The 56309-nt window shown below is 58.4% G+C and carries 54 protein-coding genes and 4 tRNA genes (2 of these 58 cut by a window edge); 37 read left to right on the top strand and 21 right to left on the bottom strand.

Features of this window, described 5'->3' with window-relative positions; all coding sequences use genetic code 11:
- The 5 genes from ASD46_RS01080 to ASD46_RS01060 all read left to right on the top strand — a co-directional run.
- Positions 1 to 1056, top strand: partial view of an ABC transporter substrate-binding protein gene (locus ASD46_RS01080; RefSeq protein WP_035198131.1) — the 3' portion only. Its footprint begins 39 nt before the window's first position; only the last 1056 of its 1095 coding nucleotides appear in the window; its start codon lies beyond the left edge, outside the window; its stop codon occupies positions 1054 to 1056.
- 120 nt (positions 1057 to 1176) lie between these two features.
- A complete protein-coding gene (locus ASD46_RS01075; RefSeq protein WP_025593225.1) occupies positions 1177 to 2229 on the top strand; it encodes a FecCD family ABC transporter permease in 1053 nt (350 codons plus the stop codon).
- Complete coding sequence (locus ASD46_RS01070; protein WP_025593227.1) at positions 2226 to 3047, top strand: ABC transporter ATP-binding protein; 822 nt, start codon at positions 2226 to 2228, stop codon at positions 3045 to 3047. Before ASD46_RS01075 ends, ASD46_RS01070 begins: the two co-directional genes overlap by 4 nt.
- A complete protein-coding gene (locus ASD46_RS01065) occupies positions 3044 to 3499 on the top strand; it encodes a pseudoazurin (protein WP_003512601.1) in 456 nt (151 codons plus the stop codon). The genes ASD46_RS01070 and ASD46_RS01065 overlap by 4 nt, the downstream gene beginning before the upstream one ends.
- A gap of 116 nt (positions 3500 to 3615) precedes the next feature.
- On the top strand, positions 3616 to 4113 hold the full coding sequence (locus ASD46_RS01060) for a ferritin (RefSeq protein WP_003512602.1): 498 nt from the start codon (positions 3616 to 3618) through the stop codon (positions 4111 to 4113).
- Between the two features lie 59 nt (positions 4114 to 4172).
- Here ASD46_RS01060 and ASD46_RS01055 read toward each other — a convergent pair whose 3' ends face one another.
- The 3 genes from ASD46_RS01055 to ASD46_RS01045 all read right to left on the bottom strand — a co-directional run bounded on the left by ASD46_RS01055 (position 4173) and on the right by ASD46_RS01045 (position 5022).
- Positions 4173 to 4376 carry a hypothetical protein gene (locus tag ASD46_RS01055; RefSeq protein ID WP_013635930.1) on the bottom strand — a complete coding sequence of 68 codons (204 nt, stop codon included), beginning with the start codon at positions 4374 to 4376 and terminating at the stop codon, positions 4173 to 4175.
- A gap of 170 nt (positions 4377 to 4546) precedes the next feature.
- A complete protein-coding gene (locus ASD46_RS01050) occupies positions 4547 to 4807 on the bottom strand; it encodes a hypothetical protein (RefSeq protein ID WP_003512603.1) in 261 nt (86 codons plus the stop codon).
- A 138-nt stretch (positions 4808 to 4945) separates the two neighbouring features.
- Positions 4946 to 5022 (bottom strand) — tRNA-Pro (locus ASD46_RS01045).
- A gap of 219 nt (positions 5023 to 5241) precedes the next feature.
- Between ASD46_RS01045 and ASD46_RS01040 the strand changes: the two genes are divergently transcribed.
- Entirely contained in the window at positions 5242 to 5778 is a 537-nt protein-coding gene (locus tag ASD46_RS01040) for a DUF1269 domain-containing protein (protein ID WP_003512604.1), read from the top strand.
- Between the two features lie 96 nt (positions 5779 to 5874).
- On the opposite strand, the gene ASD46_RS01035 is transcribed toward ASD46_RS01040, so the two are convergent.
- From ASD46_RS01035 to uppC, 6 genes are all read right to left on the bottom strand, one after another.
- Entirely contained in the window at positions 5875 to 6555 is a 681-nt protein-coding gene (locus ASD46_RS01035; protein ID WP_035198134.1) for a hypothetical protein, read from the bottom strand.
- A 230-nt stretch (positions 6556 to 6785) separates the two neighbouring features.
- The gene (locus ASD46_RS27395) at positions 6786 to 6935 is read right to left on the bottom strand and encodes a hypothetical protein (protein ID WP_003512607.1); all 150 of its coding nucleotides are present in this window, start codon (positions 6933 to 6935) and stop codon (positions 6786 to 6788) included.
- A gap of 78 nt (positions 6936 to 7013) precedes the next feature.
- A complete protein-coding gene (gene uppF, locus ASD46_RS01030) occupies positions 7014 to 8255 on the bottom strand; it encodes a polysaccharide biosynthesis O-antigen ligase family protein UppF (RefSeq protein WP_025593231.1) in 1242 nt (413 codons plus the stop codon).
- A complete protein-coding gene (gene uppE, locus ASD46_RS01025; RefSeq protein ID WP_003512611.1) occupies positions 8252 to 9805 on the bottom strand; it encodes a polysaccharide biosynthesis glycosyltransferase UppE in 1554 nt (517 codons plus the stop codon). The genes uppF and uppE overlap by 4 nt, the downstream gene beginning before the upstream one ends.
- 221 nt (positions 9806 to 10026) lie before the next feature.
- A complete protein-coding gene (uppD, locus tag ASD46_RS01020) occupies positions 10027 to 11169 on the bottom strand; it encodes a polysaccharide biosynthesis type 4 glycosyltransferase UppD (RefSeq protein WP_035198139.1) in 1143 nt (380 codons plus the stop codon).
- Between the two features lie 17 nt (positions 11170 to 11186).
- Positions 11187 to 11759: a polysaccharide export protein UppC gene (gene uppC / locus ASD46_RS01015; RefSeq protein ID WP_003512614.1), complete on the bottom strand. Its 573-nt coding sequence runs from the start codon at positions 11757 to 11759 to the stop codon at positions 11187 to 11189.
- Positions 11760 to 11968: 209 nt separating this feature from the next.
- Between uppC and uppB the strand changes: the two genes are divergently transcribed.
- Entirely contained in the window at positions 11969 to 14233 is a 2265-nt protein-coding gene (gene uppB, locus ASD46_RS01010; protein ID WP_025593234.1) for a polysaccharide biosynthesis protein UppB, read from the top strand.
- A gap of 21 nt (positions 14234 to 14254) precedes the next feature.
- Here uppB and uppA read toward each other — a convergent pair whose 3' ends face one another.
- A complete protein-coding gene (gene uppA / locus ASD46_RS01005) occupies positions 14255 to 15487 on the bottom strand; it encodes a polysaccharide biosynthesis GNAT family N-acetyltransferase UppA (protein ID WP_025593236.1) in 1233 nt (410 codons plus the stop codon).
- A gap of 98 nt (positions 15488 to 15585) precedes the next feature.
- Positions 15586 to 15798: a DUF2842 domain-containing protein gene (locus ASD46_RS01000; protein ID WP_003512618.1), complete on the bottom strand. Its 213-nt coding sequence runs from the start codon at positions 15796 to 15798 to the stop codon at positions 15586 to 15588.
- A 242-nt stretch (positions 15799 to 16040) separates the two neighbouring features.
- On the opposite strand from ASD46_RS01000, the gene ASD46_RS00995 reads away from it, so the two are divergent.
- On the top strand, positions 16041 to 17144 hold the full coding sequence (locus ASD46_RS00995; RefSeq protein WP_025593237.1) for a COX15/CtaA family protein: 1104 nt from the start codon (positions 16041 to 16043) through the stop codon (positions 17142 to 17144).
- Positions 17145 to 17150: 6 nt separating this feature from the next.
- Here the strand turns inward: ASD46_RS00995 and ASD46_RS00990 are convergent, their stop codons facing one another.
- From ASD46_RS00990 to ASD46_RS00965, 6 genes are all read right to left on the bottom strand, one after another.
- Entirely contained in the window at positions 17151 to 17996 is an 846-nt protein-coding gene (locus ASD46_RS00990; RefSeq protein ID WP_060641780.1) for an aminoglycoside phosphotransferase family protein, read from the bottom strand.
- Positions 17997 to 18006: 10 nt separating this feature from the next.
- Complete coding sequence (argC, locus tag ASD46_RS00985; protein ID WP_025593240.1) at positions 18007 to 18939, bottom strand: N-acetyl-gamma-glutamyl-phosphate reductase; 933 nt, start codon at positions 18937 to 18939, stop codon at positions 18007 to 18009.
- A 71-nt stretch (positions 18940 to 19010) separates the two neighbouring features.
- The gene (speB, locus tag ASD46_RS00980) at positions 19011 to 19964 is read right to left on the bottom strand and encodes an agmatinase (protein ID WP_003512629.1); all 954 of its coding nucleotides are present in this window, start codon (positions 19962 to 19964) and stop codon (positions 19011 to 19013) included.
- Between the two features lie 131 nt (positions 19965 to 20095).
- Entirely contained in the window at positions 20096 to 20563 is a 468-nt protein-coding gene (rpsI, locus tag ASD46_RS00975; protein ID WP_003512631.1) for a 30S ribosomal protein S9, read from the bottom strand.
- A 2-nt stretch (positions 20564 to 20565) separates the two neighbouring features.
- A complete protein-coding gene (gene rplM / locus ASD46_RS00970) occupies positions 20566 to 21030 on the bottom strand; it encodes a 50S ribosomal protein L13 (RefSeq protein ID WP_003512633.1) in 465 nt (154 codons plus the stop codon).
- A gap of 251 nt (positions 21031 to 21281) precedes the next feature.
- Positions 21282 to 22118, bottom strand: a complete 837-nt coding sequence (locus tag ASD46_RS00965; RefSeq protein WP_025593242.1) for an EamA family transporter — start codon at positions 22116 to 22118, stop codon at positions 21282 to 21284.
- A gap of 884 nt (positions 22119 to 23002) precedes the next feature.
- Between ASD46_RS00965 and ASD46_RS00955 the strand changes: the two genes are divergently transcribed.
- From ASD46_RS00955 to ASD46_RS00945, 3 genes are all read left to right on the top strand, one after another.
- Positions 23003 to 23437 carry a CoA-binding protein gene (locus ASD46_RS00955; protein ID WP_025593243.1) on the top strand — a complete coding sequence of 145 codons (435 nt, stop codon included), beginning with the start codon at positions 23003 to 23005 and terminating at the stop codon, positions 23435 to 23437.
- A 73-nt stretch (positions 23438 to 23510) separates the two neighbouring features.
- A complete protein-coding gene (locus tag ASD46_RS00950; protein ID WP_035198148.1) occupies positions 23511 to 24794 on the top strand; it encodes an O-acetylhomoserine aminocarboxypropyltransferase in 1284 nt (427 codons plus the stop codon).
- A gap of 15 nt (positions 24795 to 24809) precedes the next feature.
- On the top strand, positions 24810 to 25178 hold the full coding sequence (locus ASD46_RS00945) for a cupin domain-containing protein (protein WP_025593247.1): 369 nt from the start codon (positions 24810 to 24812) through the stop codon (positions 25176 to 25178).
- 58 nt (positions 25179 to 25236) lie between these two features.
- On the opposite strand, the gene ASD46_RS00940 is transcribed toward ASD46_RS00945, so the two are convergent.
- Together ASD46_RS00940 and ASD46_RS00935 are read right to left on the bottom strand one after the other, a co-directional pair.
- Complete coding sequence (locus ASD46_RS00940; RefSeq protein ID WP_025593249.1) at positions 25237 to 26490, bottom strand: cytochrome P450; 1254 nt, start codon at positions 26488 to 26490, stop codon at positions 25237 to 25239.
- 85 nt (positions 26491 to 26575) lie between these two features.
- Positions 26576 to 27823, bottom strand: a complete 1248-nt coding sequence (locus ASD46_RS00935) for a sensor domain-containing diguanylate cyclase (RefSeq protein WP_025593251.1) — start codon at positions 27821 to 27823, stop codon at positions 26576 to 26578.
- A 455-nt stretch (positions 27824 to 28278) separates the two neighbouring features.
- Between ASD46_RS00935 and clpP the strand changes: the two genes are divergently transcribed.
- The 5 genes from clpP (at position 28279) to ASD46_RS00910 (ending at position 36431) form a co-directional block, all read left to right on the top strand.
- Positions 28279 to 28911 carry an ATP-dependent Clp endopeptidase proteolytic subunit ClpP gene (gene clpP / locus ASD46_RS00930; RefSeq protein ID WP_003496491.1) on the top strand — a complete coding sequence of 211 codons (633 nt, stop codon included), beginning with the start codon at positions 28279 to 28281 and terminating at the stop codon, positions 28909 to 28911.
- A gap of 291 nt (positions 28912 to 29202) precedes the next feature.
- On the top strand, positions 29203 to 30480 hold the full coding sequence (clpX, locus tag ASD46_RS00925) for an ATP-dependent Clp protease ATP-binding subunit ClpX (RefSeq protein WP_003512644.1): 1278 nt from the start codon (positions 29203 to 29205) through the stop codon (positions 30478 to 30480).
- Between the two features lie 412 nt (positions 30481 to 30892).
- The gene (lon, locus tag ASD46_RS00920; RefSeq protein ID WP_003512645.1) at positions 30893 to 33310 is read left to right on the top strand and encodes an endopeptidase La; all 2418 of its coding nucleotides are present in this window, start codon (positions 30893 to 30895) and stop codon (positions 33308 to 33310) included.
- A 288-nt stretch (positions 33311 to 33598) separates the two neighbouring features.
- Positions 33599 to 33874 carry a DNA-binding protein HupB gene (gene hupB, locus ASD46_RS00915; RefSeq protein ID WP_003496481.1) on the top strand — a complete coding sequence of 92 codons (276 nt, stop codon included), beginning with the start codon at positions 33599 to 33601 and terminating at the stop codon, positions 33872 to 33874.
- 358 nt (positions 33875 to 34232) lie between these two features.
- Positions 34233 to 36431: an esterase-like activity of phytase family protein gene (locus tag ASD46_RS00910; RefSeq protein WP_060641778.1), complete on the top strand. Its 2199-nt coding sequence runs from the start codon at positions 34233 to 34235 to the stop codon at positions 36429 to 36431.
- Between the two features lie 208 nt (positions 36432 to 36639).
- Here ASD46_RS00910 and ASD46_RS26895 read toward each other — a convergent pair whose 3' ends face one another.
- Both ASD46_RS26895 and ASD46_RS00905 read right to left on the bottom strand, forming a co-directional pair.
- On the bottom strand, positions 36640 to 36780 hold the full coding sequence (locus ASD46_RS26895; protein ID WP_003512649.1) for a hypothetical protein: 141 nt from the start codon (positions 36778 to 36780) through the stop codon (positions 36640 to 36642).
- 311 nt (positions 36781 to 37091) lie between these two features.
- Positions 37092 to 37167: transfer RNA gene (locus ASD46_RS00905), tRNA-Val, on the bottom strand.
- 226 nt (positions 37168 to 37393) lie between these two features.
- Between ASD46_RS00905 and ASD46_RS27620 the strand changes: the two genes are divergently transcribed.
- From ASD46_RS27620 to ASD46_RS00805, 21 genes are all read left to right on the top strand, one after another.
- Entirely contained in the window at positions 37394 to 37525 is a 132-nt protein-coding gene (locus ASD46_RS27620) for a hypothetical protein (RefSeq protein WP_003512651.1), read from the top strand.
- 89 nt (positions 37526 to 37614) lie between these two features.
- Positions 37615 to 37691 (top strand) — tRNA-Asp (locus ASD46_RS00900).
- A 42-nt stretch (positions 37692 to 37733) separates the two neighbouring features.
- Positions 37734 to 37810 (top strand) — tRNA-Asp (locus ASD46_RS00895).
- Positions 37811 to 38245: 435 nt separating this feature from the next.
- Entirely contained in the window at positions 38246 to 38611 is a 366-nt protein-coding gene (locus tag ASD46_RS00890) for an NADH-quinone oxidoreductase subunit A (RefSeq protein ID WP_003512653.1), read from the top strand.
- Positions 38602 to 39186, top strand: a complete 585-nt coding sequence (locus tag ASD46_RS00885) for a NuoB/complex I 20 kDa subunit family protein (protein ID WP_003512655.1) — start codon at positions 38602 to 38604, stop codon at positions 39184 to 39186. The genes ASD46_RS00890 and ASD46_RS00885 overlap by 10 nt, the downstream gene beginning before the upstream one ends.
- A 21-nt stretch (positions 39187 to 39207) precedes the next feature.
- A complete protein-coding gene (locus tag ASD46_RS00880) occupies positions 39208 to 39810 on the top strand; it encodes an NADH-quinone oxidoreductase subunit C (protein ID WP_003512657.1) in 603 nt (200 codons plus the stop codon).
- A complete protein-coding gene (locus ASD46_RS00875) occupies positions 39807 to 40235 on the top strand; it encodes a GFA family protein (protein WP_003512658.1) in 429 nt (142 codons plus the stop codon). The genes ASD46_RS00880 and ASD46_RS00875 overlap by 4 nt, the downstream gene beginning before the upstream one ends.
- Position 40236: 1 nt before the next feature.
- Positions 40237 to 41427 (top strand): NADH-quinone oxidoreductase subunit D, encoded by a 1191-nt coding sequence (locus ASD46_RS00870; protein ID WP_003512668.1) that lies wholly within the window; start codon positions 40237 to 40239, stop codon positions 41425 to 41427.
- Positions 41427 to 41687, top strand: coding sequence for a hypothetical protein (locus tag ASD46_RS00865; protein WP_025593255.1), 261 nt, complete (start codon positions 41427 to 41429; stop codon positions 41685 to 41687). Before ASD46_RS00870 ends, ASD46_RS00865 begins: the two co-directional genes overlap by 1 nt.
- Positions 41688 to 41703: 16 nt before the next feature.
- The gene (locus tag ASD46_RS00860; protein ID WP_025593256.1) at positions 41704 to 42813 is read left to right on the top strand and encodes an NADH-quinone oxidoreductase subunit E; all 1110 of its coding nucleotides are present in this window, start codon (positions 41704 to 41706) and stop codon (positions 42811 to 42813) included.
- A gap of 10 nt (positions 42814 to 42823) precedes the next feature.
- Positions 42824 to 44128, top strand: a complete 1305-nt coding sequence (gene nuoF, locus ASD46_RS00855; protein ID WP_003512673.1) for an NADH-quinone oxidoreductase subunit NuoF — start codon at positions 42824 to 42826, stop codon at positions 44126 to 44128.
- 156 nt (positions 44129 to 44284) lie between these two features.
- Complete coding sequence (nuoG, locus tag ASD46_RS00850; RefSeq protein ID WP_019565476.1) at positions 44285 to 46366, top strand: NADH-quinone oxidoreductase subunit NuoG; 2082 nt, start codon at positions 44285 to 44287, stop codon at positions 46364 to 46366.
- 12 nt (positions 46367 to 46378) lie between these two features.
- A complete protein-coding gene (gene nuoH / locus ASD46_RS00845) occupies positions 46379 to 47425 on the top strand; it encodes an NADH-quinone oxidoreductase subunit NuoH (RefSeq protein ID WP_013635951.1) in 1047 nt (348 codons plus the stop codon).
- Between the two features lie 36 nt (positions 47426 to 47461).
- The gene (gene nuoI, locus ASD46_RS00840) at positions 47462 to 47953 is read left to right on the top strand and encodes an NADH-quinone oxidoreductase subunit NuoI (RefSeq protein ID WP_003512679.1); all 492 of its coding nucleotides are present in this window, start codon (positions 47462 to 47464) and stop codon (positions 47951 to 47953) included.
- 141 nt (positions 47954 to 48094) lie between these two features.
- On the top strand, positions 48095 to 48709 hold the full coding sequence (locus ASD46_RS00835; RefSeq protein ID WP_003512680.1) for an NADH-quinone oxidoreductase subunit J: 615 nt from the start codon (positions 48095 to 48097) through the stop codon (positions 48707 to 48709).
- Positions 48710 to 48738: 29 nt separating this feature from the next.
- Positions 48739 to 49047 carry an NADH-quinone oxidoreductase subunit NuoK gene (gene nuoK, locus ASD46_RS00830; protein WP_003496445.1) on the top strand — a complete coding sequence of 103 codons (309 nt, stop codon included), beginning with the start codon at positions 48739 to 48741 and terminating at the stop codon, positions 49045 to 49047.
- Between the two features lie 7 nt (positions 49048 to 49054).
- Positions 49055 to 51052 (top strand): NADH-quinone oxidoreductase subunit L, encoded by a 1998-nt coding sequence (gene nuoL / locus ASD46_RS00825; RefSeq protein WP_013635952.1) that lies wholly within the window; start codon positions 49055 to 49057, stop codon positions 51050 to 51052.
- Entirely contained in the window at positions 51052 to 52563 is a 1512-nt protein-coding gene (locus ASD46_RS00820) for an NADH-quinone oxidoreductase subunit M (RefSeq protein WP_013635953.1), read from the top strand. The genes nuoL and ASD46_RS00820 overlap by 1 nt, the downstream gene beginning before the upstream one ends.
- Positions 52564 to 52581: 18 nt before the next feature.
- Positions 52582 to 54024, top strand: a complete 1443-nt coding sequence (gene nuoN / locus ASD46_RS00815; protein ID WP_060641879.1) for an NADH-quinone oxidoreductase subunit NuoN — start codon at positions 52582 to 52584, stop codon at positions 54022 to 54024.
- A gap of 26 nt (positions 54025 to 54050) precedes the next feature.
- On the top strand, positions 54051 to 54791 hold the full coding sequence (locus ASD46_RS00810) for a biotin--[acetyl-CoA-carboxylase] ligase (protein ID WP_025593259.1): 741 nt from the start codon (positions 54051 to 54053) through the stop codon (positions 54789 to 54791).
- Positions 54792 to 55000: 209 nt separating this feature from the next.
- Positions 55001 to 56309 carry the 5' portion of a ribonuclease J gene (locus ASD46_RS00805; protein ID WP_003512693.1) on the top strand. The gene runs 359 nt beyond the window's last position, so only the first 1309 of its 1668 coding nucleotides appear in the window; it begins with the start codon at positions 55001 to 55003; its stop codon lies off the right edge, out of view.

The raw sequence follows: 56309 nt of genomic DNA, 5'->3' as shown, positions 1-56309 counted from the left end.
ACCGCCCCTTATGTAATGGCTGAACAAAAGACCATCACAGATGTCATCGGACGCGAAGTGAAGGTTGACCTTCCAGCAAAGCGCGTTGTTCTCGGTTTCTACTTCGAGGACTACATGGCGGTCGGCGGCGAGAAAGCCTATGATTCCGTCGTCGGCATTTCTCGCGAAGCCTGGGAAGGCTGGGTACCCGCCAACTGGAAGATGCACCTCGCGCATCGCGCCTCGCTTGCCGACATTGCCGATGTCGGTGAAGTGGAAGCGCAGACTTTCTCGGTCGAAAAAGTGTTGAGCCTCAATCCCGATCTGGTGATTCTGGCAGACTGGCAATACAAAGCGCTTGGTCTCGATGCCGATCGTCTGGAAGAAGAGGGCATTCCCGTCGTTGTCGTCGACTACAACGCCCAGACGGTCGAGCGACACGTCGCCTCGACCCGGCTTTTTGGCGACCTGACCGGCCAGGAGAAGCGTGGCAAGGAAATTGCCGACTTCTATGCCGGTTCGCTGAAAGAGGTCGCTGACCGGGTCGCCAAGTCCGGCAAGCCGAAGCCGAAAGTCTATGTCGAGTTCGGCAACAAGGGCCCGGCCGAATATTCTTTCACCTACGGCAAGAACATGTGGGGCGCCATGTCCACGGCGGCTGGCGGCGACAACATTGCCGCTCCCTTCGTCGAATGGTGGGGACCGATCAATCCAGAACAGGTTCTGGCGTCCAAGCCTGACGCCATCTTCATTTCCGGTCGCGAAAACAACAAGAACCCGGCAGCGCTGCCCATGGGACAGGCGGTGAAGGCGGCAGACGCAGGCGAGAAACTCAAGGCATTTGAGGCCCGTCAGGGCTGGAGCGAATTGCCCGCCATCAAGAACGGCCAGCTGTTCGGTGTTTACCAGGGTGCGTCGCGCACGCTCTCCGATTTCGCCATGGTTCAGTACATCGCAAAGCAGCTATATCCCGAGCAGTTCAAGGATGTCGATCCGATCGCCAACTATCTCGGCTATTACAAGAAGTACCTTCCGGTAACGCCTCAAGGCACTTTCGCCATCGCCGTCAAGGATTGATATCGCGCTTGCCTGTGGCGGCGCAGAAACGTGCTTTCTTCGCCGCCACAGTGGCGAAATCTCGCGCACGCCGCCGTTGCGGCGTCCGCTTTTCCAGACAGTCCTTTCAGGCAGGTTTTCATGACAATTGCTGCCCGCAACGCCGAGGCCATCGGTGCGCACCGGCTGCGCGAGCGCCGTCGCTGGCGTGTCCTCTCTATCTTCTTCGTATTGATGGCGGTGAGCCTCGTTCTCGATATCGCCACTGGTCCTTCGCTGCTGTCGCCCGCCGAAGTGGTAAAGTCGCTGACCGGCCTTGGCGAACGGGCCGCCATGACCGATTCCATCGTGCGCGGCCTTCGCCTGCCCATGGCGTTGATGGCGCTTGCCGTCGGTGCGGCACTCGGAGCAGGCGGCGCGCAAATGCAGACCCTGCTCAATAATCCCATGGCGAGCCCCTATACGCTCGGTATGGCCGCAGCGGCCGGTTTCGGTGCGGCGCTGGTACTGGCGCTTGGCGGTCTCGGGCTGGATGCCATGATTGCCGTTCCGCTGGGCGCGTTCGTCTTTTCCATGCTCGCAGCACTTTTTCTCTTCACGCTGGCCTCCATGCGGCGGATGACGACCGAAACCATCATTCTCGGTGGCATCGCGCTTCTTTTCCTGTTTCAGTCGCTGCTGTCGCTCATCCAGTTCCTTTCCTCACCGGAGCTGTCCCAGCAGATCCTTTTCTGGCTGTTCGGCAGCCTGACTAAGGCGACCTGGCCGACGCTTGGCCTGACCGCTGCCGTGACCGCCCTCTGCTGCGCCCTGCTGATGGCGGATTGCTGGAAGCTGACCGCGCTCAGAATGGGGGAGATGCGGGCGGCAAGCCTCGGCATCAATGTCCGCTGGCTGCGCATGAAGGTTCTCGTCATCGTCGCCATCATGACCGCGACGGCCACCAGCTTCGTCGGCGTCATCGGTTTTATCGGGCTGGTCGCGCCGCATATCGCCCGCATGACCGTGGGCGAGGATCAGCGCTTCTTCCTGCCCATGTCGGTGCTGAGCGGCGCGCTGATGCTGTCGGCTGCCTCGATCCTCTCCAAATCGATCGTTCCCGGTGCGCTGTTCCCGGTTGGCATCGTCACGGCCATTGTCGGCGTGCCGTTTCTGATGTGGCTGATTTTCGCTCCGAAGAGGCGCGGCCGATGATGGTTCTCGATTCGATTTCCGCCGAGCGCGGCGGACAGACTGTTGTGAAAGGGCTGTCGGCGCGTCTGGAGGCGGGGCATATTCATGCCGTCATCGGCCCAAACGGAACGGGCAAGACGACCCTTCTGAGAGCGATCTTCGGCGATCTGCCACTTGCTGCCGGTTCGATCAGCCTCGGCGACCGCCGCCTTCGGGCCGGGGAGAGGGCGGGGCGGTATATAAGGCAGTGGCGCGATGGCTTTGCCTACATGCCGCAGGACACCACGGCCGATATTGCGCTCAGCGTGCTGGAGGTGGTGGCACTCGGCCGTTTCGGGCGTCTGTCGCTGCATATTGATGACGAGACGCTCGACCTAGCCATGACACGCCTGCATCAGGCGGGAATAGCGCATCTGGCGGGCAGGGAGATCGCCTCCCTCAGCGGCGGGCAGCGGCAGATGGCGCTTTTCGCGCAGGTTCTGATGCGCGAGCCGCAGGCGATGCTGCTGGACGAGCCGGTCAGCGCGCTGGACCTCAAACATCAGGTGGCGCTTCTCGATCTGGTGCGGCAGGAAACCCGCGCCAATGGCTGGGTAACGCTGGTCGTGCTGCATGATCTCAACCTCGCCTGCCAATATGCCGACAACCTGCTGGTGATTTCCGATGGCGCATTGAAGGCGACCGGCGCGCCGGGAGATATCGTCACGCCGAAGCTCATTTCCGAGACCTACGGGGTGGCGGTGGAAGTTTTGCGGGACAGGCGCGGCAATCCCGTCATCCAGCCGGCTGGCGACCCGCTGCCCGAACATTTCAAAACCCTTGAAGGAATAATTGCATGAAACGATTTTTGATGACGTTTGCCGCGGCTTTGGCCGTAACCTTCTCTGTCGCGCCGTCCTTTGCTGCCGAACACAAGGTGCTGATGCTCAATTACGGCACGGACGGCAGCATGGTGTTTGAGCCTTCCTATGTAAAGGCAGAGCCCGGCGACACCATCACCTTCGTGCCGCAAAATTCCAGCCATTACGTGCAGTCCTATGCCGTTCCGGAAGGCGTAACGCCCTGGAAAGGCAAGCTCGATGAGGCCTTCACCGTTACCGTCGAGAAGGAAGGCGTCTATCTCTATTATTGCCCGCCGCATCTGATGATGGCGATGATCGGTGTGATCCAGGTCGGCAAGCCCGTCAATCTGGAATCGGTCAGGCAAAAGGCGGAGAAGCTGCGCCCCAAACTGGTCATGAAGGGCGAAAGGCTGGACGCGGCTCTGGCACAGCTAACGCCGACGCAATGACGCCATCTCCGTGCTGGACCGGATGGGACGCTCGATCCCTCTTATCTCGCTCGCCGGGTGTGTGAAGCAGCCCGCACGAAAAAATTGGCTGCAATCACCATAACAAGGATAAACCAATGGCAAATAAACTAGTCGAAACGACATTGAACGACCTGCTCAACGGCGAATTGCGCGCCCACCACGCCTATCTTCAGGCAGCCGCCTGGGCGGCTGAGCGCAATCTCGATGGTTGCTACAAGTTTCTGCTTGGCCATGCTGCCGAAGAGCTGGAGCATATGCACCGCATCTTCAGCTTTCTGAACGATCTCGGAGCTCCAGTTATTTTCACCGAGCTGCCTGCCCCACAGGTCACCGCAAACGATATCAAAGGGTTGTTTGCAATTGTCGCGCAACACGAATCGCGTGTCACCGCCGCCATCAACGCAGCGGTTGATCTCGCGCGGTCTGAAAAAGACCATGCGACCACATCCTTCCTGCAATGGTTCGTGAACGAACAGCATGAGGAGGACAGCCTGTGCCGCACGATAATGGGCAAGATCGAGCTGATCGGTGACGGTCCCAATGCGCTTTATCTGATTGACCGCGAAATCGGCGAACTGGCTGAAAAGGCCTGAAAGCTGCGCAGCATTCACCGATATTCCACAAGCTGCATTAAACGCAGCTTGTGGCTGGTTCAGTCACTTCCCAAATCCGGCGTCCATCCACGCGTATAGCCTTTTCCCATGATGGCAACCGCAAGGGAAAGCTGTTCCTGCAAATGTTCGATTTCGCCCAGCAGCGTTTCAACAGCCGCCTTCGCATCGCCATCATGACACTGGATGACATATCCAGCTATGTCGTCAGGCCGTACAGGGGTGATTTTTTCCGCATCGGGCATATCGGTTGACCTCTCGTTTGTTCACTAAATGTTCTAATTTTAGCAGAGAGTCAACAAGGCAAATGTGTGCCGTCTCTGGACGGTCACAGGCTTTGCAATAAGAGTATATTTCTGGAATTATCGTTGAATGCACTCGCGCCCGCCACTGCCTCGCACCGCAGTGTCAAGCGTCAATGAACGGATGGATCTTCGCCGTCCAGGAAGCTGCGAATTCCATCTTTCTCACAGGTGGCCAGGAATTCTTCCCAGGCGTCCTTGTCTGTCGTGAAAGGTTCTTCCCAGGTGGTGACATCATCATGCTCGCTGATAACCTCGAGCGTCCAATCCTGCTGGGTGCCAGCCGGCCGGTAGATATCAACCAGAACCGTGATACCGTCGTCTTCAAATTCGCCTGAGAATTCCGAGTGTTCAATTTTTGTTTTTTTGACCATCACAGCACACCTCGTTCTCAGGCTTGGATAAACGCACACCCAGACCGCATCTTGTCAATTCGCGCATGGCAACGGCGAGAATGTGGCTGAAAAAATTATAGCCAGCTCTGGGGGAACTGGCTATCTATCTGTTTTTAATGGTCGGAGCGGCGGGATTCGAACCCACGACCCCTTGACCCCCAGTCAAGTGCGCTACCGGGCTGCGCTACGCTCCGAACCTGAAAGCCGTTTATATATAAGCCTGTTAGGGCGCAAGCAGAAAATAGCCTTTTCTTGAAAAAAGGAACAAAGGCTGTGGACGGTGGGCAGGGGACTTTCTTCCCGAAGATGTTGCCCGTCAAACGCGTGACACATCATCCTTCCATCATGGCGGGAACCTGCCGTGTTCTTTGGCGTTCCAATCTAAGCGAAACTGAAATTCAGGGAGATGAAACATGTCCGAACTCGTCGTTGTCGGTTTTGACGGAACGGAAGAGGCCGACCGGGTCCTTCTGAAACTTGCTGGAATGAAAAAGGAATATCTGGTCGATCTGGAAGATGCCGTCGTCGTCGTTCGCGATGAAAACGGCAAGGTGCACCTGAAGCAGAGCGTCAATCTGACGGCGATCGGTGCAAGCTCCGGTTTTCTCTCCGGTGGTCTCTGGGGCGGCCTCGTTGGCCTGCTGTTCCTCAATCCGCTCGCGGGATTTGCGATCGGCGGCGCGATCGGTGCGGGAACGGGTGCGCTTGCGGGGTCGCTGACGGATTACGGCATCGACGACGATTTCATCAAATCTCTGGGTGAAACCATCCCGAATGGATCTTCGGCGTTGTTCGTGCTGATCCGCAAGGTGCAGCCGGAAAAGGTGATGGCGGAACTGGAGGGTCTTCGTGGGCGGGTCATCAAAACCTCGCTTTCGCCAGAGCAGGAAGCACAACTGCAAAAGGCGCTTTCCGGCGGAACGGAACAAGCCGCAGCACCTGCCGTCTGAACGAGGCAGGGAGAAGATGCTGCGGCATGATTCATGTCGCAGCAGATCTACAAAATTGCGTTGGCGCTCTTTGCGACCCTCGCCGGAAACTTTGGCTTAAACCGTCAGCGTTCCGGTTTTCGCCTGCGGCCAGGTCAGATAATAATACCGACTGCCGACATTGCCAAAAAATGCGTTGTCGCCGGAAATACTGTCGACATAGGCGCCACCGGTGGTCTTTGCATAAGCGGAACCGTCGCGCTTGAGGTGGTCCTTCAGAAAATCGCTCCAGCCGGTCGTGGTGATCTCGGTTGCCGGTTTTGAGGTGGTTGTCTTGTCGGCCTCCACGTCCCAGGCTTTTATCTTTGCGCCTTCGGTCGGATCGGAGACTGTCAGCGTTCCAGCGGCCAGCGCTTCCAGCATTGCCTTGGCTTGCGTAGCTTTGCTGGGGTCCTTGGAGAGTTCTTCCAGCGTCGCCTTCAGGCTTGTCATGAAACTGGCCTGTGTAACGTCGCCGGATGGCGCCTGTGTGCTGGTGTCGTCGGTCTCCGCGTCAGTGCCGGAGACTTGCGCATATTGCGCCAGAAGCTGTGTCAGCCGCGTATTGGTGGAGGAGGGCGAGGTGTCTATCCCGTAGGAGTCGAGGATCGCAGTTCGTGGCGAGGAGGTCGAAGCGGAACTGTCTTCCTGCTCCTTGATGGCCTTGAGTGCGAGTTTGGTGGAGTTGATGCGTGTGGACAGGTCGACGGAGGAGACCATTGCGCTCACTGTTTCCATGATCAGGCCGATACACGTCATGCATACCGAACCGGCTCGGCGAAGATTCTCGATCCCGCCTTTCGTCTCCTCTCATAAGAAGACCGGGTGTATCCCCAGCCGTCTCAAGCTTGGGATGCACCCGGTCTAATAGCCGAACTTTGCGCGACGCTTGCGGACATATAGTGCGTCTCTAATGAAACGAAGCGTTGGACGCACTCAATGCCTTGGTTTCAGTCATGAAACCGCTACGCATTTTTTACTGGAAGTGCTCAGTTTTCCTGCACGGAAACACCGTTCGGGCCGATATTCATCTCGATCCCCTTCGGTTTGCTTTCTTCGTGCCAGACATAGGCTCCAAGCCCGACAAGAACCACCAGAAGTGCGCCAATGATAAAATAGAGATTGTTCGTCTGCGTCATAGGATGTCTCCCCGTTTGACAATCATGATCGCGGGCTAAACGCATGAAATAATGTAAGGTTCCGTAAGGGTAAGGACTTTATGTGGCACTTCTGCTTTGGCGCAGGCTTTCGCGCTTTTCCAGAGCCATGCATCCCCACAATATGCCGAGCAGCAGGAAGAAATGCCGCCAGTGGTCGGTGTCAATGACGTTGCCGATCATCACATGCCCGACAAAGGTTACCCAGGAAATGATGAGAAACGGCTGCCAGGGCCGCTGGCGCAGCAGCAGTTTGAAGCAGGCGGCAATGGTCCAGCAGATCAGCGTGAGATAGATGACGAAGCCGAACCAGCCATGCGTGGTCAGGCTCTTCAGCCAGATATTATGTTCCGCGGCGGGAAAGATGTCGTCGAACACCATGGGGCCGATGCCGAGCGGATGTTCCATCGCCATCAGGAAACCGAGATAGTGGCGGGCAAAACGTCCGAGATGGCCGCCATCATAGGATTGCACCGCCGAGGCGCGGCTGGAGAACAGGTCTGCTACCTGCTTGAATTGCAGGGCGATGATGACGGCTGCCACCATCAATGCCACGGCGACGAGAAACAGAACGAGGATTTTCAGCCGGAATGCCGCCGTACGCTCTTTCAGCAGCATGACGAAAACCAGAAGCACTGTGGAAAACAGGAAAAGGCCCCATGCGGCGCGTGAAAACGACAGGAACACGGCAAGAGACAGAATGAGCAGGCCAAGGATCCGCCATGGCGCATGCATCGCCTTGCCGGAGAGCAGGCCGTAAATCAGATACAGCGACGGCGTCACCAGGAAGGGGCCGAAGACGTTCGGGTCCTGAAAGGCGCCCTTGGCGCGATCGTAAAGGGTAAAGACCTCGAAACCGGGAATGGCGTGAAAATATCCGATGATGCCGAGCAGGGAGGTAATCAACGCTGCGGCGAGCCAGGCCCGGAAAATCAGCAGCAGCCGCTGGTGCTTGTCCTCGATGATGGCAGCATAAAAAACCGAGGTCAGCGCCAGAAAGGTCGATACGGCGAGATAAAGCGGCCCCTCGTCGAGATTGGCCATGGTGGTGAGCGAAAGATAACCGCCGACATTGAAGGCAAGCAGCAGGCACAGAAGCAGGACGACGGTGCGCGAAAGGCGCAAGCCCAGTAGGAACCAGATGGCCACTTGCCCCACCATCATCAGCTCATAGGGCGCCGGTTCGGAAATCACGAAGCCGGAAAGAAAGACGCCGAAGGCAATGAAGAACGCGCCGACCAACCGCATGGCGGCAAGCGGTGCGTCAAAATCCGGTGCGTGCTGGTAACCGGTGTGGGTCAATAGGCATTTTCCGATTTGAGCAGCCGGATCGGTGTCAGGAACAGGATCTTGAGATCGAGAAGCAGCGACCAGTTCTCGATATAATAGAGATCGTATTCGGTGCGGAACTTGATCTTGTCGCCGTGGTCGATCTCACCACGCCAGCCATTGATCTGCGCCCAGCCGGTAACACCGGGCTTGACCTTGTGCCGGGCGAAATAATGCTCCACCACCTCGGTATATTTCAGGTCGCCCGTCTGGGCGTGCACGGCGTGCGGACGCGGCCCGACCAGTGAAAGATCGCCGTAAAGAACGTTGAAAAGCTGTGGCAGCTCGTCCATCGAGGATTTTCGCAGGAACCGCCCGACCGGCGTGACACGCGGATCGTTTTTCGTGACGGCCTTTTTCGCCGTGGGGTCGCTGAGTTCCGTATACATGGAACGGAACTTCCAGACATTGATCGTTTCATTGTTGAAGCCATGACGCTTCTGCTTGAAGAACACCGGGCCTTTGGATGTCGTTTTGACGGCAATAGCCGCGCCCAGCATCACCGGCCACAACAGAACGATGCCGATAATGCTGAAGACGATGTCGAACACCCTTTTCCCGACCGAATCCCAGTCGCGTATCGGCTTGTCGAACACGTCGAGCATCGGCACCGCGCCGACATGGGAATAGGCGCGGGGGCGGAAACGCAATTTGTTGGCATGGGCCGCGATACGGATATCGACGGGTAGCACCCACAGCTTGCGCAGGAGCTGGAGGATACGCGCCTCGGCACTGAGCGGCAGGGCGATGATCAGCATGTCGAGCTTCGTCAGGCGGGCGAATTCCACCAGTTCCGCGAAGGTACCGAGCTTGGGGTAGCCGGCAACCACATCGGGCGAACGCTCGCTTTTCCGGTCGTCGAAAATGCCGCAGATGCGGATATCATTGTCCGTTTGCTGTTCGAGCGAGCGGATGAGGTCCTTGGCGGCATCGCCGCCACCGACTATCACGGCGCGACGCTCCATCACGCCGTTGCGGCCCCAGTGGCGAATGGCGAAGCCGAGGATCAGCCGTCCGGTGAAAATGGCGATTGCGCCGGTGGCGTACCAGATGGCAAAAGTCTGCCAGGAATGCAGCGCTTCTGGCAAAAACAGGAGAAGGATGCCGGCGACGGTGACGAAGGACAGACAGACGGCGCCCTGAATGCGGGCAAACATTTTCAGCGGCGCGCGCAGCGTCGGCAACTGGTAACAGTCGCCGGCCTGCAAAAGAAACACGCAAACCGCCGCGCCCAGCACCCCAATGCCGAAAACCGCAAGAAAGGTTTCAAGCCCCTGCCGCGCAGCGATGCCGTTGACGATGGCCGCGATGATCGCCAGCATCGAAAATTCGAGAAGACGCAATTGGCCTATGACCATGTTTGGCGAATGGTTGCCGGCGCGAAGCTGGTTGGCGATCTGCCGTGCAAGCGGATTGAGAACAACGCTTTCCGATGCGGAAGGCTCACCCGCATCGCGCTCGGAGATTTGCTGGCGCAACGTCGCCAGATCGAATTCAAGTCTTCCCTTGTCAGCCTTGGTCATTGCTTTGGTCCGCACCCTCCAGCCCATCGGCCCGAAAACCGGAATCGATTTTCGAAGGGAACGATGCGCAACTTCAAAGTGGTAGAGCACAGTTTTCGCATCCGTGCGGATACGTGCGCTCTACGAGCAGGAAACTAGCCGAAACATGCTAAGAAACGTTTATGATGAGTTTCTACAGGACGACGGAATATACAATTAAAAATCGTGTTTTTGAAATGTTTCTAGAGGGAAAGCAGGTGACGATAGAGCTTCATCATGTCGTCGGCCATGACAGGCGTTGAAAATTTCGCCTTGAAGCTGTCGGGGCGGGGCATCACCCGTTTCCCCCAGTCCGGGCTCTCGGCATCCTTGACCATTATCTTTGCCAGCGCATCGGCGTCTCCAGCCGGAACGAGCGCCTCGCTGTCTTCTCCCAGAACCTCAGCTATGCCTCCAACATGCGAGGCGATGACGGTTTTCCCCGCAGCAAGCGCTTCCAGCACGATGTAAGGCATCGCCTCGGCGCGTGAGGGAACGACAACAGTCGTCGCCAGCGCAAATGCCTGTCTGGCGGGCATGGCGGCGTGCATGGAAATGCGCTGCGAAAGTCCGGCCCTGGCGATCATATCAGCATATTTGTCCCTGTCCGGCCCATCGCCGACAATGACGCCGGACATGGGCTGGCCGATGCTGCGTTCCATCTTGGCGAATGCCTTGATGAAGATGTCGGGCCCCTTCAGGTCACGCAACATGCCGATATAGAGAAAGCGCGCTGCCCCTTCGCGGGTGGGCACGGTTTCAAACTCGCTTTCCTGCACGCCGTTATAGATCATCGCCGTGCGGGTGCGTGGTTTGCCGACCTTGGTTTCGTAGGTTTCCTGTTCGAAATTGCAAACGAAACACAGGGCGTCGGTGAAATGCTCCTGAAACCGCTCGATGCGCAGGAACAGCTGCCCTTTAAGGCTTTTGCGATCGTAATGCAGGCTGCCGCCGTGCGGCGAATAGAGGCGGGCTACGCGATACTTGTTCACCCGCAACAATGAGCCGATCAGCCGGGCCAGAGCGCCACCCTTGGCGCTGTGCCCATGCAAAATATCCGGCCGCAAACTTTTGATATGGTTGTAGGACTTAAAGAGTGCCCAGAGGTCGCCGGGGCTTATCGACCGCTTGATCGGCAGGCGGGTCAACCCTAGCTCCAGCATCGGGGCGATCTGCGCGAAAAGCCGTTCCTCATGCGCGCCGCCGGTCGAACTATCACAGACGATGCCGACCTTGTGGCCCTGCTTGACGTGTTCTTCGATCAGGTCGCGGACATGGCGGAACACGCCACCGACGGGAGAGCGGAAACAGTGAATGATGCGCAGGGGAGGACCGTCATCCGCCATGTCAGCCGCTCCGTTTTTCAGAAGAAGCGTTCACGCACATAGACCGTATCGCCCGCAAGAATTGGTGCGGTGATCCCGATCCGGCCGGTCATCACCTCGGTATTGATCTTGCGGGTGATATCGACATCGGCCTGATTGGCGCGTGGCGTGAAGCCGCCGGCGATGGCGATGGCGTTCTGCGCCGTCATACCCGGCACGTAGGAATATTGGCCGGGACGGCCGACTTCGCCCATGATGAACACGGGGCGATAACGATCGATCTCGATCGTGACGTCGGGATCGCGCAGATAACCCTGGCGCAACTTGGCGGCAATGGCGGCTTCGAGCTGCGGTAGCGTCTTGCCTCGGGCGGGAACCTGACCGACAAGCGGGAAGGCGACATAACCAGCCTGATCGACCGTATAGGTATTTGTCAGCCCGGTCTGTTCGAATACGTTGATGCGCAGCCTGTCACCGCTATCGACATGATAGGGCTGCAGGGCGCCCTCGTGAAACGCCTTGGGCGCTGGTTGATATGCCGCGCAACCGGAAAGGGCCGTTAGAACGGCAAGCGTCAGTGCGGTGACATGTCGTGATCCGGCGAGCGGCATCTCATCTGGCTCCGAGTCGAACTATGAGCATTCTTATCGTTCTGTTAGGGTTAATGGGCGGTAAACAGCCAGTCACAAGGATGGTAATATCGGCTTTATTTCGTGGGCTTCGTCACAATTAACTGTTGTGTTACCGGAAAGACTTAAACTTCGCGAAAATTGGCCTCTATATTTGAGCGCCCGAGGTGTATCTCGGTTACGGAGCCCGTATGAACGGCGATCGCATTGATGACAGGGATGTGGATATCGATCTCGCGCGGCTCGTCGCTGCCATATGGCAGCGCAAGGGCAGGATAGCGGCGATCACGCTGCTTGCCGGGGGCGCCGCCTTCGTTGTCGCAAGCATGATGTCGCCCGCTTACAAGGGCGAGGCGCGCGTCCTCATCGAATCGCGCGCGGCCTCCTTCGGTGCGTCGCAGCAGTCGAATGCGCCCGCCGAACCCGTGCTCGATGAATTGACCATCTCCAGCCAGGTGCAGATCCTGCAATCTGTTGACCTCATCAAGCAGGTCGCGAAAGATATGAAGCTTTATGAGCGGCAGGAGCTTGACCCGGCGGCGCGTCCTTCTCTCGTCTCGAAGCTGCTGGTTGCTGTCGGCGTCAAGAAAGATCCGCAGCAGGTGCCGCCAGAGGAACGGATACTGAAAGCGTTCCAGGAGAGGTTGCAGGTCTACCAGGTCGAAAGCTCGCGCGTCATAACGGTCGAGTTCTCGTCCGAGGACCCCATGCTTGCGGCAGCAGTCCCCAACGCGATGATGAAGGCCTATATCGCGCTGCAGAGCGGCGCGAAACTGGACACAAGCACGGAGGCGGCACGCTGGCTGGAGCCGGAAATCGCCAGTCTGCGTGAGAAGGTTCGCGATGCGGACAGGAAGGTCGCGGATTACCGCGCCTCGTCCGATATTCTGTCGGCAGGGCAGGGCGAAACGCTCGCCACCCGGCAACTCAGTGATATCTCGACCGAACTTGGCCGTATCCGCGGCGAGCGGGCGAATGCGGAGGCGCGGGCAGAAGGCGTGCGCAACGCGCTTTCGAGCGGCCGCCCACTCGATACTTTCCCCGACGTCGTCGCCTCGCCGATGATCCAGAGACTGAAGGAAAGCGAGGCTGCCATGCGCAGCCAGATTTCCGATCTGTCTTCCTCGCTGCTGGAAGGCCATCCGCGTATCAAGGCGCTGCGCAGCCAAATTGACGGCATACAGCGGCAGATTCAGGAAGAGACCCGCAAGGTGCTCGCAAGTCTCGAAAACGAGGCCAATGTGTCCCGCCTGCGGGAGCGGCAACTGGTTCAGCAATTGAATGTGCTGAAAACGGAAAGCGTACGCGCCGGTGAGCAGCAGGTTGGCCTCAACGACCTGGAGCGCGAGGCTTCGGCCCAGCGCCAGCTTCTTGAAACCTATCTCGCCCGTTACCGCGAGGCGACGTCGCGCGCCGGTTCAGCCGAATCCACGCCCGCCGATGCCCGCGTGATTTCAACTGCAGTGGAGCCGCGCGAACCCTACTTCCCGAAGACCGGCGCCATCACCATCGTCGTCACGCTGGCGGCCTTCCTTCTCTCCTGCATCGTCGTCATGCTCGTGGAACTGTTCACCGGGCGGGCGTTGAAGCCGGTTGGCAAGACCCATGTCCCGCCGCTGTCCGATCCGCCACCGCCCGCCAAAGCGCGTGCTGACACGAATGAGACACCGGATACGCCGGAACAACCGCTCCCCGCACGTCAAGAGGATGCGACGCCTGCGGTTCGTTCCATGCCTGCCGCTGCCCGCCAGTCCATTGTCGAACAGGAAGCGCAGATACCGGTCGCAGCCGTTGCTGCCAAACCGGTCCTGCCGGCTGCAGACGCCATGGCTGTGAAAGCGGACGCTGCGGAAGAAGAGATCGACAACGCCGACAATTTCTCAATCGACGCCGTCGCGTCTTTCCTCGCCACCCGTCTTGCCAAAACCGTCGCAGCTGTCGTGTCTCCAGCTGGTGATAGTGGTTCGACCACAACCGTCATGCTGGCGCGCGCCCTGTCCGAAATGGGCCGTTCGGTCGTTCTCGTCGATATGACGGCATCGGCCTGTCCGACGCGCCTGATGGCGCCTGAGACCGGACTGCCGGGCGTCATGGACCTTTTGGCGGGTGCCGCCGCCTTTGGCGAAACCATTCACGGCGACCGGCTTTCCGATGCCCATATCGTGCCGCGCGGCAATGCGCAGCCGCGTGAGGCCATGCGCGCCATCGACCGGTTGACCATGATCCTCAGCGCGCTTTCCGACGCCTATGACACAGTTCTGGTGGAATGCGGCGCGGTGCAGATATCGAGCCTTGAGAAAATGCTGCGCAATCTGCCGGCGGAAATAGTCGTGTCCGTTCCCGGTAATGATAGCGAATTGCTGGCAAAGACCCTCGGAGAACTGGTTGCCCACGGCTACGAGCAGGCATTGCCGATGACCGGCATGCGCAAACCGGACCGTCTGAGCGCCGCCTGAGATGCCGCGGCCGATAACTGGTCAGTCGGCAGCGGGCGTCGCGTCCATGCTCGGCCGACCGGCGCGGAAACGCTGAATGAACGCATAGAGTGCCGGATTGGATTTGATCAGGCTCTTTGTCCGGGCAATGGCAACATAGGCAGAGGCTGCCGCGCGGCCCTTCAACGTCACCGGCAGGAAAATATCATGCTGCACGGTGAAAAGCGGACACCAGCTGCGCTTGTAGGGCTGGTCACCGACGCCGAAATCGAAGATCGCCGCATTTTCACTGCAAGCCCGTTCGATCATCAGCCAGAACAGCAGCTCACCGGGGCTGATTTCCGCGAAGGTCTCATCGATAGAACCGAACTGGCAGATGATGTGATCCTGCTTGCGCGAAAGGCCGGATATGGCAGCGATGAAACCTTCATTTTGACCATGCAGACGAATGGCGTGTAGTTCCAGAAGACTGTCTGTGCCGATCTCCGGAAAATTTGCGAGGTCATAGAAAAAGTCTTTTACCGATTGATCGCGAAAAACATCCGGAATGCCCTGCGATGCGAACCGGGCTGCCTTCTGCCGGAAAAACGTCTGCAATAATTCGCACTTTTCCCGTGGCGAACGGGCGATCACATGGCTGTAACCACCCATTTCCTCGGCTCTCCGGCTCTGGATGCGGAATTTCTTCCGGCGCCTCTTGGCGTTGATCTGCCGAAGCGTGCTCTCAAAATTTGCCAGTAAGGGAATCTGGAAGGCCGGGTTCTGGTTTTCGACTGATGCCAGATGTGAGAGCGGGTTGGTCCTGCCGCGCCAGATCAGCGGTATGTTCTGCAAGGCAAGAATATCCGCCTGGCCACGCAGCAGCTTTCGCGCTTCGCGGGCAATGGCTGCTGCCGTTTTGTGGCTGGCTGCTTCGGCGAAGGACCGGTCGAAAAGCCCGGTATTGATATTGTTGAAACGGCCGCCGGGAAAACGTGCCTTGCGGATGCCGCCTTCCAGAACGATTTCGAGCGGCAGCAGGAACACGGTCTTTCCGCTTTGCCTGCCGCGAATGATGAGGAGGGGTCTGTCCTGCGTTTGCGCCCAGATGGAGCACCAGCCATAACCCTGATGCAGCGAATTGAGCGGGTCGCTCTCCAGCTGTTCCCAGTCGGCGCGGATAGTGGAGGCATCGTCGACGAGATCTATAGCCAGGCGATCGGCGCCCCGCCGCTCGTTTTGCACGGCGGCTGGTCCTTCACCCTCGCTGACTATGACCGGCGCTTCAGCCGCCATCCACGCTCTCCGGTTGTTTCGGTGAGACTATATCGTTGAGCGGCAAACAAGAGGTTTATAAAATTGCGACCTCTGGATGTCCCGTAGAAGGCAGGTGCCTATTCCTGTTTTTTGGAGCCGGCCATCCATTTGATGACCAGCATGGCGGGCAGTATCCACAAAAGCCCACTCAGCACGAAGTAGGCAAGATGCACCCACCATGGAGATTGCGCCAGCGTCGCCGACGCGATGGCCGTCGCCGCTACGGCGTAGATGACGACGAGGCAGATGATGACGATGGTGCCGATGAGCGATCTGAGGCGAGGGTGCATGAAATCTTCCGTAACCGAGCATGTATCCCAAAAGTGTCATCGGTTTTGGGGAAAAGACATGCGTAAAACAAAAAATCTAGATCGTATTGGTGATTCGAAGCAGAGACAGCGCGATCTAGTGTCTGGCGCAACTATACCGCCGCGACCGGATGCCGCAAACCCTGAGGCCTTGTTTTGTGGTGCCGGTTGGGGCTAATCAACATGACTGTATGATGGAGACCTCAAAGATGCGTTCGAGCGGCATGACGATGGCAAATGGTTCTGCGGAAATGGTGGTGGAGGCTGCCCTGCAGAAACAGGAGAAGGATCGCCGCCTGCTGCGCATCTGGCTGCGCGTCGTTCTCTTCACGCTTTTCTGTCTCGTGCTTGTCGGGGGCGCCACGCGGCTGACCGAGTCTGGCCTGTCAATTACCGAATGGAAGCCCATCCACGGCGCCATCCCGCCGCTTTCCGTTGCCGAATGGGAAGAGGAATTCCAGCTCTACAAGCGTATTCCCCAATATCAGGAAATCAACCGGGGCATGTCGCTCGATGAGTTCAAGACGATCTTCTGGTGGGAGTGGGCGCATCGACTGCTTGCCCGCGCCATCGGTCTCATCTTCGCCCTGCCACTCGCCTTCTTCTGGCTGACCGGCCGCATCGAAAAGCGCTTGCGCCTGCCGCTCATCGGCCTTCTGGGACTTGGCGGCTTTCAGGGCTTCGTCGGCTGGTGGATGGTGTCTTCCGGCCTCGTCAACCGTACGGATGTCTCGCAATATCGCCTGGCAACGCATCTGACGATCGCGTGCCTCATCTTTGCGGGCTGCATGTGGATATTGCGCGGCCTGTCGCACCATTCGCCCGATGCTGCCAATGAAACGACCGGCCGCCGTTTTGCCGCGCTGCTGACCTTCCTCTGTCTGTTCCAGATTTATCTCGGCGCGCTGGTGGCGGGGTTGAATGCCGGCCTGTCCTACAACACGTGGCCGCTGATGGACGGCTCCCTGGTGCCCGGCGATCTTTTCCTGCAACAGCCCTGGTGGATCAACTTGTTCGAAAACCCGAAGACGGTGCAGTTCGTCCACCGCCTCGGCGCCTATACGCTGTTTGCCGCCACGCTGTGGCATATGGTGTCCTTGGCTCGCGCCTTGCCCGGCACGCCGCATGCCCGCCGCGCCGTGCTGTTCTTCGTGTTGATCTCCATTCAGGCGGCGCTCGGCATCACCACGCTTCTGATGCATGTGGACATTCATGTGGCGCTCGCCCATCAGGGCATGGCGCTGCTGGTACTTGGTTTTGCAGTCGCCCATTGGCGAGGCTTCCTCGGCGAATACCCGGCACCTGTCGCGGTTGAGATCAGGGACTGAAAACCCTTAAAATTGCTTCAGGACAGATTTGATGGTTGTCGCGACGGCCAGTTCGTCGTCGCGTTCGCGCGTGTTGCCATCTTCCTCGTGCCATGCTGCCGAAAGGCAGCCGTAGGCGAAGGCATATTGTAGAAGCACCCGTTCGTCCCGTTTGAGCGCTTTCGCAAAAATCGACGCCATGGAGGCGATGCGTGCCTCGCTGCGTGTCAGAACGAAGCGGTCGAGCGGATTGGAGAACATGTTGGCGACGTCGAGTGCTTCATCGCCGATCAGGCCTGCCGGGTCGATGATGATCCAGCCACGCGCACTGCGCATGATGTTTTCGTGATGCAGATCGCCGTGCAGCGGTCGAATATTGCTTTGGTGCCCGATAAGCTCCTCGGCAAGTGAAGCGGCTTCGATATAGGGGCTGTTCGTGCCTTCCCTGCGATCGTGCTCGGCTTTACGGAACAGACTTTCGAAATATTGCGGCAGCGTCAGCAGGCTTGCTGGTGGCGTCTGCGTTGAAGGCTGGTGATAGTGAAGGAGAACGTCAGCGGCGATTGCGGTCGTGGCATCATCGTCGCCGTCGCGGAAAAGCACGTCGCGCAATGTCTCATTGCCGGCATGTTCCATGAGCAATATGTCGTCGGAGCGATCGAGCAGCTTCACGCAGCCGACACCTGCCCGCCATTCGATGAAATCCGCCCCGCGAAGGCTGTCTTTCAGAACCTTGTGTTTAAGTACCTTGGCGATGGCAAGGGAACCATTGCCAAGTCTGACTTCGTAAACCACCCCGGCCGGCGTATCGGCAATCTGTTTTGCGGCCTCGATATTCCACGAGGCCGGAAAAAGGGGGATAGCTCGGCTCACGCAGAAAGCCTCATGCCGAGAGCATCAGCTCCATGTTCTGGACAGCCGCACCCGATGCGCCCTTGCCGAGATTGTCGAGCAGCGCGACGAGATTGATGTGTTCGCCGCCCGGCGTGCCGAAGACGAACAGCTTCATCGTGTCCTTGCCCGTCAGTTCCTCGGCATCGATGCGGGACAGCCCCTTGCTTTCGGCAAGCGGAACGACGCTGACGATGTCCTGTCCGGCATAATGGGCGGTTAGCGCGGCATGCACGGTCTCGATGGTCGCGCCGTCCTTGAGGTCGGCGGCAAACAGCGGAACCTGCACGATCATGCCCTGCGGGAAGCGCCCGACGGAGGGTGCAAACAGCGGGGCGCGGTCCAACTGGCCGTGAATGGTCATTTCCGGCACGTGCTTGTGTGCAAGCGTCAGGCCATAGAGGAAGTTGTTGGCACTGATCGCATCGTCCCTGCTCTGATCTTCCATCTGCGCGATCATCTGCTTGCCGCCGCCGGTATATCCGGACACGGCGTTGACGCTGACGGGATAACCATCGGGCAGAATGCCGGCGGCGCGCAGCGGACGCAGAAGGCCGATCGCACCGGTCGGGTAGCAGCCCGGATTGGCGACGAAGCGGGCGGAACGAACCTTTTCGCCCTGTTCCTTGTCCATTTCGGCAAAACCGTAAGCCCAGTCCTTATGGATACGATAGGCGGTCGAGGTGTCGATGATGCGGACATTGTTGTTGCCTGCCACCATGGTGACAGCTTCTCTGGAAGCATCATCCGGCAGGCAGAGAATCGAAATGTCGGCGTTGTTGAGCATGTCCTCGCGGATAGCGGCGTTGCGGCGCTCTGCTTCGGGAATGGACAGCAACTCGATATCGCGGCGACCAGCAAGGCGCGTGCGGATCTGCAGACCCGTTGTGCCGTGTTCGCCATCGATGAAGATCTTCGCTGTCATGTCCTTGTCCTGACTTTTCAGAGGGTTGCGAGTGTAATCGGATTCAGTTTGCTAAGCGCCCGGGCGTCGGTTCAGCCGGCCTTCGCCAGCCGTTCGGCGCGCAGGCCAAGCATATACATTGCAACGGTCGCTCCGGCAATGGCAGTGATATCAGCATGGTCGTAAGCGGGCGCGACCTCCACCACATCGGAGCCGCGAATATCGAGCTGGCCGAGTCCGCGAAGGACGGACAATATCTTGGCGCTTGTCGGCCCACCGGCCACAGGCGTACCGGTTCCGGGCGCAAAGGCTGGATCGAGGCAATCGATATCGAAGGTCAGATAGGTGGGCATCCCTGCCGTGTGCTTGATGATCAGCGAGGCGATGTCGCTCGCCCGCATCTCCTCCACCTCGTAACCGTGGAGAATGCGGATGCCGAAATCCTCAGGCGCATGGGTGCGAATGCCGATCTGGATGGAACGATCGGCATCGATCAGACCATCGCGCACGGCGCGTGCCACGAAGGAACCATGGTCAATGCGTTTGCCGTCGTCGAACCAGGTATCCTGATGCGCATCGAAATGCACCAGCGCCAGCGGGCCGTGCTTTGCCACATGCGCCTTCAGCAGCGGCCAGGTGATGAAATGGTCGCCGCCAAGCGTCAGCAGATAATCCGTCTTGGAGATGATCTTGCGCGCTTCCTTTTCGATTGTATCAGGCGTTTTCCAGTGATTGCCGTAGTCGAGCAGGCAGTCGCCATAATCGATGGTCGGCATATGGGCGAAAAGATCGCGGGCGAAGGGATATTGCGGGTCGTTGTCGAAAATCGCGGAGGCGCGGCGGATCGCCTGCGGCCCGAAGCGTGCACCCGGCCTGTTGGATGTCGCTGCATCGAAGGGGACACCCCATACGGCCGTCGATACGCCCTTGAGGATCTTGGTATATTTGCGCCGCATAAAGGAGAGGACGCCCGCATGGGTCGGGTCGGTCGCAGCCGATGTCAGCGTTGCTGCGGTGAAGGCATGGTCGATGGTTTTTGATGGCATTGATCACCCCATTGCGGTTTGCGCTGAGGGTGCTGTCTTCTCGCCGAAAAAACAAGAAGGATGGCAATGAAAAAAGGCGGAGCCGAAGCCCCGCCTTTTCGAAGTTTTGAACGAACGGTTCCGAGAAGCGATTAGCGCTTGGAGAACTGGAACGAACGGCGGGCCTTGGCCTTACCGTACTTCTTACGTTCGACAACGCGGCTGTCGCGGGTCAGGAAGCCACCCTTCTTCAGAACGGCGCGCAGGCCCGGTTCGAAGTAGGTGAGGGCCTTGGACAGACCGTGACGAACGGCACCGGCCTGACCGGACAGACCACCACCGGCAACGGTAGCGATGATGTCGAACTGGCCCGTGCGTGCAACGGCAACGATCGGCTGCTGAAGGATCATCTGCAGAACCGGACGTGCGAAATACGTGGTGAAATCGCGGCCGTTGATGATGATCTTGCCAGAACCCGGCTTTACCCATACGCGGGCAACGGCGTTCTTGCGCTTGCCGGTCGCGTAGGAGCGGCCGAGAGTGTCAACCTTGCGGACGTGCACGGGAGCAGAAGCTTCCGATGCAGGGGCGAGGTCTTTCAGAGAGGAAAGATCGGCCATTATCAGGCGCTCCTTACGTTCTTCTTGTTGAGCACGGCTACGTCGAGAACGACGGGCTGCTGTGCTTCGTGCGGGTGGTTCGAGCCGGCGTAAACGCGCAGGTTCTTCATCTGACGACGGCCGAGCGGGCCGCGCGGGATCATGCGCTCGACGGCCTTTTCAACGACGCGCTCCGGGAAGCGACCTTCGATGATCTGGCGAGCCGTACGCTCCTTGATGCCACCCGGGTGACCGGTGTGCCAGTAGTACTTCTTGTCGGCGTACTTGTTGCCGGTGAAGGCAATCTTTTCCGCGTTGATGACGATGACGTTGTCGCCATCATCGACGTGGGGGGTGTAGGTGGCCTTGTGCTTGCCGCGCAGGCGGGTTGCAATGATGGTGGCGAGGCGACCAACAACGAGGCCTTCGGCGTCGATGATGACCCACTTCTTCTCCACCTCAGCAGGCTTCTGAACGAAAGTAGACATGGATTTCACTTTCTAACGTGGACCCGTGATCCTCTTTTAAGGTAAGAGCATACGGGCGTTTCTTGTTGCTTGGTTTGGTCACCCGAAGGCGACCGCAAATGACCATATTCCCTTTGGAATCCGATCTGGCGCGCTTATACGGTGTGCTTGATGAAGCGTCAATATGACGGATTTTGCTGGCTGTAAAAATAAATCAATAAAAACAATGGTTTGTCTATGTGGTATTAATTTACCCCATAGATTTACCTGTTTCATCCCAGCCGCATGACCAGAACACCCGCTGCGATGATGCCGCCAGCGAGATAACGCCAGACGCTGGCGCGTTCTTTGAGGATGACGACGGAGATCACCAGCGCAAACAGAATTGAGGTTTCGCGCAGCGCCGCGACGACGGCGACGGGGGCCTTGGTCATGGCGTAGAGCGCCAGCCCGTAGGAGAGGATGGAGCCGCCGCCGCCGATCAGGCCGCGCCACCAGTTTCGCCGCACATGGTGCGTAACGGCGCTTACGCCGCGCTGGTAAAAGGCGAAACCGAAGAGGAGGACGGGCGGCAGAAGCGACATCCACAGCGTATAGGAAATCGCATTGCCGGAAAGCCTTGCGCCGACACCATCAACGAAGGTGTAGGAGGCAATCACGAAGGCGTTGATGAGCGCGACAATGATCGCCTTTCCGCCGCCGCGCCGCGCCTCGAAGGCAAGCGTCAGGATACCGCCGGAAATGATGGCAATCCCGGCAAGCGCAAGCGGGCTTAAAATCTCGCTGAGAAAAAGGCTGCTCGTCGCTGCGACGATCAGCGGCGCCACGCCACGCATGACGGGATAGACGAGGCCGATATCGCCGATCGTATAGGCGGCGGCGACTAGGCGGAAATAGGCAAATTGCAGAACGGCCGAGGCGATGAGAAAGGGAATGGCCACCGGCGCGGGAAACGGCAGGAAGGGCAGGAAGGGTAAAGAACAAGCTGCGGCGCCCGCCGCGATCAGCGAGGCGTCCAGCGACTTGTCGGATCCGGATTTTACCAGCGCATTCCATCCGGCATGCAATATCGCGCCCAGAAGCACCAGAATTAGAATGTCAAATGTCACGATAGAGACTCGATCATGGGCTATTCCAGGCAACCTACAGCATCGGCTTGAAAACCGGAATCCATTTTCCGTGGTGGCTGTGGGAGACGCAAATCCTCCTCTCGTAAGCGGTTGCTTCTTTGCGGATTATGACGCGTGTCAAGTTTCGGGTTTGTGCGTGTTGCGGGATGGAGTGGGTAACTGTGCGAGAGGCGATATGCGGCCGTGCTCACGATTTCATCAGCAGGACTTACGCGCCGATGCCGGATGCACAGCTTATGGTTTTGCTGTGGAACGTGTTTTTCGCAAAAATGCGACCGATTGCGGCGATTATTCCTGCTCAAAATTGCCCATATCCAGAAGATAAAACTGTATCAATCAAGCGAGCACATGCAGGCTCAAAATGAAAAGAAGTTTCAATTCATTACTGAATGGCTCGCTACAACGTTACAGTTTTACCTATAACTTGATTTACAGAATAACTTTCTGAAAATTAGATACGCCTAATTCATCGGTGAACGGAATGAAAACAAACAGGAGACGAAGGGCGCATAAGATGCACGCAAATGTTGTTTCAGCAAATATTCATCGAAATGTATGCTTTTGAAAAACTGGATAAAAATACTCAGCACAACGCCGCTTAAGGTGTTTTTGTGAAATCATTTTGCGCGAAACTAGGTGTACTTTCGTGACACCACGAGCCCGGCTTGTTCAATATTTTCATTCGGGCGGGGGTTCAAGAGAAGGAAGAGGGTTCCTAGATCTAGGAAAGGGGCCGCAAAAAAGCGGTGCGAAAAGCTCGTCCGCGGATTTATGCGGGAGAGGCAATTCTCGCTGGGCCATTGAGCGTCGACCCGGCGCATGAGGTCCTTGAACCGCGCGATATGGCAGAGGGAAAAGTTGACATGCAGCATGATACCTATGAACCGGATTACCTCAGAAAAATTCTGACGGATGTCAGGACCATCGCCCTGCTTGGCGCCTCTCCCAATCCGGATCGGCCGAGCCACGGCGTCATGCGCTTTCTGCTGTCCAAGGGTTACCGCGTGTTTCCGGTCAATCCCGGTCAGGCGGGCAAGGAGATATTGGGGCAGAAAGTGTATGCGCGGCTTGCCGACATTCCCGAACCCGTTGATATGGTCGATGTGTTCCGGGCGCCGGAATATTTGTCGGCAATTGTCGAAGAGGCGATATTGCTGCCGCAGCGGCCATCGGTGATCTGGGGCCAGCTGTCGGTCAGAGACGACAATGCGGCGGCCAAGGCCGAGGCCTACGGCATGAACGTGGTGATGGACCGTTGCCCCGCAATTGAGTATCCGCGTCTCAATATTGTGCGATAGTTGGTACGGATTGGACTTATCATTTGACGGCAAGGCATTATGATCCCTCCAAAATATCATTGGAGGAAACATCATGCCGAGCAGCAATCCCGGGTTCTCAACGTTGGCCGTGCACGCGGGCGCACAGCCCGATCCGACCACCGGTGCGCGCGCGACGCCGATCTACCAGACAACGGCCTATGCCTTCCGTGACGCCGATCACGCAGCCGCGCTGTTCGGATTAAAAGAGTTCGGCAATATCTACACGCGCATCATGAACCCAACCCAGGCGGTTCTGGAGGAGCGTGTCGCAGCGCTTGAAGGCGGCACGGCGGCACTTGCCGTTGCATCCGGTCACGCCGCGCAATTGCTGGTCTTCCACACATTGCTGCAACACGGCGACAATTTCGTCGCGGCACGCCAGCTTTATGGCGGCTCCATCAATCAGTTCGGCCACGCCTTCAAGGGTTTCGACTGGCAGGTGCGCTGGGCCGATGCGGCTGATCCGGCCAGTTTCGAACGGCAGATCGACGACCGCACACGCGCCATCTTCATCGAAAGCCTCGCCAACCCGGGCGGCACATTCGTGGATATCGCCGCGATTGCAGATGTCGCCCATCGTCACGGCCTGCCGCTCATCGTCGATAACACCATGGCAAGCCCCTATTTGTTGCGGCCGCTGGAACATGGCGCGGATATCGTATTGCATTCGTTGACGAAATTCCTCGGCGGCCATGGCAATTCCATGGGTGGCATCATCGTCGATGGCGGCACTTTCGACTGGTCGGCCACGGATAAATATCCGTCGCTGTCGCAGCCCCGCCCGGAATATTCCGGCGTCGTGCTGCACCAGACCTTCGGCAATTTCGCCTTCGCGATTGCCTGCCGCGTTCTTGGCTTACGCGATCTCGGCCCTGCGATCTCGCCCTTCAATGCCTTCCTCATCCTCACAGGCATAGAGACCCTGCCGCTGCGCGTTCAGCGCCACTCCGACAATGCCCTGGCCGTCGCCAAATGGCTGAAGGCGCACCCCAAGGTCGGCTGGGTGCATTATGCCGGGCTGGAGGACAGCGACAACTACGCAATCCAGCAGCATTATTCGCCAAAGGGCGCTGGTTCCGTCTTCACCTTCGGCATCAAGGGCGGTTATGCCGCCGGCAAGGCGCTGGTGGAAGGTCTGCAACTCTTCTCCCATCTCGCCAATATCGGCGATACACGCTCTCTCGTCATCCACCCGGCTTCCACGACACATGCGCAGCTGACACCGGAACAGCAGACGGCGGCGGGTGCCGGACCGGATGTGGTGCGCCTCTCGATCGGCATCGAGGATGTCAAGGACATCATCGCCGATCTCGAACAATCGCTTGCGAAGCTCTGAGAGACCGGGGTCGTCATGACGAATTTTCTCGCATTCGAAGATACACGAACCGCTACGGCCGGTGATGTCGAGGCGGACGTGGAGCACAGTGCACCCGCACCGGAAAGGCTGATTTCCGGCGACCCCAAATTCACCACGTGGAATCTGGAGGAAGCGCCCGGTGGCATCTATGCCGGCATCTGGCAGTCGACACCCGGCAAATGGCGGGTGGTCTATGACGAATGGGAATATTTCAACATCCTCGAGGGTCACTCGATCCTGACGGAGGATGGCGGATCCCCGCGCGATCTGAAACCGGGCGACAGGCTGGTCCTGCGGCCGGGCTTCAAGGGAACCTGGGAGGTCATCGAAACGACCCGCAAGGATTATGTCATCCGGTTGTAGGGGCCGGATGATTTCTATTGGTCCATCGCCGGGATAAAGGTTGTTCCCGGCGTGGCTGTCACCAGCTGAGATCGAGCCGTTCCAGACCATGGAAGTGATAGACGTCCTTGACCTTGGGTGGCTCGGCAATCTTCAGGCCCGGCAGTCGCTTGAAAAGCAGAGGCAAGGCTAGGTTCAGCTCCAGTCTTGCCAGCGGCGCGCCAATGCAGAAATGGATGCCGGCGCCGAAGGAGACGTTGGCGCCTTCGTTTCGGTCCGGCCTGAATGCCAGGGGATCGGAAAACTTGGCCGGATCGAGATTGGCGGCCGCCAGAATGAGGCTGACCTTGTCGCCGCGTTTGAATTCCACGCCATCGATCTCGACCGGCTCCAGAACCCAGCGCTGGAAAATATGGACGGGCGCGCAGATACGCAGCGTTTCTTCCACCGTGCGTTCCGTTGCCGTCTCGTCGTGGAAAAGTGTGTCAGGCGCAATGCCGCTTTCCAGAATGATGCGCACGGAATTGCCGATCTGGTGCACCGTCGCCTCGTGCCCGGCGTTCAACAGAACGATGGTGGTCGAGATCAGCTCGTCGTCGGTCAGATACTGGCCCTTGTGCTCCGTATGGATCATGTGGCTCAGCAGATCGTCTTTCGGCTCCGCCCGGCGCTCCGCGATCACACTGCGCACATAGTCTGAAAACTCATGTGCGGCCCTGTCGGCCAGAAGCTCGTCCTCAGGCGTGCGCTTGAACATGTACATGCCGACATAGGCATGTGACCATTTCAGAAGCTGCGGCCCCATTTCCTCGGGAATGCCGATCATGCGCGCGATCATCGTGACCGGGATGATATCGGCATAGGAAGAGAGCAGTTCCGTCTCGCCGTTTCGTTCGAAGGCGTCGATCAGCCGGTTGGCGAGTTCCTCTATTTCTGGCTTCATCTTGTCGACATGCCGCGAAACGAAAGCGCGGTTGATGAGGGTGCGCAGCCGTGTGTGTTCCGGCGGCTCCAGCTCCAGAAGCGAGTGCTGCTCTGCGGCGTCGAAATGCTTCACATGCTCGAGCGGCTCTGCCAGACCGATCTCCTCGCGGCTCGCAACATGCAGGATCTGCCGTCCGAACCGGCGGTCGCGCAGGAGGGCGCTGACATGGTCGTATTCGGTGAAAAACCACTGCCGCTGCTCTTCCCAATAGAAAGTGGGACATTGGGCATGCAGGGCAGCATAGACCGGGTTCGGATCGTTGTAGAAAGCCGGATTGCGGGCATCGAGTGAAACACGACGCGTGGCGGGATCGATTTTGAGAAAGGGAAATGTCGCTGTCATGTCCATGGTTTATTCCGCGCGCCGCACTTTGGGAAGGGCGTGAAAATGCCGTTCCGTGTGTTTATCCGCATGTCACTGCGTGGTTACTTTGTCACCGGTTGGCGATGGCCGCTATCCGGTTCAGCGCCGCAACCTGCCGGTTGGCATTGTTGTCCATCGGGTTTTCGTTCCGGTCCGGAGAGGGGACGACAACATTGGCTGAATTGACGTGGATCACGGTGCGGTTGCGGCCGGCCTTCTTGGCCGCGTAAAGCGCGCGGTCGGCCTCCGTCATCATTACGCTCAGATCCGCATCCTTGATCATGGCTTCGGATATGCCGACGCTGGTCGTGACCTCGATGTTTTCGCCGCGTGCGCTGATCTTTGAAAGGCGCAGGTTGCTGCGGATGGCTTCCGCAAGCGTCACGGTACTGGAGGGGCTTTCCACTTCGGCGACGAGCGCGAATTCTTCGCCGCCCATCCTGACGAACAGGCCGCGCTCACCGATGACCCGCTGCGCCATATTGCAAAAATGCACAAGCACCGCGTCTCCCGACTGATGGCCGTATTTGTCGTTGATCTTCTTGAAATGGTCGATGTCAAACAGCGCCAGCGCCACGTAACGGCTGGAGCCGGGCGACCTTTTTTTGATGTGTTCGAACTCTTCAAGCAGCCCTCGCCGGTTGAGGACGCCGGTCAGGTGGTCGGTCATGGCCAGCCGGTGCAGGCGGGTTTCCGTATCTTCCATGATGATCTTGGCGCTCATCATGACGATGATGGTAAAGCCGAGAATGCCTGAAAAGGCGAGCGCTGCCGTTAGCGGAATGGCGTTGGGGGCGGCGGCGTTGACGGGAATGACGATGGACGCCACGAGCGCCCCGCAAAATGCCTGCAGGATGAAGGTGGCCGCCAGCACCTTGCGGCTGAATGACGCGCGTGCCTTGTTGGCCAGAAGAATGCCGGCCAGCATGAAATAACCGGTGGCGGCACAGATGTGATAGAGCAGGATGCGCGGGACCATGTTTTCGCGTACGGGGCCGATCAGCATGCCCGCCACCCATAACAGCGGCGGAATGGCGATCCAGCCGGCGGTCTTGCGCTGTTCGAAGGACAGGAGACCGGCGAGCCAGAAACTGAAGGCCGAAAGGGCAAGCGTATTGCCGACTTCGATCGACAGGAAGTTGGGAATATCGCCGCGCAGCGCCACCATCACCGTGCCGGCGCTCGTTGCGGCAAAACCGGCGGCGAAATAGATATTGTGCCGGCGGGCAGGGCGGTGCAGCCACAGGGTTCCCAGCAGCAGGGCAAGGGTCAGCGTTTCCGACGCCCAAAGCAGCATGCCCGTCTTTGCATCCAGCATTGCAAAATCCTATCTGCGCTATCATGCCGTAAAAGCGGTTCGCGGCACGATGTGCGCAATGCCCGCCGAATTGGTGGAGATGCCATTTCGCCTCAAAAGAGGCTCCCGCCCCCTGACGGGAAACCGGAAATTCGCGGGCGTAGTATCAGCCGCAAATACCTAACGAGTTCTTGCCAGTGAGAAGTTATATCTGGGCAACACACCGGTTTTTGCGTTTGCGGTTTGCTCCTGTTAAAAAATAATGCGGGCGACAGAGAATGGTCCGGTTGGCATCGGCTTGTCCATAGCCGTTACCCCGCGGGTGGAAAACGCCCGTAAACGCTGTTGAGCCGTTAAGGATATGCGGCTTCGTGTCTTGAAGTACCGGGCAGGGACACTCTATGTAGGGAGAACGAAGGTTAGAAGTGATTCCGGAGCGGTTTTCCGCGAAGGGCAGAGTTTGACAAAGGACGGACATGAAAAATCCAGTTGATACCGCCATGGCTCTGGTGCCGATGGTCGTAGAGCAGACCAATCGCGGCGAACGCTCCTATGACATATTTTCCCGTCTTCTCAAGGAACGCATCATTTTCCTCACCGGACCGGTGGAAGACCAGATGGCCTCGCTCGTCTGCGCGCAGCTGCTTTTCCTCGAGGCTGAAAACCCGAAGAAGGAAATCGCGCTCTACATCAATTCGCCGGGTGGCGTCGTGACCGCCGGCATGGCGATCTACGATACGATGCAGTTTATCCGTCCTGCCGTTTCGACGCTTTGCGTCGGCCAGGCCGCATCCATGGGCTCGCTGCTTCTGGCCGCTGGCGAAAAGGGAATGCGTTTCGCAACTCCGAACGCCCGCATCATGGTGCATCAGCCCTCCGGCGGCTTCCAGGGGCAGGCTTCGGATATCGAGCGTCACGCCCGCGACATCATCAAAATGAAGCGTCGCCTTAATGAAGTCTACGTGAAGCACACCGGCCGTACGCTGGAAGAGGTTGAAAAAACCCTTGATCGCGACCACTTCATGGATGCCGACGAGGCCAAGGACTGGGGTGTGATCGACAAGATCCTCACCTCGCGCCAGGAAATGGAAGGCGCCGCCGCGAATTAAGGCGCGACGCTTTTTGACAGTTGTTTAACCCCGCAAAGTAATTTCGGGGCTTTCAACCGCAACAGAAAGCGATATTAGTATATATAAAGGCTGTGTTGAATTTTTATGACGTGGCCTTTGGTTTGATGGGGAATTCGTTGCAGCCGGTTGTCAGCTCATGTATCTGATACCGGTTAGTACCCCGGGAAACGAGGCGGATACGGCGATGCACCCAAGGGCGGCCGTATCGGCGGGCGGTAAGTTGACCGCGATCCGTTTGGCGGACCTGCGGCGTGCTGGAAGGAAAGTGATATGAGCAAAGTCAGCGGCAGCAACGGCGGCGACTCTAAGAATACACTCTATTGTTCATTCTGCGGCAAGAGCCAGCACGAAGTCCGGAAACTCATTGCCGGACCGACGGTATTCATCTGCGATGAATGCGTCGAATTGTGCATGGACATCATCCGCGAGGAGAACAAGACGTCGATGGTGAAGTCGCGCGAGGGTGTTCCCACCCCGCAGGACATCATCAAGATCCTCGACGAATACGTCATCGGCCAGAAGCAGGCGAAAAAGATCCTGTCGGTGGCCGTTCACAACCATTACAAGCGCCTCGCGCACGCCTCCAAGAATGGCGATGTCGAGCTTGCGAAGTCGAACATCATGCTCGTCGGTCCGACGGGTTGCGGCAAGACCTATCTTGCCCAGACGCTCGCCCGCATCATCGACGTTCCCTTCACAATGGCGGACGCAACGACGCTGACCGAAGCCGGTTATGTCGGCGAGGACGTGGAAAACATCATCCTGAAGCTGTTGCAGGCTGCGGATTACAATGTCGAGCGCGCCCAGCGCGGCATCGTCTATATCGACGAAGTCGACAAGATTTCCCGCAAGTCGGACAACCCGTCGATCACGCGTGACGTGTCGGGCGAGGGCGTTCAGCAGGCGCTTCTGAAGATCATGGAAGGCACGGTCGCTTCCGTTCCGCCGCAGGGCGGCCGCAAGCATCCGCAGCAGGAATTCCTGCAGGTGGATACGACCAACATCCTGTTCATCTGCGGCGGCGCGTTTGCTGGCCTGGACAAGATCATCTCGGCCAGGGGCGAAAAGACCTCGATTGGCTTCGGTGCGACCGTCAAGGCGGAAGACGATCGCCGCGTTGGCGAGGTGCTTCGCGAACTGGAGCCGGAAGATCTGGTGAAATTCGGTCTCATTCCGGAATTCATCGGCCGTCTGCCGGTTCTGGCTACGCTGGAGGACCTTGACGAGGATGCGCTGATCCAGATCCTGTCCGAGCCGAAGAACGCGCTGGTCAAGCAGTATCAGCGTCTTTTCGAGATGGAAGATGTGGAACTGACCTTCCACGAGGACGCGTTGCGCGAGATTGCCCGCCGGGCGATTACCCGCAAGACGGGTGCCCGCGGTCTGCGATCGATCATGGAAAAGATCCTTCTGGATACCATGTTCGAACTGCCGACGCTGGAAGGCGTGCGCGAAGTGGTGATCTCCAACGATGTCGTCAGCGGCATCGCTCGCCCGCTCTACATCTATGCGGATCGTCAGGAAGAAAAGGCCAATGTTTCGGCTTGATTGACCGATCCGACGCTTTGATGAATTCAAAAGGCCCGCACTCGTGCGGGCCTTTTCTGTTGTGGCAGGTGCGAAACTTGCCGCTAACTTGGAGTAACCCGATTTTGCGTTTGGAGCGGATTGCGCTTTGCTGATAAAGTCTTAAAACTGATTTGCAGCGCGATATGACGGAAATGTGAATTACCGTCGGCGACCCGGTTCCTGATCCTGTGGGATAACCGGAAATGTCGGGAGTAATAGCCGGCGCTGTATTTGTTTGAATTTTACGGCCGTGCCGTTGCGCGGGGTCGTCTCTTCCGGTGACTTGAAATCGGCGTTCCGAAACTCCACTTTCAGTCTCGAGAAATGAATATGCCGGACGCCCCAAGACGTCAGGCAAAGTGTCCTGAAAGGGACCATGAAAGGAAATGATATGACGAACATCACGTCTGCGGCATCCGGCGGTATCTATCCGGTACTTCCCCTGCGCGACATTGTCGTTTTCCCGCATATGATCGTTCCCCTGTTCGTCGGGCGGGAAAAATCCATTCGCGCTCTCGAAGAGGTCATGGGCTCGGACAAGCAGATCATGCTTGTTACCCAGATCAACGCCAGCGATGACGATCCGTCCCCGGAAGCCATCCACAAGGTCGGCACGGTCGCTAACGTTCTCCAGCTTCTGAAGCTGCCCGACGGCACCGTGAAGGTGCTTGTGGAAGGCAAGGGCCGCGCCCAGATCGAGGCCTATACCGACCGCGAGGATTTCTACGAAGCGTCTGCGACGCCGCTGCAGGAGCCTGCGGAAGACCCGGTTGAGATCGAGGCGCTGTCGCGTTCCGTCGTTTCGGAGTTCGAGAGCTATGTGAAGCTCAACAAGAAGATTTCGCCCGAGGTTGTCGGCGCTGCCGGCCAGATCGACGATTATTCGAAGCTGGCCGATACGGTTGCTTCGCACCTGTCGATCAAGATCACCGAAAAGCAGGAAATGCTGGAAACCGTCAGCGTGAAGCAGCGGCTTGAAAAAGCGCTCGGCTTCATGGAAGGCGAAATTTCCGTGCTTCAGGTTGAGAAGCGTATCCGCTCGCGCGTCAAGCGCCAGATGGAGAAGACGCAGCGCGAATATTATCTGAACGAACAGATGAAGGCGATCCAGAAGGAGCTCGGCGACGGCGAGGACGGCCGTGACGAGATGGCCGAACTGGAAGAGCGCATTGCCAAGACCAAGCTTTCCAAGGAGGCCAAGGATAAGGCCGAGGCGGAAATGAAGAAGCTTCGCCAGATGAGCCCGATGTCTGCGGAAGCGACTGTCGTGCGCAACTATCTGGACTGGCTGCTCAGCCTGCCCTGGGGCAAGAAGTCGAAGGTCAAGGTTGATCTCAACAGCGCCGAGGCGGTCCTCGATCAGGATCATTTCGGTCTGGACAAGGTCAAGGAACGCATCGTTGAATATCTGGCCGTGCAGGCTCGCGCTTCGAAGATCCGTGGCCCGATCCTGTGCCTCGTCGGTCCTCCCGGCGTCGGCAAGACTTCGCTCGCCAAGTCGATCGCCAAGGCGACCGGCCGCGAATATGTGCGTATGGCGCTGGGTGGTGTGCGTGACGAGGCGGAAATCCGCGGTCACCGCCGTACCTATATCGGCTCTATGCCGGGCAAGATCGTTCAGTCGATGAAGAAGGCCAAGAAGTCCAATCCGCTCTTCCTGCTCGACGAGATCGACAAGATGGGCATGGATTTCCGTGGCGATCCGTCTTCCGCACTGCTGGAGGTGCTCGATCCGGAACAGAACTCCACCTTCATGGACCACTATCTTGAAGTGGAATACGACCTGTCCGACGTGATGTTCGTGACCACGGCCAACACGCTGAACATTCCAGGTCCCCTGATGGACCGTATGGAAGTGATCCGCATCGCCGGTTACACGGAGGACGAAAAGCGCGAAATCGCCAAGCGTCACCTGCTGCCGAAGGCGATCAAGGAACATGCCCTGCGTCCGGAAGAGTTCTCGGTCAGCGATGACGCTCTGATGATCGTGATCCAGCAGTACACCCGCGAGGCGGGCGTGCGCAGCTTCGAGCGCGAGCTGATGAAGCTTGCACGAAAGGCCGTGACCGAGATCATCAAGGGCAAGGTCAAGTCCGTGGAAGTCACCGCAGCCAATGTCCCGGATTATCTGGGCGTTCCGCGGTTCCGCCACGGCGAGGCAGAGCGTGAGGATCAGGTTGGTGTCGTCACCGGTCTGGCATGGACGGAAGTTGGCGGTGAGTTGCTCACCATCGAAGGCGTGATGATGCCGGGCAAGGGCCGCATGACGGTCACCGGCAACCTCAAGGAAGTGATGAAGGAATCCATTTCGGCAGCGGCATCTTATGTCCGCTCGCGCGCCGTGGACTTCGGCATCGAACCGCCGCGTTTCGACAAGAGCGACATTCACGTTCACGTTCCGGAAGGGGCTACCCCGAAGGATGGACCGTCTGCCGGTGTTGCCATGGCAACCGCCATCGTCTCCATCATGACCGGTATCCCGGTCTCCAAGGATGTGGCGATGACGGGCGAGATCACGCTTCGTGGTCGCGTGCTGCCAATCGGCGGCCTGAAGGAAAAGCTGCTTGCGGCGCTTCGCGGCGGCATCAAGAAGGTGCTCATCCCGGAAGAAAACGCCAAGGACCTGGCGGATATTCCTGATAATGTGAAGAACGAGATGGAGATCATCCCGGTTTCTCGCATGGGTGAGGTCATCAAGCACGCGTTGCTTCGCATGCCCGAGCCAATCGAGTGGGACGGCAGCATCGAAACGCCTGTTATCGCAACTGTCGACGGTGTCGACGAGGGCGGACAGACGATCGCACATTGATTGCCACATCGTTGTGAAAGCCAGAATCGGTTTTCGCGACACCTGTGCATAGATTCAATGTGTTAGATGCCGAAAGGCGCGATGCTTCTTTGATGCTCGCAGAACTGGTGCGAAATTGGCACGTTTAAGGGAAAGGCCGGCAGAAATGTCGGCCTTTTTTGTGAAAAACCCCGCAGACCCCTTGTTTTTCAGGCGATTCCAGCGCTTTTGAGTTGCTGCGCGCGGATACAGACGTATTCTGCGCCGGCTTAATTTGAGTCGTTTCAAACCATTGAAAGGGGTGGAAACATGAACAAGAACGAGCTCGTCTCTGCTGTTGCCGAAAAGGCTGGTCTCACGAAGGCAGATGCTGCTTCCGCTGTTGATGCCGTATTCGAAACCGTACAGAACGAACTGAAGAGCGGTGGCGACATCCGTCTCGCTGGCTTCGGCAGCTTCTCCGTAAGCCGTCGTGAAGCCTCCAAGGGTCGTAACCCTTCCACGGGTGCTGAAGTCGATATCCCGGCTCGCAACGTACCGAAGTTTTCCGCAGGCAAGGGCCTGAAGGACGCCGTCAACTCGTAAGGTTTCCGAAAGGCCGTGACGTCCGGCGGCGGGCGGGCGGCTTTTCAGGTTCACGAGGAAACATGTTTTGACGCCCTGACGCCATCATGCCGGCACGTAAACCGGGCGGCTTTTCGAATTGCTTTTTCGGATAGCCCTTTTTTCGAACCGGCAAGATGTACTTGAAAGTAGGAGAGCGCGCCTGTGTAGCCTCCATCCGGTCACACGGCGCTCTGATACGCGGAATGTGCGCACGAACAGGAAAGCCCGGCCTTCATGGTCGGGCTTTTTGATTCCTCCGACAGGAAATGTCATGCCGCTGTCATGTCTCTGACGCAGAAGCCATAGGGTGTTTTTTTGGATCCAAGGGGGATTTATAATGGCGTTCCGACTTTCTCAGATGGCTTTGACTGCTGCTCTGCTCACGTCCGCGGCCTTTCCGGCTGCTGCCGAGCCGGTTTTCAACCGCATCGCATCTTTCCCGGTCGTAAAGAACCTGCCAGCGGACAAGGACGCGAAGGCCGTCACTTCAGCTGAAATCGTAACCGCCAGCGAAGATGGCAAGACACTGATCTATTCGGACAGCCCGCTTGGCGGCATTGGATTCGTTGACATCACCGACGCCAAGGCACCCAAGGCTGGCGGCGCGTTGCTGCTGGAAGGCGAACCGACCTCGGTTGCCGTTGCTGGCGCCAAGGTTCTGGCCGGTGTCAACACGTCCGAAAACCGCGCCAAGCCGTCCGGCAAGCTGGTGACGGTCGATATCGCCACCAAGAAGATTGAAGCGAGCTGCGATCTCGGCGGCCAGCCAGATTCTGTCGCAATTTCCCCGGACAAGACCTTCGCCGCTATCGCGATCGAAAACGAACGCGATGAAGAGGTGAACGAAGGCGCCCTGCCACAGATGCCGGCCGGTTATTTGGTGACGGTCGGTCTGAAAAACGGCGTTGCCGACTGCGCGACGCTGAAGAAGATCGACGTGACCGGCCTTGCCGAAATCTCCCCGGAAGATCCGGAGCCGGAATTCGTCTCGATCAATGCCAATGGCGAGATCGCGCTCACGCTGCAGGAAAACAACCACATCGTCATCATCGACGGCAAGACCGGTACGGTAAAGACGCATTTCTCCGCCGGCACGGTTGATCTGGAAGGCGTCGACACGAAGACGGACGGCCAGATCAAATTCACCGACAAGCAGGAAGGCCGCAAGCGTGAGCCAGATGCCGTGAAGTGGCTGGACAATGACCGAATCGTCATCGCCAATGAGGCTGACTGGCAGGGCGGCGCGCGCGGCTTCACCATTTTCGACAAGACCGGCAAGCTTCTTTATGAAGCCGGTGCCACCCTTGAGCACGCTGCCGCCAGCATCGGCCACTATCCGGAAAAGCGCTCCAAGGCCAAGGGCATCGAGCCGGAAGGTCTGGAGACGGCAACCTTCGATGGTCAGAAGTACTTCTTCGTTCTTGCCGAGCGCGCGTCTCTCGCTGCGGTCTACAAGGATACGGGCGGCACACCGGAACTGGTCCAGCTTCTGCCCTCGGGCATTTCGCCTGAAGGCGCCGTCGCCATTCCGTCGCGCAATCTTCTCGTCACTGCCAACGAAGCCGATCTCGTCGAAGATGGCGGCGCTCGCTCGCATGTCATGATCTATGAACGCGCAGAAGGCCAGATTGCCTACCCGCAGCTCGCTTCCGCCACCGTTGATGGCGCACCAATCGGCTGGGGCGCTCTCTCCGGTCTGGTGGGCGATGCTGAAAAGCCTGGCATCCTCTATGCCGTGTCCGACTCGGTCTATGGAAACCAGCCGTCGATCTACACCATCGACGCAACGAAGAAGCCCGCCACCATAACCAGCGTCCTGCGCATCAAGCGCGACGGTATCGCAGCCCAGAAACTCGACATCGAAGGCATTACGCTTGACGGTAAGGGCGGCTTCTGGCTGGCCTCGGAAGGTGACAGTGCCAAGCTAGTGCCCCACGCACTCTACAATGTCAGCGCCAAGGGCGAGATCAAGGCTGAGATCGCTCTGCCGAAGGAACTGCTGGCTGGCGAAACCCGCTTCGGTTTCGAAGGCGTGACCATGATCGGCAAGGGCGACGACGCGACGCTGTGGATGGCCGTACAGCGCGAATGGGGCACGGACGAGAAGGGTTTCGTCAAGCTCGTCTCCTACAATCCGAAGTCCAAGGAATGGGGCGCCGTGCGTTACCCGCTCGACAAGACCGAGGCAGGCTGGGTCGGCCTTTCTGAAATCACCGCACAGGGCGACTATGTCTATATCGTCGAGCGCGACAATCAGGTCGGTGACAAGGCAAAGATCAAGAAGCTTTACCGCGTCGCGATCGCTGACCTGAAGCCGGGCAAGATCGGTGGCGAACTGCCGCTGGTGGCCAAGCAGGAAGCACATGATTTCCTGCCGGACCTCAAGTCCCAGACGAATGGCTATACCGTTGACAAGCTGGAAGGCTTCACCTTCGACAAGGCAGGAACGGCCTATGTCGTCACTGACAATGACGGCGTCGACGGATCTTCCGGCGAAACGCTGTTCTTTACCGTCGATCTGAAGGCGATCAACTGATCGGTCCGAATAGAATCGCAAATGAGAAAAGCCGGGCATAGCCCGGCTTTTTTGTGCGGCGGAAGAAACCCCGATCTGGGGAATGCCGATTCCCCACGATGAGTCGCATACCAGCCGTTAAAACAGGCATGGTCGCGTCGCTATCGCATAATCGAGGGTGTTATCCGGAGGACTTCCATGAATGTGCAGTGGACCAGATCGCTAGAGATCACCGCCCCATGGAATTCTTGCTTTTGGGAGTGCTGTCTTTTTCCGAGTCCTGCTGGACCCAGCGGAAAAAAATATAAACAGGCAGCGCAATAAGCGCGAGTGTTACAAACGCGTCGACCGACATGGTTTCATCCATCATTTATACCGTTCATCATGAAACGGCTCGAAAACAATGCATGAAATCTCTTTAAAAAGTCTGAATCTGCTTATTTTTCGGGATGTTGCGGGGTGGCACACCTATTGGAGCCGGCCTGTATGAATGTGAAACAGGAGTGCCGATCTGGCATAGACTCACGCCGGAAAAGCCGCTTCACCAGCCCAAGGCCGCGGCCGTCTACAGAATCGGGGGCAGGGGCCGTGATTCCCGATGCAGGAAGTTGACGGTAAAACGCACCGACATCCGAAAGAGCTTCGGCTTGGTAATGCGCACAATTTGAAGAAGCTGGAAAATGGTGGGCGATGAGAGACTCGAACTCCCGACATCCTCGGTGTAAACGAGGCGCTCTACCAACTGAGCTAATCGCCCTTCGCGTCTTGCAGACCGTGTCTGCCGCGTCGGTGGCCGTGATGTATTCGGATCGGAAAAAAACCGCAAGGGCTTTTGTGAAGTTTTTTTGTTTTTTTTCCGGACAGCTTTGCCCATTGGCAGGGGTGATCGGCAAAAAGCCGGGAACTGCGGGCTTTTCTATAAAAACAAAGCCCGACCGTTACCTTTGGCGGTATGCTGAAATCGCGTTACGGACGCCCCGGCTGTGGACAAGTTTTTTGTTTTTGTTGGGAAAAGCCCGGAAAACAAGGCATTCGCTGCAATGCCGGTCAAAGGCCTTTCAGTTTTTTCCGATCAAAATGAAGAAGCTTATTCTTTTGTCGTGAAACCTGCTTGACACCCCCGCACGAACGCCGTAGTTAGCCGCTCAACGAACAGCCGAGGCTGGTTCGTACGGCGAGACTAAGGTCTTGTCGGTCAGGATAAGCGGGTGTAGCTCAGTTGGTTAGAGTGCCGGCCTGTCACGCCGGAGGTCGCGGGTTCGAGCCCCGTCACTCGCGCCATCCTGTTCCTCGGAAAAAAACGCAGACGAATGTCTGTGGAGCGCGGGTGTAGCTCAGTCGGTTAGAGTGCCGGCCTGTCACGCCGGAGGTCGCGGGTTCGAGCCCCGTCACTCGCGCCATTTCTTTCACCGAAATGACACTCCCAAACGAAGCAAGCAGGCATCGTCCTGCCATATCGGCAATGGCGATTTCAGCGCCTGTTTCCGACATTCGCGAGCGCGGTTTTTCCTGCTGTTTTTAGTCAAGTTTCGATATCGAGAGATCGTCACTTCGCTGCCATTTTGACGTAAAATTCGTGTGACTTTTTTGCGGTTGCGTCGTTCAATCGATTATTATTGTATTTGAGGGGCTTAGCCCGGAATTGTGGCCCAAATTTGCGTCAATTCCGGCAATATTGTTGCCAATCAATGCGGCAGGTGTCTTGAAATGGTGCCTAAACTCTTGCAGAGAGAGCGCGGCTGCGCTAACCACTTTGGCGTTGCAACATATTTGTGCGCCTTTAGACTTTCAGTCGCAAAGGCAGGTCCGGCACCCGGCCGGACAGGGAAGAGACCATGACTGAACTCCTCAGTTCCTATATTCCGATCGCAATCTTTATCGGTATCGCTCTTGTCATTGGCCTGGCGCTTCTCATCGCGCCTTTCGCTGTCGCTTATAAGGCGCCGGACCCGGAAAAGCTCTCCGCTTTCGAGTGCGGTTTCAATGCCTTCGACGACGCCCGCATGAAGTTCGATATCCGGTTTTATCTGGTGTCCATTCTCTTCATCATCTTCGACCTGGAAGTCGCCTTCCTGTTCCCCTGGGCTGTGTCCTTCGGTGATATGGGCTGGTTCGGTTTCTGGTCTATGATGGTGTTCCTCGCCGTTCTCACCATCGGCTTTATCTATGAGTGGAAGAAGGGAGCGCTGGAATGGGCATGAGCCAGAACAACAGCACGCTCGTTGCACCGCAGCCGAAGGGGATCATCGATCCCGCGACCGGCAAGCCTGTCGGCAGCAACGATGCCTACTTCACGGAAATCAACGACGAGCTGGCCGACAAGGGCTTTCTCGTCACCTCGACCGACGAGCTGATCACCTGGGCGCGTACCGGCTCCCTGATGTGGATGCAGTTCGGTCTTGCCTGCTGCGCCGTCGAGGGTCTCATGCAGGCTTCCGGCCCGCGTTACGACATGGAGCGCTTCGGTGTCGCCCCGCGCGCCTCGCCGCGCCAGTCGGACGTGATGATCGTCGCGGGAACGCTGACCAACAAGATGGCGCCGGCACTGCGCAAGGTCTATGACCAGATGCCTGAGCCACGTTACGTCATCTCCATGGGCTCCTGCGCCAATGGCGGCGGCTATTACCATTATTCCTACGCCGTCGTGCGCGGCTGCGACCGAGTCGTGCCGGTGGATATCTACGTTCCGGGCTGTCCCCCCACGGCGGAGGCGCTGCTTTACGGCGTGCTTCTGCTGCAGAAGAAGATCCGGCGTACCGGTACCATCGAGCGCTAAGGGCAAAGGACGGATTAAGGAATGAGCGAAGCTCTAAACGATCTTGCTGCTTACGTTAAGGAAGCGCGTGGTTCCCTCGTGGTTTCGGCCGATATCGCCTATGGCGAGCTGACGCTGAACACGACGACGGAAAGCGTTATCGCGCTTTTGACGTTCCTGCGTGACGATGTGCAGTGCGGTTTCGTCAACATCATCGATATTTGCGGCGTCGACTGGCCGCAGCGCGAGAAGCGTTTCGACGTCGTCTATCACCTCTTGTCGCCGCGCCAGAATCTGCGCGTGCGCATCAAGCTGCAGGTGGCGGAAGACGAGGGCGTTCCCTCGGCAACCTCCGTTTACATGGGTGCAGACTGGTTCGAGCGCGAAGCCTGGGATATGTACGGCATTCCTTTCGAAGGCCATGCGGATCTTCGCCGAATCCTCACCGATTACGGTTTCGAAGGTCATCCGCTGCGCAAGGATTTTCCGGTTACCGGCTTTGTGGAAGTACGCTACGATGACGTTCTGAAGCGGGTTCTCTATGAACCGGTCGAACTGAAGCAGGAATTCCGCAATTTCGATTTCCTCTCTCCCTGGGAGGGGACTGACTATGTTCTCCCGGGTGACGAAAAGGCCAAGCAATGAGCGAAGCCCCCGCGACAGAGCACGGACAATGTCTTTGCGGCGCCGTTGGCTTCAATGCCAGCATCGGCGCCCGCGAATTCGGCGTTTGCCATTGCTCGATGTGCCGCCGCTGGTCCGGCGGGACATTTCTGGCTGTCGAATGCGCTGACGTCGCCATCGAGAACGAGGAACATTTCGGTGTTTATACCTCGTCGGAATGGGGCGAGCGCTGCTTCTGCAGGAATTGCGGCAGCACGCTGATGTGGCGCTCCAAGGATGGCAAGCATTTTGCCGTCTCGTTGCAGGCTTTCGACAACCCTTCCAGTTTCCATTTTGCGTCGCAGATTTTCACGGATGAGAAGCCTTCGAGCTATTCTTTCGCGCAAACCACGCAGAACATGACCGGCCCCGAATTCATCGCCATGATCACCTCGGCGGAGCACTAGAATGACTGAGCATAACGTCCGCAATTTCACGATCAACTTCGGTCCGGAACACCCTTCCGCGCACGGCGTGCTGCGCCTGGTTCTGGAACTGGACGGCGAAATCGTCGAACGCGTCGATCCGCATATCGGTCTTCTGCATCGCGGCACCGAAAAGCTGATCGAGACCAAGACCTACCTTCAGGCGGTGCCTTATTTCGACCGTCTCGACTACGTCGCGCCGATGAACCAGGAACACGCTTTCGCGCTCGCCGTCGAAAAGCTTCTGGGTCTCGAAATCCCGATGCGCGGCCAGTTGATCCGCGTGCTTTATTCGGAAATCGGCCGCATCCTGTCGCACATCATGAACGTGACGACTCAGGCCATGGACGTCGGCGCAATGACGCCGCCTGTCTGGGGCTTCGAGGAACGTGAAAAGCTGATGGTGTTCTACGAGCGCGCCTGTGGCGCCCGCATGCACTCGGCCTATGTCCGTCCGGGCGGCGTACATCAGGATCTGCCGCCGGAACTGGTCGAAGATATCGGCAAATGGTGCGATCCCTTCATTACCGTTCTCGACAATATCGAAGGCCTGTTGACCGACAACCGCATCTACAAGCAGCGTAACGTCGATATCGGCGTCGTCTCGCTTGAAGATGCCTTTGCCTGGGGTTTCACGGGCGTCATGGTGCGCGGTTCGGGTGCTGCCTGGGATTTGCGTCGCGCGCAGCCTTACGAGTGCTATTCCGATCTGGAGTTCGATATCCCCGTCGGCAAGAACGGCGACTGCTATGACCGTTACCTGATCCGCATGCAGGAAATGCGCGAATCGGTGAAGATCATGAAGCAGTGCGTCGATCTTCTCTCCGGCAAGCACCGCATCGGCCCGGTCTCCTCGCTGGATGGCAAGGTGGTTCCGCCCAAGCGCGGCGAGATGAAGCGTTCGATGGAAGCTCTTATCCATCACTTCAAGCTCTATACCGAAGGCTATCACGTTCCCGCCGGCGAAGTTTACGCCGCCGTCGAAGCGCCGAAGGGCGAGTTCGGCGTCTACGTGGTCGCCGATGGTTCGAACAAGCCCTACCGCTGCAAGATCCGCGCGCCGGGTTATGCACATTTGCAGGCGATGGATTTCCTGTGCAAGGGCCATCAGCTTGCCGACGTTACAGCCGTGCTCGGCTCCCTCGACATCGTGTTCGGGGAGGTCGACCGCTGATGCGTCTGCCGCTGGCCATCTTGGCTTTTCTTGCTGCGATGTCGACCTCCGTTCTCGCCCAGACGGCGACGGACGAGGGGGGCGTATCGCTATCAAGCAGCGGTGGTTCCACCATCAAGCAGCTTCTGTCATCGGGATACGAGATCAAGGCCTCGGTTCCCAATGGCAGCAAGTTCATCGTGTTCATGCAGAAAGACAAGGCGGCTTATGCCTGCGAATTCGTCACGGTGGCGAGATCGCGTTGTGAGACGTTAAACTGAAAAGGCGTGAGGAAGTATGTCCGTTCGTCGACTAGCCGAAGATCAGTTCCAGCCCGTGGCATTTGCCTTTAACGCGGATAATACCGCATGGGCGGAAAAGACGATCCAGAAATATCCGGAGGGACGCCAGCAATCGGCGGTTATCCCGCTGCTTATGCGTGCGCAGGAGCAGGACGGCTGGGTTACCCGCGCCGCCATCGAAAAAATCGCCGACATGCTGGATATGGCCTATATCCGCGTCATGGAAGTAGCGACCTTCTACACCCAGTTCCAGCTGAAGCCGGTCGGCACACGCGCCCATGTTCAGGTTTGCGGCACAACGCCCTGCATGCTGCGCGGCTCCGAAGCGCTGATGGATGTCTGCCGCAAGAAGATCCACCATGATCCGCTGCACACCAACGAGAGCGGCACGCTGTCCTGGGAAGAAGTGGAATGTCAGGGCGCCTGCGTCAACGCGCCGATGGTCATCATCTTCAAGGATGCCTATGAGGATCTGACGCCCGAGCGCCTGGAAGAGATCATCGACACGTTCGAGGCAGGCAAGGGCGACACGGTCAAGACCGGCCCCCAGATCGACCGTCACCAGTCGGTGCCCGTTGGCGGCCTGACGACGCTGACGGAAGAGATCAAGCCAGATCGCTCCAATCTCGACAAGCCTGCGGAAGCTCCGGCGGAAGCAGCCCCCGTTCTTCCTTCGAATGCCGCCAAGCCGAAGACTGACGCACCGGAAACCGATCCGAAGCTGAAGACGCCTGCGAACGAGCCCAAGGCTTCTGCGGAAAACGCAAAGGCAGGGGAACAGCAATCGGCAGGCAAGGAAGCGACAGCATCCAGACCGTCGCTTGAGTCAGCCGACCGTCCGGCAGGCATTGAAAAGCCCGCTGCGCCCGATGACCTGAAACTCATTTCAGGCGTCGGCCCGAAGATCGAAGGCACGCTTAACGAGCTCGGTATCTTTACCTATGCGCAGATTGCCGGCTGGAAGAAGGCCGAGTGCGACTGGGTGGATGGTTATTTGAATTTCAAGGGCCGCATCGAACGCGATGAGTGGATCAAGCAGGCCGAGGCGCTCGCCAAGGGTGGCGAAGCCGAGTATATCAGGGTCTTCGGCAAGAAGCCGCGGTAAAGGGTGAAGCATGTTAAAAGATCAGGATCGCATCTTTACCAATCTCTACGGCCTCAAGGACAAGTCCCTGAAGGGTGTGAGGGCGCGCGGCCACTGGGATGGCACCAAGCAGATCATCGAAAAAGGTCGTGACTGGATCATCAATGAGATGAAGGCTTCCGGCCTTCGCGGTCGCGGCGGCGCAGGCTTCCCGACGGGTCTCAAGTGGTCCTTCATGCCTAAGGAAAGCGACGGCCGTCCGCATTATCTCGTGGTCAACGCCGACGAATCCGAGCCCGGCACCTGCAAGGACCGCGAAATCCTGCGCAACGATCCGCATACGCTGATCGAAGGCTGCGTTATCGCCGGTTTCGCCATGGGTGCACACACCGCCTATATCTACGTGCGCGGCGAATATATGCGCGAACGTGAGGCGCTTCAGGCCGCCATCGACGAATGTTACGATGCGGGCCTGCTCGGCAAGAACAACAAGAACGGCTGGGATTTCGACATCTACGTCCATCACGGCGCAGGTGCATATATCTGCGGCGAAGAGACGGCACTGCTCGAAAGCCTCGAGGGCAAGAAGGGCCAGCCGCGCCTGAAGCCGCCGTTCCCGGCCAATATGGGTCTTTACGGTTGCCCGACGACCGTCAACAACGTCGAATCCATCGCCGTTGCTCCGACCATTCTGCGCCGAGGTGCGGCATGGTTCTCGTCTATCGGCCGTCCGAACAATGTCGGCACCAAGCTGTTCATGGTCTCCGGCCATGTCGAGCGTCCATGCACCTTCGAAGATGCGCTGGGCCTGTCCTTCCGTGAACTGATCGAACACCATTGCGGTGGCATTCGCGGCGGCTGGGACAATCTGCTTGGCGTCATCCCCGGCGGCGCATCCTGCCCCATCGTGCGCGGTGAGGACATGAAGGACGCCATCATGGACTTCGACGGCATGCGCGAAGTGAAGTCGTCCTTCGGCACCGGCGGCATGATCGTCATGGACAAGTCCACCGACGTCATCAAGGCGATCGCCCGCATCGCGGCCTTCTTCAAGCATGAAAGCTGCGGCCAGTGCACGCCGTGCCGTGAAGGCACCGGCTGGATGTGGCGCGTGCTGGAACGCATGGTGAAGGGCAACGCGCAGAAGCGCGAAATCGACATGCTGTTCGAAGTGACGAAGCAGATTGAAGGCCACACCATCTGTGCTCTCGGCGACGCCGCCGCATGGCCGGTACAGGCGCTGATCCGCAATTTCCGTCCGGAGATCGAAAAGCGCATCGATCAATATACCTACAGGGCCATGGATGATGGCGCTGTTCTGGAAGCTGCCGAATAAGCTTTTCGCAGTTTGCATGCGGCGCGGGGATGATCCCGGCGCCGGAAAACCATGAAGCGCCTGACCGACGAGATGAAGTGTCGGGCGCGATTAAGGATTTGTTGCGGACCGTGTGAGAGACACGGGACGAACAGGCAACAGGACGTAAGTAGAACCATGGCAAAGCTCAAGGTTGACGGTAAAGAGATCGAGGTTCCGGATCATTTCACGCTGTTGCAGGCGTGCGAGGAGGCTGGTGCTGAAGTTCCGCGCTTTTGTTTTCATGAGCGCTTGTCGGTCGCGGGTAACTGCCGCATGTGTCTCATCGAGGTGAAGGGCGGACCGCCCAAGCCCGCCGCATCCTGCGCCATGGGCGTGCGCGACGTTCGCGGCGGCCCGAATGGCGAATTGCCTGAAGTTTTCACCAACACGCCGATGGTCAAGAAGGCCCGTGAAGGCGTGATGGAGTTCCTTCTCATCAACCACCCGCTCGATTGCCCGATCTGCGACCAGGGCGGCGAATGCGACCTGCAGGACCAGGCCATGGCCTTCGGTATTGCCGGTTCGCGTTACGCGGAAAACAAGCGTGCGGTTGAAGACAAATATATCGGCCCGCTCGTCAAGACGGTGATGAACCGCTGCATCCACTGCACGCGCTGCGTCCGTTTCACCACGGAAGTTGCCGGCATCGCCGAACTCGGCCTCATCGGCCGCGGCGAGGACGCTGAAATCACCACCTATCTCGAGCAGGCTATGACCTCCGAGCTTCAGGGCAACGTCGTCGATCTTTGCCCGGTCGGTGCGCTCACCTCCAAGCCTTTCGCTTTCACTGCCCGTCCGTGGGAACTGAACAAGACCGAAACCATCGACGTGATGGACGCTCTCGGTTCGGCAATCCGCGTCGATACCCGTGGCCGCGAAGTCATGCGCGTCATGCCGCGTGTCAACGAGGCAATCAACGAAGAGTGGATTTCCGACAAGAGCCGCTTCATCTGGGACGGCCTGAAGACGCAGCGTCTCGACCGCCCTTACGTCCGCAAGGATGGCCGCTTGCAGCCCGCAAGCTGGGGCGAAGCCTTCGGCGCTATCAAGCAGGCGGTTGCCGCAACCAGCGGCAGCAAGATCGGCGCGATTGCCGGTGACCTTGCTTCCGTCGAGGAAATGTTCGCGCTGAAGTCGCTTCTGGCGTCGCTCGGCTCGGCCAATGTCGATTGCCGTCAGGATGGCGCAGCGCTTGATCCGTCTTTGGGTCGCGCCAGCTACCTGTTCAATTCCACAATCGAAGGCATCGAGCACGCGGATGCGCTGCTGATCGTCGGCGCCAACCCGCGTTATGAAGCGGCCGTGCTCAATGCACGTATCCGCAAGCGCTGGCGTCGCGGTGGTTTCCCGATCGGCGTGATCGGCGAAGCCGGTGAGCTGCGCTACAACTACGAATATCTAGGCTCCGGCGCGGAAACGCTTTCCGATCTCGCCAATGGCTCTCACAGTTTCATTGAGAAGCTGAAGTCCGCCAAGAACCCGCTGATCATCATCGGCCAGGGCGCTCTGGCACGCGCCGATGGTGCAGCCGTTCTCGCGGCCGCTGCGAAGCTTGCCGTTTCGGTTGGCGCAATCAGCGAAGAGTGGAACGGCTTCTCGGTGCTTCACACTGCCGCTGCCCGCGTCGGTGGTCTCGACATCGGCTTCGTGCCGGGCGAGGGCGGTGTTGCTGCTGCCGAAATGGTAACGTCCATGGACGTTCTCTTCCTGCTCGGTGCCGATGAAATCGACCTGTCGAACAAGGGCGCCAAGTTCACCGTCTACATCGGTAGCCACGGCGACCATGGCGCGATGAACGCCGACGTCATCCTTCCGGGTGCAGCCTACACCGAAAAATCCGGTATCTGGGTCAACACCGAAGGCCGCGTTCAGGTGGGCAACCGCGCCGGTTTCGCACCGGGCGAGGCCCGTGAAGACTGGGCGATCCTGCGTGCGCTTTCCGACGTGCTCGGCAAGAAGCTGCCGTTCGATTCGCTGTCGGCGCTGCGCGGCCAGCTTTATGTCGCGCATCCGCATCTGGCGGAAACCGATGAGATCGTTGCCGGCAACGGCGCGGATGTCGAGGCACTTGCCGCTCGCGCGGGCAGCCTCAATAAGTCTGCGTTTGCCTCGCCGGTAAAAGACTTTTATTTGACGAACCCGATTGCGCGCGCATCCGCTGTCATGGCCGAGTGTTCCGCATTGGCCCGCAACAATTTCCAGGCTGCGGCAGAGTAAGGGTAGGGGATTATGGAATCGTTTTTCTGGAGCTACGTCTGGCCCGCGCTGATCATGGTCGGCCAGTCCCTGCTGCTTCTCGTTTGCCTTCTGGTGGCCATCGCCTTCCTTCTGCTTGCCGACCGTAAGGTCTGGGCAGCCGTGCAGTTGCGCCGTGGTCCCAACGTCGTCGGCCCCTTTGGTCTGTTCCAATCCTTCGCCGACCTTTTGAAATTCATCCTGAAGGAACCCGTCATTCCGGCGGGCGCCAACAAGGCGGTCTTCCTTCTGGCGCCGCTGGTTGCCGTAACGCTGGCGCTCGCCACCTACGCGGTCATCCCCTTTGCCGATGGCTGGGTCGTTGCCAATATCAATGTCGGCATTCTCTACATTTTCGCGATTTCCTCGCTTGAAGTGTACGGCATCATCATGGGCGGCTGGGCTTCGAACTCGAAGTACCCGTTCCTCGGCGCGCTTCGTTCGGCGGCGCAGATGGTGTCCTACGAAGTGTCGATCGGCCTCGTCATCGTCACCGTGCTTCTGTGCGTCGGCTCGCTCAACCTCACGGATATCGTTCTGGCGCAGCGTACCGGCCTCGGCACGATGATCGGTCTGCCGGCCTCGTTCCTCGACTGGCACTGGCTGTCGCTGTTCCCGATGTTCATCGTGTTCTTCATCTCGGGTCTTGCCGAAACCAACCGTCCGCCCTTCGACCTTCCGGAAGCGGAATCGGAACTGGTGGCCGGTCACATGGTCGAATATGGCTCGACGCCTTACATGATGTTCATGCTCGGCGAATATGCTGCGATCGTCCTGATCTGCTGCCTGACGACGATCCTGTTCCTTGGCGGCTGGCTGCCGATCGTGGATGTGTGGTTCCTGAACTGGATTCCGGGCATTGTCTGGTTCGCGCTCAAGGGCTGCATGGTTTTCTTCATGATCGCTCTGGTGAAGGCCTTCGTTCCGCGTTACCGCTATGACCAGCTCATGCGCCTTGGCTGGAAGGTGTTCCTGCCGCTGTCGCTCGCCATGGTCGTTATTGTTGCATTCGTATTGAAGCTGACGGGGTGGGCCGGTTGATGTCCGTACGCCTCGCTCAGAAATCTGGAGTTTGAGATGGCCAGCCTTTCCCAAGCCGTCAATTCACTGTTCCTCAAGGAGTTCGTCGGTGCGATCTTCCTGACGATGCGCCACTTCTTCAAGCAGAAGGCCACGGTGAATTATCCTTTCGAAAAGGGCCCGGTGTCTCCGCGCTTCCGCGGCGAGCATGCGCTGCGCCGTTATCCGAACGGTGAAGAGCGCTGCATCGCCTGCAAGCTGTGTGAAGCGATCTGTCCCGCTCAGGCGATTACCATCGAAGCCGGTCCGCGCCGCAATGACGGCACCCGCCGCACGGTGCGTTACGACATCGACATGGTGAAGTGCATCTATTGCGGTTTCTGCCAGGAAGCCTGCCCGGTGGATGCCATCGTCGAAGGCCCGAACTTCGAATTCGCGACGGAAACCCGCGAGGAGCTCTATTTCGACAAGCAAAGGCTTCTCGACAATGGCGACCGTTGGGAGCGTGAAATTGCGCGCAACCTCGCACTGGATGCGCCTTACCGTTAAGGCGCAACCGTCTTTCCGGGGGAGACCCCGGAAAGCGAAGAAAGAGTAAAAGAGCCTGCACGGTTATCGCCGGCGGGGACGAAACGGGTAGAGCGCGCGATTGCGCGGTCTTTGCCCGGATGAGGACAAGAAGGCACCAACATGGGTCTGCACGCTGTATTCTTTTATATATTCGCTTTCGTCGCCGTGGCGTCTGCGTTCATGGTCATCGCATCGAAGAACCCTGTTCATTCGGTGCTGTTTCTGATTTTGACCTTCTTCAACGCAGCCGCGCTGTTCCTGCTGACGGGGGCCGAATTCCTCGCCATGATCCTGCTCGTCGTTTATGTCGGTGCGGTGGCGGTGCTCTTCCTCTTCGTCGTCATGATGCTGGATGTGGATTTTGCGGAGCTGCGCTCCGGCGTGCTGCAATATGCGCCGATCGGTGCGCTGATCGGTATCATCCTCGCGGCTGAGCTGATCGTCGTGGTCGGTGGCAGCGTGCTCAACCCGCAGGCCGCCAAATCGATTACCATGCCGATCCCGTCACCGGCCGTGCGCACCAATACGGCCGCGCTGGGCGACGTGCTCTATACCAATTACGTCTACTTCTTCCAGCTTGCCGGTCTCGTGCTGCTGGTGGCCATGATCGGCGCCATCGTGCTGACGCTGCGTCACCGCACCGACATCAAGCGGCAGAACATATCCACGCAGGTCGGCCGTGACCCGAAGACCGCCGTCACCACGGTCAAGGTCAAGCCGGGCCAGGGCATCTGAAGGCGCGAACGGATCCAAGGAAACAGAATATGGAAATCGGTCTTTCCCACTACCTGACGGTCAGCGCGATCCTCTTCACGATCGGCATCTTCGGTATCTTCCTCAACCGGAAGAACGTCATCGTCATCCTCATGTCGATCGAGCTCATCCTGTTGGCGGTCAACATCAACATGGTGGCGTTCTCGGCTTTCCTGAACGACATCGTCGGCCAGGTCTTCGCACTGTTCATTCTGACCGTCGCAGCCGCCGAAGCGGCCATCGGTCTTGCAATACTCGTTGTCTTCTACCGCAACCGCGGATCGATCGCTGTCGAAGACGTCAATATGATGAAGGGCTGATAAGGCTATGATCTACAAGGCTATCGTCTTTCTTCCCCTGATCGGCTTCCTGATTGCCGGCCTGTTTGGCCGGTCGATCGGCGCCAAGGCTTCGGAATATGTCACCACCGGTCTGATGATCGTGGTCGCCGTCCTGTCGTGGATCGTTTTCTTCTCCGTCGCGCTTGCCCATGGCGAGCCGGGCGAGGTGATCAAGGTCACCGTGCTGCGCTGGATCCAGTCCGGCGGCATCGACGTCGAATGGGCGTTCCGCATCGATACCCTGACGGCCGTCATGTTCGTCGTCGTCAACACCGTCTCGACGCTGGTGCACCTCTATTCGATCGGATACATGCACCACGATCCGCATCGTCCGCGCTTCTTTGCCTATCTTTCGCTGTTCACCTTCGCCATGCTGATGCTGGTGACCTCCGACAACCTGCTGCAGATGTTCTTCGGCTGGGAAGGCGTTGGTCTGGCGTCGTACCTGCTGATCGGTTTCTGGTTCAAGAAGCCTTCGGCGTCTGCTGCTGCCATGAAGGCGTTCATCGTCAACCGCGTTGGCGACTTCGGCTTCATTCTCGGCATATCAGGCGTCTTCGTGCTGTTCGGTTCGATCAATTTCGAAACCATCTTCGCTGCCGCCAGCACCTATCTGCCGGCTGAAGGTGCAGCTTCGACGGAAACCGTCATCAACCTGTTCGGCATGCAGCTGGACAAGGCCAATGCGATGACGGGCGTCTGCCTGCTGCTCTTCATGGGCGCCATGGGTAAGTCGGCGCAGTTCCTGCTGCACACCTGGCTGCCGGACGCGATGGAAGGCCCGACCCCTGTGTCCGCCCTCATTCACGCCGCAACCATGGTGACCGCCGGTGTCTTCCTGGTTGCCCGCATGTCGCCGCTGTTCGAATTGTCGCATGATGCGCTCACCGTCGTGACGCTGGTCGGCGCCATCACCGCCTTCTTCGCAGCGACCGTCGGTCTCGTGCAGAACGATATCAAGCGCGTGATTGCCTATTCGACCTGCTCGCAGCTCGGTTACATGTTCGTGGCACTTGGCGTCGGTGCTTATGGCGCGGCCGTGTTCCACCTCTTCACGCATGCCTTCTTCAAGGCACTGCTGTTCTTGTGCGCCGGTTCCGTCATCCATGCCGTCGATGGCGAGCAGGACATGCGTTACATGGGCGGCCTGCGCAAGCATATCCCCATCACCTTCTGGACGATGACCGTCGGCACGCTTGCGCTGACAGGTGTGGGCATTCCGGGCACGATGATCGGCTTTGCCGGCTTCTTCTCGAAGGACGTGATCATCGAATCCGCTTATGCGTCCCATTCGGTGCTGTCAGGTTTCGCCTTCACGCTGCTGGTCATCGCCGCGCTGTTCACCAGCTTCTATTCCTGGCGTCTGGCGTTCATGACTTTCTTCGGAAAGCCGCGCGCTTCGGCTGACGTGATGCACCATGTGCATGAATCGCCGATGGTCATGCTGATCCCGCTCTTCATCCTCACCGTCGGCGCGATCTTCGCCGGTGTTGTCTTCGAAGGTTATTTCTTCGGCCATGAATATGCCGAGTTCTGGAAGGGTGCTCTCTTCACGCTTCCGGAAAATGAAATCCTTGACGAGTTCCACCATGTTCCGCTGTGGGTCAAGTGGAGCCCGTTCTTCGCCATGGCGCTTGGTTTTGTCACCGCATGGTACATGTATATCAAGTCGCCGGAGACGCCGAAGCGTCTGGCAGCGACCCATCGCGGCCTCTATCAGTTCCTCTTGAACAAGTGGTATTTCGACGAGCTTTACGACTTCCTCTTCGTGCGTTCCGCAAAGGCGCTTGGCCGCTTCCTGTGGAAGAAGGGCGACGTGGCCGTCATCGACCACTATGGACCGAACGGCATTGCAGCGCGTGTGGTTGACGTGACCAACCGCATGGTCCGCCTGCAATCCGGTTACCTTTATCACTATGCCTTTGCGATGCTGATCGGCATCGCGGCGCTTGTCACCTGGATGATGCTCGGGAGTGCGTTTTGATGACCGATTGGCCAATTCTTTCAACGGTCACCTTTCTGCCGCTCGTCGGCGTGGTGCTCTTGCTGCTGACCAATGAGAACGGCCCTTACGGTCGCCGCAACATTCTCAACGTCTCGCTGCTGACGACCGTTTTCACCTTCCTGGTGTCGCTGTTCGTCTGGATCGGCTTCGATAATTCGAACCCCGGTTTCCAGATGGTGGAAAAACACGCATGGTTCGGCAACATCGCCGCCTATCATCTGGGCGTCGACGGCATCTCCATGCTGTTCGTCATCCTCACCACCTTCCTCATGCCTTTCTGCGTGCTGGCAAGCTGGCAGTCGGTTGAAAAGCGCATCAAGGAATACATGATCGCCTTCCTGCTTCTGGAAGTCGTCATGATCGGCGTCTTCGTGGCGCTGGATACCGTTCTTTTCTACGTCTTCTTCGAAGCAACGCTGATCCCGATGTTCATCATCATAGGTGTCTGGGGCGGCAAGGATCGCGTCTACGCGTCCTACAAGTTCTTCCTCTACACGCTGCTTGGCTCGGTTCTGACCATGCTCGCCATCATGGCGATGTACTGGCAGTCCGGCACAACAGACATGACCGAACTTCTGAAATACGGCTTCCCGGCCGGCATGCAGACCTGGCTATGGCTTGCCTGTTTCGCGGCCTTCTCGGTCAAGATGCCGATGTGGCCGGTTCACACCTGGCTGCCGGATGCGCACGTGCAGGCGCCGACCGCAGGTTCCGTCATTCTGGCAGGCGTCATGCTGAAGCTTGGCGGTTACGGTTTCATCCGTTTCTCGCTGTCGATGTTCCCCTTGGCCTCGGACTATTTTGCACCCTTCGTCTTCACGCTGTCGGTTCTCGCCATCATCTACACCTCGCTGGTGGCGATGATGCAGGACGACATCAAGAAGCTGATCGCCTATTCCTCCGTCGCCCACATGGGTTACGTGACCATGGGCATCTTCGCGGCCAATGTGCAGGGCGTGCAGGGCGCAATCTTCCAGATGCTGTCGCACGGCATCGTGTCGGGCGCGCTCTTCCTCTGCGTCGGCGTCGTTTACGATCGGCTGCATACCCGTGAGATCTCGGCCTATGGCGGTCTCGTGAACAACATGCCGAAATATGCCGTCGCCTTCATGATCTTCACCATGGCTAATGTCGGTCTGCCCGGCACCTCCGGCTTCGTTGGTGAATTCCTGACGCTGATCGGCGTATTCCGCGCCAACACGCTGGTCGCGCTGTTTGCAGCAACTGGCGTCATCCTCTCGGCCGCTTACGCGCTGTGGCTCTACCGCCGCGTGATTTTCGGTGCGCTTGAGAAGGAAAGCCTGAAATCGATGCTCGATCTGTCGACCCGCGAAAAGGTCATCCTTTATCCGCTGGTTGCGCTGACGATCTTCTTCGGCGTCTATCCGGCTCCGGTTTTCGATGCGACAGCCGCTTCGGTCGATCTTCTGGTAAACAACTATACGGCTGCATTGCAGGCGGCGCAAAATGTTGCGCTTTCTATGAATTGACGACAGGACCCGTTGGACATGACCGCTGAAATTCTTTTTGCCAGTCTGCACATCGCGACGCCCGAGCTGATCCTTGCGGTCGGCGCGCTGGCGCTGCTCATGATTGGCGTCTTCTCGGGCGACAAGTCGACAACGACGGTCACGGGCCTCTCCGTGGCCTTGCTGCTCGTCGTCGGTCTCTTGATCGTCTTTGCGCCCGCTTCGGGTGTGGCTTTCGGCGGCGTTTACGTCGCCGATGCCTTCGGCAACTTCATGAAGGTGCTGGCGCTGATCGGGTCGATCACCGCCATGATCCTTTCTGTCGGCCAGAGCCGTTTTGAGCCGGTCGGCCGGTTCGAGTATCCGGTGCTTCTGGTTCTGGCGACTCTCGGCATCCTGCTGATGATTTCGGCCAACAACCTGATCTCGCTCTATATGGCGCTGGAGCTGCAGTCGCTTGCGCTCTACGTCGTCTGCGCCATCAACCGGGAAAGCCTGCGCTCCACCGAAGCGGGCCTGAAATATTTTGTTCTCGGTGCGCTCTCCTCGGGCATGCTGCTTTACGGCATGTCGCTGGTTTACGGCTTTACCGGCAATACCGGCTTTACCGAAATCGCCCAGGTTCTGACGGCAGAGACCCGTTCGCTCGGCCTCGTCTTCGGTCTGGTTTTTGTTCTTGCCGGTCTGGCATTCAAGATTTCCGCCGTGCCGTTCCACATGTGGACGCCTGATGTTTATGAAGGCGCGCCGACACCGGTCACGGCCTTCCTGTCTGCCGCTCCCAAGATCGGCGCCATGGCGATCTTCGTTCGCATCGTTGTTGACGCTTTCCAGCCGGTCTTTGCCGACTGGCAGCAGATCGTCGTCTTCATCTCCATCGCTTCCATGCTGCTCGGCTCGTTCGCGGCAATCGGTCAGAAGAATATCAAGCGCCTGATGGCCTATTCTTCCATCGGTCACATGGGTTACGCGCTGGTTGGTCTTGCGGCGGGCACCGAGGCGGGTATCTCGGGCGTCATTCTCTACATGACCATCTACATGGTCATGACGCTCGGCACCTTCGCCTGCATTCTCTCCATGCGCCGCAAGGAAATCGGCAATGTCGAAAATGTCGAGGATCTGGCCGGGCTTTCTTCCACCAACCCCTTCATGGCAGTTGTTCTGACGATCCTGATGTTCTCGCTTGCCGGCATTCCGCCGCTCGCCGGATTCTTCGGCAAGTACTACGTCTTCCTTGCTGCCATTGAAGCCAAACTCTATCCGCTTGCCGTCATCGGTGTGATCGGCTCGGTTGTCGGTGCGTATTATTATATCCGCGTCGTCAAGGTCATGTGGTTCGATGAAGCCAAGGGCAGCTTCGAGCGTCCAGCTGGCGAACTGAAAATCGTTTATGCGCTCTCTGGACTGTTCGTCGTCGCCTTCATCGTCTTCGGTGGTGCGCTCGGCAATGCAGTCACGGTTGCGGCAAAGACGTTCTTTTGAGCAATACGCACAAGCATACGGGCCGGATGTCCATCGATGACTTCCGGCACGAGGCGATGGCGGAAACGCCATCGACCAACATAGAATGTTTCGCCCGGGCAAGGGCAGGCGATGGCGGCAATCTGTGGATCACCGCCATCCGCCAGACTGGCGGACGCGGTCGCCGCGGCCGGCCTTGGGTGTCTGAACCAGGCAATCTCTACGCTTCGCTTCTTCTCATCGATCCCGCGCCAATGGACCGCATCGGTTCATTGCCGCTTGCCTTTGCGCTCGCCGTCTACCGCGCCATTCGCGCTGTGCTGCCGACGGGTGGCGAACCGCTAGAGATAAAATGGCCGAATGACGTGCTGATCGGGCGCCGGAAGACCTGCGGCATTCTGATGGAAGCCGAACTTCTGCCGGATGGACGCCGCGCCATCGTCATCGGCATCGGCATCAATATCGCCCACAAGCCTGAAAATCCGCTTTATCCCGTCACCATGCTGTCCGAACACGGGGCGTCGTGCTCCCCCGACGAGCTGTTCGCGCATCTCTTCCGCGAGACAGCGGATGTGCTGCAAAGCTGGGATGAGGGCAGGGGCGTTTCCGGTGTCATGGCCGGATGGCGGGCGGCTGCCTGCGGTATCGGCGAACATATCACCGTCAATTTTCCGGATCGCTCGATCGGCGGGCGTTTCGTTGGAATTGATGATAATGGTTATCTGCTGCTGGATGAGGATGAGGGCACAAGGCGCTCCATCGCCGCCGGCGACGTGTTTTTTGGATGAGGTGGACGGGGCGTGTCTTCAAGGACCCGCGCCGAACCTCTTCCCACAGGTTGGAGCTTTCCTGCTGCTCATGAAAAGCAGGGTGACAGACCGGCTCCGCATCGGCCCGGTCGATCAGATGATGTTTCATGTCCGATGCTGTTAAACGGGCGGCTGGGCGCGGCATATTGCCGTCGCCAGCGCGCTCTCGTGAATGGATAAGAAGAACAATGACTAAACAGGACGAACTGGTATTTCTGCCGCTTGGCGGCGTCGGCGAAATTGGCATGAATCTCGCGCTGTACGGCTACGGTCCGGAAAGCAAGCGCCAATGGATCATGGTGGATTGCGGCGTTACCTTTGCCGGTCTCGATCTGCCTGGTGTCGATCTGGTTCTGCCCGATATCAGCTATATCGCCGAGCAGAAGAAGAACCTCAAAGGCATCATCATCACCCACGCCCATGAGGATCACTACGGCGCGCTGAACGATCTGTGGCCGGGCCTCAACGTGCCCGTCTATGCCTCGGGTTTCACCGCCGGCATGCTGGAGGCAAAGCGCGCCTATGAGGGCAGCCGTGCCGAAATTCCAATCACCCCGTTCAAGGCGGGTGATCGCATCAATGTCGGCCCGTTCGAAATCGAGGCCGTCGGCGTCAACCATTCGATCCCCGAGCCGATGTCGCTGGTCATCCGCACGCCGCTTGGCAATGTCATCCACACGGGCGACTGGAAGATTGACGAGGCGCCGTCTCTCGGTCCGTTGACGGATGAGGCGCGTTTCCGCGCCATCGGCGAGGAGGGCGTGCTGGCGTTGATGTGCGACAGCACCAACTCGCTGCGTGACGGCGTATCGCCTTCGGAGCACGAAGTGTCTGAGGGGCTGCGCCAGATCATTGAAAATGCCGAGGGTCGCGTGGCCATCACCACCTTCTCCTCCAATGTCGGCCGTATCCGCTCCATCGCGCAGGCTGCGGAAGCTGCCGGACGCGAAGTGCTGCTGCTCGGCTCGTCGCTGAAGCGCGTCGTCAACGTTTCGCAGGATCTCGGCATCATGGAAGGTATCAAGCCGTTCCTGGCTGAAGACGAATACGGATATATTCCGCGCAACAAGGTGGTTGTCATTCTCACGGGTTCGCAGGGCGAGCCGCGGGCAGCCCTTGCCAAGCTTTCGCGCGATGAGATGCGTAATGTGGCGCTGGCTGCCGGTGATACGGTGGTATTTTCCTCGCGCGCCATTCCGGGCAACGAAAAGGCGATCATCGAGATCAAGAACGGCCTGATAGAGCAGGGCATCCATATCGTTACCGACAATGAGGCTTTGGTGCATGTCTCCGGCCATCCCCGCCGTAACGAACTTCTGAGGATGTACGAATGGACCAAGCCGCAAATCCTGGTGCCGGTGCATGGCGAGGCGGCGCATCTGGTCGCGCAGAAGGAACTGGCTGAACAGGCCGGCATTTCTCAGGTGCCAAAGGTTCGTAACGGCAACATTCTGCGTCTGGCGCCTGGTCCTGCGGAAGTCATCAACGACGCACCGC

Origin of the sequence: Rhizobium sp. Root491 (assembly GCF_001427205.1) — a bacterium.
Taxonomy (GTDB): domain Bacteria; phylum Pseudomonadota; class Alphaproteobacteria; order Rhizobiales; family Rhizobiaceae; genus Agrobacterium; species Agrobacterium tumefaciens.
This window is presented reverse-complemented; position numbering and strand designations above follow the sequence as displayed.

Excerpts from the sequence above, each read along its gene's own strand:
- ASD46_RS01075 (WP_025593225.1), top strand. The coding sequence starts at position 1,177 with ATGACAATTGCTGCCCGCAACGCCGAGGCCATCGGTGCGCACCGGCTG.
- ASD46_RS01070 (WP_025593227.1), top strand. The coding sequence starts at position 2,226 with ATGATGGTTCTCGATTCGATTTCCGCCGAGCGCGGCGGACAGACTGTT.
- ASD46_RS01065 (WP_003512601.1), top strand. The coding sequence starts at position 3,044 with ATGAAACGATTTTTGATGACGTTTGCCGCGGCTTTGGCCGTAACCTTC.
- ASD46_RS01060 (WP_003512602.1), top strand. The coding sequence starts at position 3,616 with ATGGCAAATAAACTAGTCGAAACGACATTGAACGACCTGCTCAACGGC.
- ASD46_RS01055 (WP_013635930.1), bottom strand. The coding sequence starts at position 4,376 with ATGCCCGATGCGGAAAAAATCACCCCTGTACGGCCTGACGACATAGCT.
- ASD46_RS01050 (WP_003512603.1), bottom strand. The coding sequence starts at position 4,807 with ATGGTCAAAAAAACAAAAATTGAACACTCGGAATTCTCAGGCGAATTT.
- ASD46_RS01040 (WP_003512604.1), top strand. The coding sequence starts at position 5,242 with ATGTCCGAACTCGTCGTTGTCGGTTTTGACGGAACGGAAGAGGCCGAC.
- ASD46_RS01035 (WP_035198134.1), bottom strand. The coding sequence starts at position 6,555 with ATGACGTGTATCGGCCTGATCATGGAAACAGTGAGCGCAATGGTCTCC.
- ASD46_RS27395 (WP_003512607.1), bottom strand. The coding sequence starts at position 6,935 with ATGACGCAGACGAACAATCTCTATTTTATCATTGGCGCACTTCTGGTG.
- uppE (WP_003512611.1), bottom strand. The coding sequence starts at position 9,805 with ATGACCAAGGCTGACAAGGGAAGACTTGAATTCGATCTGGCGACGTTG.
- uppD (WP_035198139.1), bottom strand. The coding sequence starts at position 11,169 with ATGGCGGATGACGGTCCTCCCCTGCGCATCATTCACTGTTTCCGCTCT.
- uppC (WP_003512614.1), bottom strand. The coding sequence starts at position 11,759 with ATGCCGCTCGCCGGATCACGACATGTCACCGCACTGACGCTTGCCGTT.
- uppB (WP_025593234.1), top strand. The coding sequence starts at position 11,969 with ATGAACGGCGATCGCATTGATGACAGGGATGTGGATATCGATCTCGCG.
- uppA (WP_025593236.1), bottom strand. The coding sequence starts at position 15,487 with ATGGCGGCTGAAGCGCCGGTCATAGTCAGCGAGGGTGAAGGACCAGCC.
- ASD46_RS01000 (WP_003512618.1), bottom strand. The coding sequence starts at position 15,798 with ATGCACCCTCGCCTCAGATCGCTCATCGGCACCATCGTCATCATCTGC.
- ASD46_RS00995 (WP_025593237.1), top strand. The coding sequence starts at position 16,041 with ATGACGATGGCAAATGGTTCTGCGGAAATGGTGGTGGAGGCTGCCCTG.
- argC (WP_025593240.1), bottom strand. The coding sequence starts at position 18,939 with ATGACAGCGAAGATCTTCATCGATGGCGAACACGGCACAACGGGTCTG.
- speB (WP_003512629.1), bottom strand. The coding sequence starts at position 19,964 with ATGCCATCAAAAACCATCGACCATGCCTTCACCGCAGCAACGCTGACA.
- rpsI (WP_003512631.1), bottom strand. The coding sequence starts at position 20,563 with ATGGCCGATCTTTCCTCTCTGAAAGACCTCGCCCCTGCATCGGAAGCT.
- rplM (WP_003512633.1), bottom strand. The coding sequence starts at position 21,030 with ATGTCTACTTTCGTTCAGAAGCCTGCTGAGGTGGAGAAGAAGTGGGTC.
- ASD46_RS00955 (WP_025593243.1), top strand. The coding sequence starts at position 23,003 with ATGCAGCATGATACCTATGAACCGGATTACCTCAGAAAAATTCTGACG.
- ASD46_RS00950 (WP_035198148.1), top strand. The coding sequence starts at position 23,511 with ATGCCGAGCAGCAATCCCGGGTTCTCAACGTTGGCCGTGCACGCGGGC.
- ASD46_RS00945 (WP_025593247.1), top strand. The coding sequence starts at position 24,810 with ATGACGAATTTTCTCGCATTCGAAGATACACGAACCGCTACGGCCGGT.
- ASD46_RS00940 (WP_025593249.1), bottom strand. The coding sequence starts at position 26,490 with ATGGACATGACAGCGACATTTCCCTTTCTCAAAATCGATCCCGCCACG.
- ASD46_RS00935 (WP_025593251.1), bottom strand. The coding sequence starts at position 27,823 with ATGCTGGATGCAAAGACGGGCATGCTGCTTTGGGCGTCGGAAACGCTG.
- clpP (WP_003496491.1), top strand. The coding sequence starts at position 28,279 with ATGAAAAATCCAGTTGATACCGCCATGGCTCTGGTGCCGATGGTCGTA.
- clpX (WP_003512644.1), top strand. The coding sequence starts at position 29,203 with ATGAGCAAAGTCAGCGGCAGCAACGGCGGCGACTCTAAGAATACACTC.
- lon (WP_003512645.1), top strand. The coding sequence starts at position 30,893 with ATGACGAACATCACGTCTGCGGCATCCGGCGGTATCTATCCGGTACTT.
- hupB (WP_003496481.1), top strand. The coding sequence starts at position 33,599 with ATGAACAAGAACGAGCTCGTCTCTGCTGTTGCCGAAAAGGCTGGTCTC.
- ASD46_RS00910 (WP_060641778.1), top strand. The coding sequence starts at position 34,233 with ATGGCGTTCCGACTTTCTCAGATGGCTTTGACTGCTGCTCTGCTCACG.
- ASD46_RS26895 (WP_003512649.1), bottom strand. The coding sequence starts at position 36,780 with ATGATGGATGAAACCATGTCGGTCGACGCGTTTGTAACACTCGCGCTT.
- ASD46_RS00890 (WP_003512653.1), top strand. The coding sequence starts at position 38,246 with ATGACTGAACTCCTCAGTTCCTATATTCCGATCGCAATCTTTATCGGT.
- ASD46_RS00885 (WP_003512655.1), top strand. The coding sequence starts at position 38,602 with ATGGGCATGAGCCAGAACAACAGCACGCTCGTTGCACCGCAGCCGAAG.
- ASD46_RS00880 (WP_003512657.1), top strand. The coding sequence starts at position 39,208 with ATGAGCGAAGCTCTAAACGATCTTGCTGCTTACGTTAAGGAAGCGCGT.
- ASD46_RS00875 (WP_003512658.1), top strand. The coding sequence starts at position 39,807 with ATGAGCGAAGCCCCCGCGACAGAGCACGGACAATGTCTTTGCGGCGCC.
- ASD46_RS00870 (WP_003512668.1), top strand. The coding sequence starts at position 40,237 with ATGACTGAGCATAACGTCCGCAATTTCACGATCAACTTCGGTCCGGAA.
- ASD46_RS00865 (WP_025593255.1), top strand. The coding sequence starts at position 41,427 with ATGCGTCTGCCGCTGGCCATCTTGGCTTTTCTTGCTGCGATGTCGACC.
- ASD46_RS00860 (WP_025593256.1), top strand. The coding sequence starts at position 41,704 with ATGTCCGTTCGTCGACTAGCCGAAGATCAGTTCCAGCCCGTGGCATTT.
- nuoF (WP_003512673.1), top strand. The coding sequence starts at position 42,824 with ATGTTAAAAGATCAGGATCGCATCTTTACCAATCTCTACGGCCTCAAG.
- nuoG (WP_019565476.1), top strand. The coding sequence starts at position 44,285 with ATGGCAAAGCTCAAGGTTGACGGTAAAGAGATCGAGGTTCCGGATCAT.
- nuoH (WP_013635951.1), top strand. The coding sequence starts at position 46,379 with ATGGAATCGTTTTTCTGGAGCTACGTCTGGCCCGCGCTGATCATGGTC.
- nuoI (WP_003512679.1), top strand. The coding sequence starts at position 47,462 with ATGGCCAGCCTTTCCCAAGCCGTCAATTCACTGTTCCTCAAGGAGTTC.
- ASD46_RS00835 (WP_003512680.1), top strand. The coding sequence starts at position 48,095 with ATGGGTCTGCACGCTGTATTCTTTTATATATTCGCTTTCGTCGCCGTG.
- nuoK (WP_003496445.1), top strand. The coding sequence starts at position 48,739 with ATGGAAATCGGTCTTTCCCACTACCTGACGGTCAGCGCGATCCTCTTC.
- nuoL (WP_013635952.1), top strand. The coding sequence starts at position 49,055 with ATGATCTACAAGGCTATCGTCTTTCTTCCCCTGATCGGCTTCCTGATT.
- ASD46_RS00820 (WP_013635953.1), top strand. The coding sequence starts at position 51,052 with ATGACCGATTGGCCAATTCTTTCAACGGTCACCTTTCTGCCGCTCGTC.
- nuoN (WP_060641879.1), top strand. The coding sequence starts at position 52,582 with ATGACCGCTGAAATTCTTTTTGCCAGTCTGCACATCGCGACGCCCGAG.
- ASD46_RS00810 (WP_025593259.1), top strand. The coding sequence starts at position 54,051 with ATGTCCATCGATGACTTCCGGCACGAGGCGATGGCGGAAACGCCATCG.